Origin of the sequence: Devosia sp. 67-54 (assembly GCF_001899075.1) — a bacterium.
Taxonomy (GTDB): Bacteria; Pseudomonadota; Alphaproteobacteria; order Rhizobiales; family Devosiaceae; genus Devosia_A.
Genome location: NZ_MKVA01000002.1, coordinates 131,307 through 188,977, shown reverse-complemented (window position 1 = coordinate 188,977; position 57,671 = coordinate 131,307). Strand labels below are relative to the sequence as shown.

Here is a 57,671-nt window from a genome sequence, read left to right as displayed (position 1 = left end):
CGATCCACATGGCGGACGGAACTGCGCTCGATGAAGCCCGCCTCGCCACGGTGGTGGAGGAGGCCTGCGCCGGGCTGGACGGCACCTCGGCCGAGGCCATTCTCGTCGAGACGCGCCGCAACCTCTATGACGGCATCTCCCCGCACGAACTCGCGCTTGCGCCCATTCTGGCGACGCGCACGCTGGTCGAGACCGAGCCCAACTATGCCTTCGTGTCCGCCCGGTTGCTCAACGACAAGCTGCGCCGCGAGGCGTTGACCTTCCTTGCCGGCCGCAGCGATCAGGCCACACAGGCCGAAATGACGGCGCGCTATCCGGAATATTTCCCCGACTACCTGGCGCGCGGCATCGAGTTGGACCTGATCGACCCGGAACTGGGCCGCTTCGACATCGCCCGCCTCGCGGCGGCACTCAAGCCGGAACGCGATCGGCAGTTCCAGTACCTCGGCCTCCAGACCCTCTACGACCGCTACTTCCTCCATTCGCGCGGGACCGTGTTCGAGCTGCCGCAGGCGTTCTTCATGCGCGTGGCCATGGGGCTGGCCGTTCGCGAGATCGACCGCGAGGCGCGCGCCATCGAGTTTTACGATCTGCTGTCGAGCTTCGACTTCATGGCCTCGACGCCGACGCTGTTCAATGCGGGCACGCTGCGCCCACAACTCTCGTCGTGCTTCCTGACCACCGTGGCCGACGATCTCGACGGTATCTTCAAGGCGGTGAAGGACAACGCGCTGCTCGCCAAATATTCGGGCGGTCTCGGCAATGACTGGACCCCGGTGCGCGGCCTCGGGGCGCACATCAAGGGTACCAATGGCGAGAGCCAGGGCGTCGTGCCGTTTCTCAAGGTCGCCAATGACACGGCCATCGCCGTGAACCAGGGCGGCAAGCGCAAGGGCGCGGTGTGCGCCTATCTCGAGACCTGGCACGTGGACATCGAGGAATTCCTCGACCTTCGCAAGAATACCGGCGACGACCGCCGCCGCACCCACGACATGAACACCGCCAACTGGGTGCCCGACCTGTTCATGGAACGCGTCGAGGCGGGTGCCGACTGGACGCTGTTCTCGCCCGACGAGACGCCAGATCTGCACGATCTGTACGGCCCGGCCTTCAAGGCCGCCTACGAGGCCTATGAAGCAAAGGCGGCGGCGGGGGGCCTCAAGGTGTTCCGCACCGTGCGTGCGGTCGATCTCTGGCGCAGAATGCTGACCATGCTGTTCGAGACCGGACACCCGTGGGTCACCTTCAAGGACCCATGCAACATCCGTTCGCCGCAGCAGCATGTGGGCGTCGTGCACTCGTCGAACCTCTGCACCGAGATCACGCTCAACACCAGCCGTGACGAGGTGGCTGTCTGCAACCTCGGCTCGATCAATCTCGCGGCCCATGTCACCGCCAACGGGCTCGACCTCGAGCGGCTGAAGCGTACCGTCGGCGTTGCGATGCGCATGCTCGACAATGTCGTCGACATCAATTTCTACACCATCCCCGAGGCGCGCCGGTCCAACCTAAAGCACCGTCCGGTCGGCCTCGGCCTCATGGGCTTCGCCGACGCGCTGCAGATGCAGGGCATCGCCTATGCCTCGGACGCTGCCGTCGAGTTTGCCGACAGCTCGATGGAGGCCATCAGCTACTACGCCATCTCGGCCTCGACGGACCTCGCCGAAGAGCGCGGGGCCTACGCCTCGTTCGAGGGGTCGCTGTGGAGCAAAGGCGTGCTGCCGATCGACAGCGTCGAGATGCTGGCGGCGACCCGCAGCGAGCTCAATGTCGACCGCACGCAGCGCCTCGATTGGGAAACACTCCGTCAGCGCGCCAAGACTGTCGGCATGCGCAACTCCAACACCATGGCGATCGCGCCGACGGCGACCATCTCGAACATCTGCGGCGTGTCGCAGTCGATCGAGCCCGGCTACCAGAACCTCTATGTCAAATCCAACATGAGCGGCGACTTCACCGTGGTGAACGCGCTGCTGGTGCGCGACCTCAAGGCGCGCAACCTCTGGGACGAGGTGATGATCTCCGACCTCAAATATTTCGACGGCTCCGTCGGCCAGATCGATCGGGTGCCGGCCGACCTCAAGGCGATCTACGCCACGGCCTTCGAGCTCGATGCGAGCTGGCTGATCGCCGCCGCGTCGCGCCGGCAGAAATGGATCGACCAGGCGCAGTCGCTCAACCTCTATCTCGCCAATCCGTCGGGCAAGGCGCTCGACCAGCTTTATCGTTCGGCCTGGAAGGCCGGCCTCAAGACCACCTATTATTTGCGCTCGCGCTCGGCGACGCATGTCGAGAAGTCGACGCTCAAGGGGACGGATGGCAAGCTCAACGCCGTCGCGGTGACCCCGGTGGTGGCGGCTGCGTCGACGAGCGACGTGCCGGCGGCAGTCATTCCGTTCGAGATCGTCGGCAAGGCCTGTCTGATCGGCGACCCGGACTGCGAAGCCTGCCAGTAACGCCCTTCTTTTGCGCCCTGTCCGCGCGGGGCCTGAGGAGGCTCGCTCGGCCAACCGCTACCCACCAAGGAGAACCCCATGTCCCTCGACTGGTCTTCGGACCTCAGCCAACCCACGCCGTCAATTCCCGCCACCGACACCCGCATCGACCGCAGCGGCGGCCGCGTCTCGGTCGACGACAAGGCGATGATCAACTGTCGCGCCGATGTGAACCAGCTCCTGCCGCTCAAATACAAATGGGCGTGGGAGAAGTACCTCAACGGCTGCAACAACCACTGGATGCCGACCGAGGTCTCGATGCAGGCCGACATCGCGCTGTGGAAGAGCAAGGACGGCCTCACCGAGGACGAGCGTCATACGCTCAAGCGCAACCTCGGCTTCTTCGCCGCCTCCGAAAGCCTTGTGGCCAACAACATCGTGCTGGCGATCTACCGGCACCTCACCAACCCCGAATGCCGGCAGTATTTGTTGCGGCAGGCGTTCGAGGAGGCGGTGCATACTCACACCTTCCAGTACATCGTCGAAAGCCTGGGCCTCAACGAAGGCGAACTGTTCAACATGTACCGCGAAGTGCCGTCGATCACCGACAAGGCGGCGTGGGCGCTGAACTTCACGCAGCATCTCGACGACCCCGACTTCACCACCGGCACGCCGGACACCGACCGCGCCTTCGTGCGCGACCTCGTCGCCTTCTACGTGATCTTCGAGGGAATGTGGTTCTACACCGGCTTTGCGCAGATCCTGTCGCTCGGCCGCCGCAACAAGATGGTCGGCATTGCCGAGCAGTACCAGTACATCCTGCGCGACGAAAGCATCCACCTCAATTTTGGCATCGATGTGATTAACCAGATCAAGGCTGAAAACCCGCATGTCTGGACCAGCGATTTCCAGACAGAAGTTCGTGGCATGATCAAGCAGGCAGCCGAGCTCGAGGCCGCCTATGGCCGCGACACCATGCCGAAAGGCTTCCTCGGCCTCAACGCCGCGCTCTGCGAGCAATACATGCATTTCATCGCCAACCGCCGCTGCGCCCAACTCGGCCTCGCGCCGGTGTTCGCCGAGACCGAGAACCCATTCCCCTGGATGAGCGAAGCGATGGATCTGAAGAAGGAAAAGAACTTCTTCGAGACGCGCGTGATCGAATACCAGAACGGCGGCGCGCTGAACTGGGACTAATTTCTAGGCACGGTGCGCTAGTCGGCAGCTCGCTTGAGAAGAACGCCGAATAGCGTTGCGCGCGCTCCCTCAACCCTTTAGATACCAAGTGCCAACCTGATCCTGTAGCCGTCGTGAACCTTACACCGATGTATAGCGGAGTATGGCAACTTCGCCTCAATCGTGGAGTTCCGTGCCGCCGGTCGATCGCACTGCGATCCCTGACGGGAGACACGAATGCTTGCTCGCTCTTGGCTGTCCGCGCTCTTGCTCCTTGGCTTGGGCCTTTGCTGGCCTACCTCCTCGTTTGCGGAGGATGCGCCGCCCAAGCTCGCGCAGGCGTGCGTCGATGCCAGGATCACGACACCGGCAGACTGCGACGCTCTTCTGAAAAAGCTCGGCAAGACCGACCATAAAGCCAAGGGTGAGCAGAAGGGGCCGGCAGCTGGGCCCTCGCCGCTTGCAAAGGCGTGCATCGATGCCGGCATCACGACGCAGGCAAACTGTGACGCATACGAGGCCGCCGAAAAGGCGAGGCAGCGAGCGTCTACATCGCCGCTGAAGCAAAACGCACCAGGTTCGACCTCTCCTGCGGCAAGCCCGACGGATGGCAAGCCGCCCAGGGAGCACTTGGCAAAAGACTGCCTCGCGGCCGGGATCGCCACCCAAGAGGCGTGCGACACCTTTCACGCCAGTCACATGACATCGGTCAAGCCCGTCGTTCCCGAACAGCCCAACACATCCAAGCAAAGCCCTTCTCATGGAATGCCGTCGGGCGTGAAGCCTGACACCACGAAGCCGGCCTCTCTGCTGTCCAGGGACTGCCTGGACGCCGGATTGAAAACTCAGGCGGACTGCGACGCCCTGCATGCCGCGGAGAAGAGGAGGGAGAAGGTGCCTCCTGCTATTCCGGGCCCGGCGTCCATCGCAAAGCCGGAGGCACCTGCTCGGGCACTCGCGAAAGACTGCATCGCCGCCGGCCTCAAGTCCCAGGCGGACTGCGACGCCCTGCTGATGATGGAGAAGGCAAAGCGTAAGGCGCCCAGCGCCGCGTCCGCGTCCACGGCACCGTCGAGCCAACCCACTCCCTCGGCCAAAGCTCCGCCGCTCGCACCGGATTGCATCGCGGCAGGCATCAAGACCGAGGCCGATTGCACCGCCTACGAGCTTGCCAAGCCCAAGTCGTCGACGCCGCCGGATCGCACCGGACCGGCCGCGGGCCTCCCCACCACACAGCTCAAGGAAGTCGTTCCAGTCCTGCCCAAGGGGGTAACGCCGGCCCAGGTCGCCCCGCTTCTCGACAGTGCCAAGCAGGGCAAGCTCGGGCCCGCCGGCGGGCAGGCAGCCGCGCGAGCTCCGGCGACGCCGCCTCCCCCGCCGCCACCGAGCGACAGATCCGCACAGGCAGCCATCCACCCGATCGCGCCCTCCTCGGTCGGAAAGCAGGCGGGCACGCCGATAGCGACCACGAACAAGGCTGGTCTGGTGAAGCTGCCGGCGGATGTGACCATCGTCAAGCAGACCATCATCAACAATGTCACGAACAACATTACCAAGAACGTGACCAACAATGTCACCAACAACGTGACCAACACCACTGCGCCGCAACCCATCGTTCAGCAGCCGTCTCCGCCACCCAATCCGATCGGCCTCAGCATCGGCGTCGTGCTGCAGATCGGCAATGGTCAGCTGTTCGTCGACAGCTCGGGTCGGGACCAGTTCCGGATCGCCGATCGTGATCGCGACAGGACGACCTACGAACAGCTGCCGATGCAACGGTACCGCGAGACGATCTACCGCCCCGACGGCGTTCGCATCGTGACGATCTATGATCGTGACGGCGATATCCTGCGCCGCTCGCGCTTCGAGCCCGACGGGCAGCAAATCGTGCTCGCAGACTACGACTATCACGACGATCCCGACCTCGGCCGGTGGCGCGACCCGGGCGACGATCTGCCGCCGTTGCAGCTTCAGATATCCGTCGCGGACTATGTCCTCGACGCCGATCAGGCCGATGAAGCACAGATCCAGCTGTGCCTCAGCCGGCCCCCGGTCGAACCGCTCCGTCGCCTCTATTCGATCAGCGAGGTCGAACGCTCCGCACGTCTGCGCGATATCATGCCGCGTGTGGAGCTGGGCGATCTGACGTTCGACACCGGCTCATCCGCGCTCGGTTCCGATCAGATCGCCGAACTGAGCAGCGTCGCCAAGGCAATGTTGGCGCTGCTGCAAAAAAATCCCGCCGAGACCTTCCTCATCGAGGGCCACACCGACGCGGTTGGTTCCGACGCGAGCAACCTCGTGCTCTCGGACGACCGTGCAGCCTCGGTGGCTCAAATCCTGACACAGGCCTACCACATCCCGCCGGAGAACCTCGCCACGCAGGGATACGGAGATCATTTCCTGAAGATCCAGACGGATGGCCCCGAGCGTCTCAATCGCCGCGTCGTGATCCGGCGCATCACGCCGCTGATTACCCCCGCAGGCTGAGTCGGCGATAACACAAACCGGCCACAGGCTGTGGCCGGTCTCGGACGCCGCAGCAGGGCAGACCAACAGGCCGGGCGGCCGCGCCGCCTTGTGAATCCGGCTAGTCCCTCGGCTTCGCCGTCGACTGTCGCACCACGAGCTCCGGCTGGTACACCTCCCAGCCGCCATCGAAGCTGGCGGTTCCTCCCAGCTGCGCAAGAAGCTTGTGGATCGATCGGCGGGCCATCCTGAGGATCGGCGTCGTCACCGCCGTCGGCTTGGGGTCGAGCAGCTCGGCGAAGTCGAGGTCGTCGATGCCGACGACGGACAGATCGTCCGGCACCTTCATGCCCCGCTCCCGGATCGCGAACAGCAGCCCCACGGTCATCATGTTGGAGATGGTGACGATCGCCGTGGGCCGATGCGCCAGCCCCAGCAGCTTTGCGCCCATGTCGTGGGCCGTCTGCTGGTCGAAATCGCCGGGCAGCGCCAGTGCCGGGTCGGGGATGAGCCCGCGCATCTCGAACGCCTTGCGATAGCCGGCGTGTCGGTCGTCGCTGGTGGCGAGGCCGGGGATGCCGACGATGATGCCGATACGGCGGTGCCCGAGCGACAGCAGATGCTCGGTGGCCACCCGGCCGGCCTCGACATTGTCGGTCTTGATCACGTCGTAGGGCAGGCCCTCGACATACATGTCGAGCAGCACGGTTGGAACGTGGATCTGGTCGACCAGCGCGGCGCCATGCGCGGCGTCGGAGCGGGTGGGGATGACGATCAGCCCGGCGACGCGCTGCACGCGCATCATCTTCAGCACCTGGCTCTCGCGCTCGGCATCCTGCCCGGTGGAATAGACCACGCTGGTATAGCCGGCGGCGAGGCAGGCGTTTTCCACCTCGCGCGCCACCGCGGCGAAGTGCGGGTTGGCGATATTGGGGACCACCAGCCCGATCAGCCGCGAGCGGCCCGAGCGCAGGCTCTGCGCCGCGCCGTGCGGCGTGTAGCCGATGGCGGCAACGGCGGCTTCGACCCGGGCGATGGTGTCCTCGCTCACCGGCGCCGAGCGGTTGATCACCGCCGACACCGTCGAGATCGCCACCCCCGCCCGCTTTGCCACGTCCTTGATCGTCGACACCGCACCCCCTTGCGCCGGTCCTGTCGTCGTGCATTATACGAAACGTTTCGTGTTTGCAAAAAAGCCTGTGCAGCGGCCCGGACCCGGCCTCTTCGCAGAGAGATGCTCTGTCGACTCGAAACGTTTCGACCGGAGAGGAACCGGACGAGGCCAACGCGCTTCACCGCACAGGGAGGACTACCGATGTTCAAGCTCAACCGTCGCAGCTTCATGCTGTCGACCGCGGCGCTCGCCGCCACGTCCGGGATTGCCGGCCGCGCCGTGGCGCAGTCCGATGCCTCGGGCACCATCCGCATCCTGATGAATGGCGGCGACGCCGATCTCGCCAACACCAACAACGCCATCGCCCGCTTCAACAAGAAGTTCCCGAACGTCCAGGTGAGCGTCGACATGGATCCGATCTCGACCGGCTGGGGCGACTACGTCACCAAGGTGCTGGGCGAGTTCGCCTCGAACAGCCAGCACGATATCTACGGCACCGCCATCGAGACGTTCCAGACCTTCGCCTCGCGCAACATCATGGAGCCCATCGACGATTTCGTCGCCAAGAACCCGAACTATTCCGACTTCGCGCCGGCGCTGTTCGAGGACTGCAAGTACAAGGGCAAGACCTATTTTGTTCCCACCTCGTGGAACAACATCATGATCCACTACAATCGCGACCACTTCGACAAGGCGGGCATTGCCTACCCGAAGACCGGCTGGACCTGGGAAGAGTTCCGCGAGATCGCCAAGAAGCTCACCATCAAGGACTCGTCGGGCACGGTGACGCAGTGGGGCTACGAGGTTCCCAACCAGAACTTCTTCATCCAGCCCTGGTTGTTCTCGAACGGCACGGGCGCGCTGAACGACGACTGGACCGCGTCGAACATGCTCGACCCCAGGGTGGCGGAGTCGCTGCAATTCCTGCACGACATTATCCACGTCGACGGCTCGGCCCCGATCCCGGGCACCGACACGATGGACAACCAGTACCTTGCCGGCCAGGTGTCGATGATCAACCGCGGCCACTGGGTCATTCCCAACATCCGCAACGCCAAGCTCAATTCGGACGTGGCGATCCCACCGACCAAGGTCAACGACTACACCGTGGTGGGTTTCGGCGCCATCGGCATCGCCAAGGGCGCGCAGAACATGGACGCCGTACAGGCGATGGTGGCCGAACTCACCGGCCCGGAGGCGGAAGCCGACGTCGCGAAGTCCGGCAGCTCGGTGCCCGGCTCGAAGGCCGCGGCCGAACTGCCGGAGTACCTGGCCTTCCCGCCGAGCGCCCCGCTGTTCTACCAGACGCTGCCGCACACCAAGGCCGTGCCGTCGCCTGCCAACTTCCAGGAAGTCGAGAAGATCTTCATCCGCTACTACACCGCCATCATGGCGGACGAGATGTCGATCCCCGATGCCTGCAAGCAGGCCGACGCCGAGCTCAATGACTCGTTTGCCCGCCTCAAGGCGTCGCTGAGCTAGTTCAAGCGCTCCTCCCGGACCGCTAGAGTGGGCGCGCTTGCCCCGCAGGCGCGCCCTCTTGTCTGAACGGGATCTGCTCCAGACCATGACCGACACCGCCGCACCCAGATCCGAGCTTCGCAGCCAGCAGGCCCGCGCCGGATATCTCTTCATCTTTCCAGCGATGGTGCTCTACCTGACATTCGTCCTGGCGCCGGTGATCGTCACGGTCGTCCTCAGCTTCGCCTATTACGATCCGCAACTCGGCTCGCACTGGGTCGGCTTCGACAATTTCAAGCGCTTCTTCACCGATCCGCGCTCGGTGCAAATCTTCTGGAACACGCTGCGCTTCACCGCGATGGCGGTCACCGGCAACGTCAGCGTCGGCCTGCTGCTGGCGCTGGCGCTCAACCGCGCGATGCCCGGCTGGCTGCTCTACTTCTTCCGGCTGGCATTCTTCCTGCCGGTCATCATCGCGGCGGCGTTCGTCGCCATTGTCTGGGGCTATTTCTTTCAGGATGCCGGCATCTTCAACTACTACCTCGCTCATCTGGGCCTGCCGACCGTGCGCTGGCTCACCTCGGCGCAGAACGCCATGCCGTCCATCGTCTTCATGGACGTGTGGAAGAACACCGGCTTCTTCATGATCATCTTCATCGCGGCGCTGCAGGGTGTGCCCAGGAACATCATGGAAGCAGCGATCATGGATGGCACCTCGCCGTGGCGTCGGTTCTGGCGCATTACGCTGCCATGGATCTCGCCGGTGGTGTTTTTCGCCATCGTCTACGCCTCGATCGGCGCGCTGCAGGTCTACGAATCGATCTGGATCCTCACCAAGGGCGGGCCCGGCGATGCGACGCGCTCGATGTCGATCAACATCGTCGAGCAGGCGTTCGGCAGCTTCCAGATCGGCTACGGCGCCTCGGTCGCGGTCGTCATGACCGTCGTCATCCTGATCATCACCGGCGTGCAGCTTCTGCTCTCGCGCCGGCTGGTGCGGTACTGAGGGAGCGGGTCATGGGGATCACCACACGACAGGCCGCGCGCTGGGTCGACTGGGCCATCATCGTGGTGATGGCGGTGCTCGGCATCTTCATGCTGCTGCCGTTCGCCTGGCTGATCTCGATGTCGTTCCGGCCGGTCGCCGACGCCTACAAGATGCCGCCGAGCTTTTTTCCCACGACGTTCGACCTCAGCAATTACGCGGCGGTACTGAACTCCAGCGTGCCGTTCCTGCAGATCTACATCAATTCGGTGGAGATCGCGGTGATCGTCACGGTGGGCCAGTTGATCACCTGCACGCTGGCGGCATTCGCGTTCTCGCGGCTCAGCTTCAAGGGCCGCGACACGCTGTTCTTCATTCTGCTCGTCGGGCTGATGTTCCCGGCGCAGGTGACGATCCTGCCGATCTTCCTCGGCTTCGCCAAGATCGGGCTGATCAACAAGCCGATCGGGCTGGCGCTGATGTATCTGACCTCGAGCTTCGGGGTGTTCCTGATGCGGCAGTTCATGCTGAGCCAGCCCAAGGTGCTCGAGGAGGCGGCGCTGATGGACGGCGCCGGCTATTGGAAGATCTTCTGGCGTATCAGCCTGCCGCAATTGCGGCCGGCGCTGTCGGCGCTCGGCATCATCACCTTCACGCAGACCTGGAACTACTATTTCCAGGCCAAGGTGCTGCTCGGCCAGCAGAACGCGATGACGCTGCCGCTCGCGATGGACATCCTGCGCGGCTATCTGCAGTCGGGCAATCTGTCGGTGGTGATGGCGGCGATGAGCATGTCGGTGCTGCCGGTGATCCTGCTCTTCCTTCTCGCCCAGAAATTTGTGATCGAAGGCGTCACGATGTCGGGCATCAGAAACTAGTTCCAACCAGGGTTTTGTTATGTGGGATGATCTGAGCGCCATCGATCCGCAGTTCGCCTATCTCGGCGAGCGGTCGCGCTATGTGCGCTTTCCGCTGGGCGGCATCGGCGCCGGCGGCTTTGCGATCTCCGGCTCGGGGCGGCTCGTCGACTGGTCGGTCCGCAACCGGCCGGCACTGCAGGGGTTCAATGGCTACTCGCATTTCGCCGTCAAGGCCGAGCAGGACGGCAAGCTGCTCGACGCCCGCGTGCTCAACGGCCCCTATGACGAGAACCCATCGGGCGGCCCCGGGCTGCGACCCATGTTCGACGGCTTCGGCCACGGCGCCATGCGGCAATCGCTGGTCGGCCTGCCGCACTTCCGCGACGTCGGGTTCTATGGCCGTTTCCCGACCGCCGATCTCGTTTTCCGCGATGCCCGCTTCCCCGGCGCGGTGCGGCTCACCGCGCTGTCGCCATTCATTCCGCACAATGACCGCGACTCGTCGATGCCGGCGGCGATGTTCGTGTTCGAGCTCCACAACAGCACCGACAAGCCGATCGACTACACGCTTGCCGGCACGCTCGGGAATTACCGCAACAATTCCGGCGTCCACGGCTTCAGCGAGGCTGGCGGCGTCTCGGCGCTGCGCATGACCTCGTCCGACCCCGGCGAAGCCGAGGCCGACCGCGGCGACCTCACCATCGCCACCGATGCGGCGGACGTGCAGCACCAGGACCACCACTATCGCGGCCAGTGGTTCGACGATCTGACGCTCTACTGGAAGGACTTCGCCAAGCCCGGGCCGCTGCCCGAGCGCACCTATGACGGACCGCGCACCACCAGGCACATGCAGGTGTTCCCCGAACACGGCACCCTCGCCGCCAGGGTCAGCGTGCCGGCCGGCGAGAGCCGCACCGTGCGCTTCGTCATTGCCTGGAACTTTCCGAGGGGCGACATCTACTGGGCCTATCGCAGCAAGCCGGACAGCCAGCCTCCCAACGTTGCGACCCCGCTGTGGACCAACTACTATTCCACGCAATGGGCGGATTCGCTCGCCACGGCGCGCGATGCCTTTGCCCGCTGGGACGCCCTTGCCGGCGAAACCATCGCCTTCCGCGACAGCCTGTTCAGCGCCACGACGCCGGCGCCGATCACCGACGCCGCCACCGCGACGCTGGCGCTGCTCCGCACCGCGACCGTCATCCGGCTGCAGAATGGCGAGCTCTGGGGCTGGGAGGGCCTGCACCGGCTCGATGGCTCCTGCGAAGGCTCGTGCACGCATGTGTGGAACTACCAGCAGGCGCTGAGCCATCTGTTTCCGGCGCTCGAGCGCACGCTGCGCGAGACCGAGTGGCTCTACAACCAGCAGCCCAATGGCGGCCTGACCTTCCGGCAGAAGCTGCCGCTGGGCAGCGGCCTCGATATCATCGGCCCGTGCGCCGACGGGCACTTCGGCGCCATCGTCAAGACCTACCGCGAGTGGCGGCTGTCGGGCGACACCGCCTGGCTGAAGAACTGGTGGCCCAGGATGGTGCGCGCCATGGAATATGCCTGGAGCGCCGACAATCCAGACCGCTGGGACCCGGAAGAGACCGGCATCCTGTCCGGCCGCCAGCACCAGACCCTCGACATGGAGCTCTTCGGCCCCAATTCCTGGCTCGGCACCATCTACGTCGCCGCGCTGCTCGCGATGGCGAAGATGGCTGAAGCGGTGGGCGACGGCGCGATGGCGGAAAAGTGCGCGCGGCTGGGCAAGGCAGGCGCCCGCTATGTCGATGACACGCTCTACAACGGCCGCTACTTCATCCAGGCCATCGACCTCGACGACAAATCGGTGCTCACCGCCTTCGATACCGGCCGCAATGCGGGGGTGCTCGCCGACAGCTTCATGTCCGCCTACTGGTCGGATGAGCATGGCGAGATCAAGTACCAGTTCGCCGAAGGCTGCATCGCCGACCAGATCCTCGGCCAGTGGCATGCCGAGGTGGCCGGGCTTGGTCTTTTTCTCGACAAGGACAAGGTCGGCTCGGCGCTGCGTGCCGTCTATGACGAAAACTACCGCAAGAGCATGGACGATCATTTCAATCCGTGCCGCAACTACGCTTTCGAGGACGAGGGTGGCCTGCTGATCGCCACCTATCCGCAAGGCACGCGCCAGCCGATGGTGGCGGCGCCCTATGCCGAGGAAGTGTGGACCGGCATCGAATACGCGTCGGCCTCGCACATGATCATGCACGGTCTGGTGGCGGAGGGCCTCGACGTGGTGCGGTCGGTGCGCCGCCGCCACGACGGCGCCCGCCGCAATCCGTTCAACGATATCGAGTGCGGATCCTACTATGCGCGCTCGATGTCGGCCTGGCAGCTGATGAATGCCTGGTCGGGATTTTCTGCCGATCTCGTCGACAAGACGCTGAGCTTCGCTCCCAAGGCGAGCGGCGACTATTGCGTGATCTGGTCTGCGGGCAACGCCTGGGGCGAGCTCGAGAGCCGCGACGGCATGCGCACGCTGCGCGTCCTCGGCGGCGCGCTGCCGGCCGTCACCGTCAGCGTCGACGGCACGGCCAGTGCGGTCTCGGCGTTGCGCGCCGGCGACGCGGCGGAGCTCGGCTGATGGCCCGCATCGAGCTCAAGAACGTCACCAAGAGCTTCCAGGCCGTGGAGGTGATCCACGGCGTCAGCCTCGACATCGAAGACGGCGCCTTCACCGTGTTCGTCGGCCCGTCGGGCTGCGGCAAGTCCACGCTGCTGCGCATGATGGCGGGGCTCGAGGAGGTGACCTCCGGCCGGATCGATATCGACGGCGCCCGCTGCGACCGGCTGATGCCGGCGGCGCGCGGCATGGCGATGGTGTTCCAGTCCTACGCGCTCTATCCGCACATGTCCGTCGAGCAGAATCTCCGCTTCGGCCTCGAGAACCAGCGCACGCCGAAAGCGGAGATCGAGGCCCGCGTCGCTCGCGCCGCCGAGATCCTGCAGATCAGCCATCTGCTGAAACGCCGTCCCAACCAGCTGTCTGGCGGGCAGAGCCAGCGCGTGGCCATCGGCCGCGCCATCGTCAAGGAGCCCAAGGCATTCCTGTTCGACGAGCCGCTCAGCAACCTCGACGCGGAGCTTCGGGTGAAGATGCGCAGCGAGCTGGTGGCGCTGCACCAGCGGCTAAAATCCACCATGGTCTATGTCACGCACGACCAGGTCGAAGCGATGACCATGGCTGACCGCATTGTCGTCCTGCGCGATGGCGTGGTCGAGCAAACGGGCAAGCCGATCGAGCTCTATGCGCGGCCGCGCAACCAGTTCGTCGCCGGCTTCCTTGGCGCGCCGCAGATGAATTTCCTGCGCGGCACGGTCGCCCCAGGCCCGCAGCTCGCGCTCGGCGTCGACGACAACCGCGCTACGCTGCCGGTCAGCAGCCGCACCCGCGGCCTCGCGCCCGGCAGCACCGCCACCCTCGGCATCCGCCCCGAGCATCTGTCGCTCGATCCGGACGGCCCGCTGACGGCGGCCGTCGATGCAGTCGAGGTCCTGGGCGCCGAGACCATCGTCCACGCGCGCCTGGCCTCCGGCGCGCCCGTCACGGTGTCGCTGCGCGGCATCTCGGGGGTGAAGCAGGGCGCCACGATCCGGCTCAACCTCGACCCGCGCTTCGCCCACGTCTTCGACGAAAACGGCACAACCCTCGAGCCATCCCGTTCCTGGTCGGAAGACTACGTGATCACCTAGCCTCGATCCTCAAATCAGGCTCGCCTGCACGAGCCCGGCTACGGTCGTGACCGCCAGCCGCAGAAACTGCTCGTCGATATCGGAGAATGGCGGAGAGGGAGACCTACGGGCAGCACTCTGACAAGCTCTAGCAAGCTCTAAATTGACGAGTCCAATCAATATCTTAGCTCACCTACCCCTCTTACGCGCTCTAGCCCATTCCACTACAATCCGAGGTGCGACTTAGGGTCAAACTTAGGGTGAGTAGGAGTTAGGTCATGGCTAGATTGTCAAATCGGTTGACGGCGCGCGGCGTGCTGAACGCGAAGGCCGGCATGCACGCGGACGGCGAAGGGCTCTATCTGGTGGTCACGTCCACCGGCGCCAAGCGGTGGAGCTTTATCTTCTTCTGGCAAGGCAAGCGCACGGGCGACGTTTCCCTTGCCGAGGCTCGGGAGGCGGCCGGTGAGGCCCGGCGCTCGGTCCGTGACGGCATCAACCCAATCGAGGCGCGGAAAGCCTCCAAGGGCGCCGAGGAGGCCGCCACCTACACTTTCGGCACGTTCGCCGAGGAAGTGGTCAACTCCATCGAGTCCGGCTTCCGCAACGAGGTCCACAAGGCGCAATGGCGCACCTCGTTGTCGGTCCAGCGGGACGCAGAGACGGGCGAGTGGTCGGACACCGGCTATTGCATCTCGATCCGGGACAAGGCGCTCCCCGACATTGGCACCGACGAGGTGTTGGCAGTGCTCCGCCCCATTTGGGGCACCCTGCCCGAGACGGCGTCGCGCGTCCGGGGCCGTATCGAGCGGGTCCTTGATGCTGCTCGCGTCCGCGGCCTTCGTACCGGCGAGAATCCTGCCCGGTGGAAGGGCCACCTCGCCGCGCTGCTGTCCAAGCGCCAGAAGCTCACCCGCGGCCACCATCGGGCCTTGCCCTATGCCGAGGTGCCCGGCTTGGTCGCGCGGCTACACGGCCAGCCGTCGATGGCGGCGCTCGCCTTGGAGTGGACCATATTGGCCGCGAGCCGCACCACCGAGGCGCTTCACGCCCGGCTCCCGGAGATAGACCGCGAGGCGAAGGTATGGACGATCCCCGCGGCGCGCATGAAGGCCGGCCGCGAGCATCGGGCGCCGCTCACGGACCGCATGCTCGAAATCCTCGACCTCACCGCCGACGCTCGCGAGGCCATGGGCACGGACCTCCTCTTCCCCGGTGCCAAGGCGGACCGCCCGATGTCGGGCATGTCGATGACCATGCTGCTCCGCCGCCTCAAGGTGGACGTGACGGTCCATGGCTTCCGCTCATCGTTCCGCGATTGGGTGGGCGAGGAGACCGACTTCGCCAGCGAGATTGCCGAAGCTGCGCTCGCTCATGTGGTGGGCAACGCCACCGAGCGCGCCTATCGCCGCGGCGATGCCTTGGAGCGGCGGCGGCGTCTCATGGAAGCTTGGGCGGCCTACGTCCTGCCCAAGGGCGCCGTTGCCGATGACGAGCCCGAGGCAATCGCCGCCTAGACCACATTGTCAACTAGTTGTCAGAACGGCCCTCTACTGCTTCGACGTGGTGGAGGGCCAAAATGCTTCTGAGAGGACGTGGGACTCTAGACGCCGGGATATTCGTGGTGATTAAGGGAAGACGATGGTTTTCCAAGCGCGCCGTCCGGCGCCACCAAACCGGAGTCAAATCCATGCCCAAAGCCACTGGCGAAGAGTTGCTTCGCATTCACTCCGTCTCGAAGAAGACGGGCATTCCGACCTCCACTCTTTACGCCATGGTCGCCGCCGGCACGTTCCCCCGCCCCATCGGAATCAAGGGCATGCGCATCAAAGCTTGGCCGCTCTCCCGCGTGGAGAAGTGGATCGCGGAGCAGATGGCGGAGGAGGTGGGCTGATGAAGCGGGCCGATGCGGTGGCGCTCCGGCGCAGGCTCGCCCGGTGGCTCGCAACCACGCGCCGTGCGCAGTTCGACAGCCTTTGTGCGGGCGTCGTCGCGCGCACGGCGCGGCTCGGCGGCTATCTAGTTGTCCTTGAGGTGGGCTACCGGGCGCACGGCGTCTTGATCGTCGCCGACGCTGCGACCGGCGCGCTCGTGTTTGTGTCCGAATGGGCACCGACCGGCGAGGCTACGCCGATTGCGGAGCCCGCCACGATGGCGGCCATCGCTCGGGACCTTGGCGCCGTCGATGTCGGGCACACGGTGCACTGAATGGCACGCCACGACCCGCTCGCACTGCCCGCTTTGCCGCCGGCGCCGGCGGGCTTCCGGCTCCCCCATGTCTCGCGGTGGGATATGGAGATGGCGCGCGTGCCGATTTACGACCGCGGCAAGGGCGTGCCCCGAAACCTCACCGGTTTTTCCTCCCTATGGGTAGACCACGAGGGCGGGCTCCGGGCGGCCGCGCGCCGCATCCGGGCCCGCTACGAGCGGGCCGCCCCTGCCGCTGGCGTCGCCAATGAGTCCAAAGCCCTTGACCTCTTTGCGGTCGCCATGAGGGCATGGTGGGACCGCGATGGCTGGCCGAATGTGGACTTCGCTGCCACCTTGCCCCTTGCCCTCGGGCTCGGGTCTCGCGCGGAGAAGCTGAAAGCGGCATTGCAGGCCGGCCGTGTCCATCCCGCAGACCACATCTTCGATAAAGCTAGGGAGCGCGAGGCGGCGGCCAGCGTCGCCAGCGCCGTCGCGGCGAACCCCGCAAACGTGCCGAGGGAGGTCAAATGGGCGCTGCTACTGCTCATCGACGGACACGCCTGCCGAGGCACGCCGCCGCCGATAGAATGCCTGTTCGCCCTCGCCGGTGCCCTTGGCCTGCTGGACGGCAACGGCCATGGGCATGCCGGCCTATCGCTCGCTGGCGTCAAGGAACGCCGTGCTCTTATTGAGCGCGCTGCGGTCCGGGCATTCGCCATGGTGGACGACCAATTTGAATTTGACCCTCGGCGCATTCCCGACGAGCGGTCCGATACGGACTTTGAAGACTCGCCCCTCTTCTTGCTCGCCATCAACGACAACCTACGCCGGTTCGGTGAGCCTCCTATCGATGACGATGATGACGACCGGATGCAGTTTTTTGGGGACCTCTCCGCGGCCATCTCTTGAACCCTGCTAGACCCCGGACAACGCCCCCGCCGGGGCACCTTGAGCAGGAGTATCAGAATGGAATTCGCAAACCCGAAATCGACGCCTACCTGTTCGATCACGGCTTCATCGATGATCGCCTCGACATCATCGAAACACTGGCCGAACGCGGAGGGGCCGACGCGCAGACGCGCCTGATGCAGAATGACGCCCTAGTTGCAGCGAAGCAGCGCGCAGAAGCTGCCGAGGCCGCTTTCGTCCAAAGGGCCTTGACCTCGGGCTTGCCCGTTGTCAACGACCTCGCCGCCGCTGGCCCCGAAACCGAGGCCGAGGGTGGTTCTCTACTCGGCGGCGAACGGCGCCCCTATGTGCTGGAGTCCGACTACAAAAAGTTGCAACGCGCGACCGCCAAGGCCCGGAAGACCCTGACCGATTTCCAACAGAAGGCGCAGCCGGCGCCGGGCACAAAATCGTGGGCCGACGTAGCCGGTGAGGCCACGACGCTCGTCTCCAAACTCGCTATGGAAAACGTTGACATCGAGCCTTTTCAGTTCGCAGGCAAGCCGAGCCGCAAAAGTATGGCCGACGCCGCGAAGGTCGCGGAGGCCGCACACGCCCGCCGCAAGGCGGTCACCGAGGCGGTCGTGGACCGCGCGACCGCGGAGGCGATGCTCCGCGGCGCCATTCGGGCTGAGACTCCGCTCCATGTCAGCATCCAGAATTGCCACGTCGCCGGCGCACTTCGCCTCCCGCTCGTGGACCTCAAATGGGGCCCCGGCCGGAGTGAGCCGGCACCCGAAGACGTGGCGGCGATGTTCTTGTCTCTCCTCGGCGAGCGAATCGAAGACGACCTCTTCGAGCAACTAGACCGGCGATACACTGACTGTGAGCAGCGCGGCGTGCTGACACTCAGCGCGGCCGAGCGGCGAAGGGAGCTTGGCATTGCGCAGGCCGCCATCGACGCCGCCGAAGCGGAGGAGGCCGCTCATCTGATCGGCATCATCGAGCAGGACGACGTTCTTATTAGGCCGCCGGCGCGAATGAGCGCCAAGGCGCTACTCGGCATCGCGCCGTAGCGGCAAAACGAATTCGGCGGCGTCGTGACCCGCCGAAAGCGCGTCGCGGGGTCCTCCTCTTCCTTCTCCGCGGCGCGCAACCGGACCGACAATGGCGGGCAGCAGGGCGCCTTCTTCCTCGTCCTCGGGGAGCCAGTCGGGCCAGCGCACTAAGCGCCGGGGTGTCTGTAGATTGCCCCACCTCGGCGCTCCCTTTTTCTTCAACGCGCCACGGGCGCCAACGATGGAGACGAAAATGACAACCCCGACCTTGTACACCGAACACGATCGCGCCGCCGCCCTTAAGCGGCTCCGCGCAGAGTACGGCCACCCGCTTGCCGACGACCAGTTGACCGACCTGATCCCGCCGGCGAAGGGCGCCCCTCCCGCCGGTGGCAGCGCCGACGACGAGGACATTTCGGACTTGATTCCGAAGGCCCGGAGTCACACCGACATTTGGAAAAATTTCCACGCCTCGGCGCGGCGGAACAGCACCGCTGCCGTCACCGCGCTCGCCAAGCCCGGCAGCGCCGCATAAGGCGAAAGCAGTTTGACGAGCACGGCGTCGGACCCCGTGCTCATCATCGGCGGCGGGGGCTGCGTGACGGTCGTCCCCGCCGCTACCTTCGATTCAGACCAACTGAAACAGGATTCCATACGTATGATGAGGTAAGACCAAATGCCGATTTCCCCCAAGCGAGCGCCGCGGCGCACGATCAAGCCCGGCACCCGTGTCAGGGTGCTGCTCACGAAACCCGAAGCTGAAATGCTGTCCATTTCGAGCAATGCGCCGCCTTGGGAGGTCGATGACACCGGACAATTTGCAGTTGTCGTGGGCGGCGTCGTCGCTTGGGCCGAAGCGCCGTTGCGCCTTGTGGACATCGCGGTCGGCGGACAGGTACTTCACCTTCGATGGAATCGCATTCTTGCGGAGCGGCCGCGGGTGTCTCGGTGGAGCGATGGCGAGGACGCGTAGAAAGTCTACCCCTCTACCACACGTGCGGTGCGCGTGAGATTATGACCGGGAGGTCGCGGGATTGGGCTCGCGACATGAACACCATTCCGAGCGCCCAATCGCTCGGAGGCGCTGACCGCCCCTTGTTGTCCTCCGGTTCCAAGGGGCGGCGCGCCGACTACCGGAGGACCACCAAAAATGCATTCAGAAGACTCCCGGCCAGCCCCCGACAAATTTGCCTATCTTGAAGAGATGGTCACGCCCGGCGGCGGGCCACATCTTTTTGCCCTGTTAGAGCCTAAGCATATCAAGACGGCGGCCGGGCTCATGCTGCACGACCCGGCCCGCTTCTCCAAGTTGCGGGCCAAGCTCGGCGGCTTCACCGAGAAGGGCGAGTGGCTCAAGCAGGTCAAGGCCGTCGCCCGCAACTCTGTGCAGGACCGTGGCAGGGAGATTGCCGACGAGAAGCGCGGGGAGGCCTTGGACGCCGCCCGAGAGGCTGGCAAGCCGGTGCTCGATAAGGGGCGTCCGGTGGAGGCGGCGGAAGCATTTCGCGCTGCCGAGCGGCCGAACCTGCTGCACCTCGGTGAACACTTTCTCGACTATTTCGACGGCGCCTATGTTCCGGTTGAGGACCGGGAGATTACGGCCGCCCTGCAAGCCTTCATGCGCTCCGGCGTCGATTCAGAAACGGCCGAGCCCTACGTCGTAGGCCCGCGCGAGGTGGAGGGCGTCACCGAGGCCCTGCGCAACGATGCATTCGTCCACGCGGACCGCCACGACCCGCCATGCTGGCTCCGACCGGACGACCTAGACCCAGACCCTCGCATGGTCATCTCGGTCACCAATGGCTTGCTGGATATCCAGTCGGGCCAGTTGATGCGCCATACCCCGCGCTTTTTCACGCGCAATGCCTTGGGCTATGCCTATGACCCTGCGGCCACGGCGCCGATATGGGAGGCGTTCCTTGAGTCCATCTGGCCGGACGACGAGGGCGGCGCCGAGAACAAGGCCGCATTGCAAGAGGTCTTTGGATATTTGCTGACCAATGAAACGGGCTTCCAGAAAGTCTTCATGCTCATCGGAGCGCCGAATGCCGGCAAGGGTGTCATTGCCCGTGTCATAGAGATGCTTCTCGGCTCAGGCAATGTCGCCACCCAATCCGTGGTCAAGCTCGGCAAGGATTTCGGTCTCAAGATTCTCCTCGGCAAACAGGCGCTCATCGTGCCGGACCTCCGGCTCGGCAAGGGTATCGACCTCGCGCGCATCGTGGAGATGCTGTTGTCCATCTCCGGCGAAGACCGCGTGGCCGTAGGACGCAAGTTTGAGGACGATGTGAATCTCCGGCTCCACACGCGCATTGTACTTGTCGCCAACATGGAAATCATACTGCCGGACCACACCGGCGCTATGCGGCGGCGCCTGGTCCCGCTCGTCCTCCCAAAGTCGTTTGAGGGCAAGGAGGACATCCACCTCACCGAGAAGCTCGCGAGCGAGATGCCTGGCATTCTCAATTGGGCGCTTGAGGGCCTTCGCCGGCTTGACGCGCGGCGCGACCCCGTCACCGGACTCCAGAAGGGATTCGTGCTCACCACGGCGGGCGCCAAGATGGTCCAGTCCATCGCGCCGCGGCTCGCCGGTGCATACGTTCCTCCGTGAGGCGTGCGAGGTTAAGCCCGGTGTGAGCGTGCCGCGGAAGAGGTTGTTTGAGGCATATGAGCTTTGGTGCCATGAGGTGGGCGAGGAGTCGTTGCACGACGCGAAGTCATTTGGCCGCGCACTGCGCGACGCCTCCGGCTACGCCATAGGCGACGACGACGAGAAGGGATACCGCCCTCGCATGGCGGACGGGACTCGACCACGCCACTACGTTGGTGTCGCCTTGAAGCCGGAGTGGGCCTACGGCGGGCTATAGCCCGTGACCGGCATGGCGCCGGTGGTCCACATGGTCCACATAGCGAAACCACCATCTGGACCACGTTGTCGGCGTGACACGCCCAGAAATCGTGGGGTTTTCTTCCAAGTGGTCCACAAGGTCCACATGGTCCATATGTTTTTCGCTATTACGCATAAGGAACAGAGAGAGAAATCTCCTCGGTGATTCAAAACATGGATGGCTCTGTATGGGGCGATAGGGCTGATCTTATGGACCATGTGGACCTTGTGGACCACGCTGAGCGCCTCGTGGTCGACAACAACGAATTGGATGACACGGGCGGGACGATCGATGCTGCTCAGCTTCGCGCAGGTCACTCATTGCGTTGAAATGGAATTTCCATCTAATCGGTCGATGCGCCGCCGCGGTCATGAAAGGGCATGGTAGGTTCTTTCCGGCGGTCGCGATCATGAGGGGCGGCTACGCCGCATATTTCCCGCAGCTACGGAAAAAATTCCGCCCCTACAAACCGCAACCGCACGGTTGCCTATTGTCTAAAGCCCTGTCGGCCGTCCCGTGGCGTAGATTTCGCTTGCGGTATCATAGTTCCGCACCATGCCGCAGCCGAGCTTCGCGGCGTCTCGATTGAATCGTACCCCCCTGCCGCTCCGACGCGCCGTGTGGTTTGATGAAGTCCTCCCCCGAAATAGCGTTCTATGTGGAGGTTCCGCCATGCTCGAAAAGCCGTCGCCGCTCGACCCTTCCATCGTCAACGACCTCGTGAAGCGATGGCAGAACAACCGCGACGAGCGGGCGCGCGATGAGCTTGTCCGGCGCTTCATGCCCGTCATCAAATCCGCGGCCCGTTTTTGGGGCTCGCAATACCGTGCGGACCGCGACGACGCGGACCAGTTGGCGAGCCTTGGATTCCTGCGCGCCATCGAAACGTACGATCCGGCGAAGGGGTCGCTCGCGACCTATACATCGCAATGGGCGCGCGGCAAAATCAGCCTCGCCCGTGCTCGAACTTTGATGATTAGCGTCCCCGCGCACACGCTCGACCATGGCAGCAGGGTCGCCCGCGCAAGCTTCAAGCTGCGCCGGCGCCTCGGGCGAAACCCGACAGAGCAGGAACTGGCGAGCGCGACCGGCCTTTCCGCCCGCGCCGTTAAGACCGCATGCGGCGTAAGCACGCTTCGCGGTCGCATGGTGAGCATCAGCGCCCCGATCAGCAACCGCGAGGGCAGCTTGACCCTTGGCGATGTGATCGAAGCCGACGAGGGCGAGCGACCGGACGTCATCGTTGCCAATGCCATCGACGCCGCGGCGGCGCGCGAGGCCATCGACGCCGCGGTGGCGACCTTCGTGCCGCGCCACCGCGAGGTCGTCCGCTTGCGCCTGATCGATGGGCTCACGCTTGAGGAAGCTGGCGACCGCATGGGCGTTACGCGGGAGCGTGTCCGGCAGATCGAGATGACAGCGGCGCGCAGGCTCCGGACTGCCTTGGCCAATCACCCCGCCGTCCTCGGTATACTCGGTCGCACGCCCTTACTGGAGGAGCGCGACGACGAGGACGACAGCGCGCTGCTCAGCGCAAAGGACCTCCGGGCGCGCACCGGGCTGGCGGCCGCCGACTTGACCGAGAGGATATCACGCGGCGAATTCCCGCCCCATGCCCTGCGCGATCGCCGCGGGCAGCGGCTATGGCGCGAGTCGGCGGTGGAACGCTGGCAGGCGTAGCAGTGCGTAACCCGGTCGCCTGCGAGCCAAGGCCCTCAGTCCATCTCGGGTACGTCGCCCGCCTGATAAAGCACTTCCGGCGGGCCGTATTCGCCCTCGGCGACGTTGGCATCTCGCGCCCACGCCACGACACCGGCATGGGCGTGCGACAGCATCCGCGCCGCGGCGATGGCCCTGCGCTCGTCGGGCATTTCCCGCGGCTCGAATGCCGGCCGCAACGTCCCCCCGTCGTCGCGATCGAAGGCGACGAGGACGACGAGCCGGGCCGCAAGCTTAGGCACCGGCAGTTGGCCGCCCGGCGTCATGCGGATCACGGTGGCCGGCATCAGCGCCTCGCGTCGTCGCGGACTGGATAGAATTCGTCGTCGCCATCGTGAAGCTCGTGCCGGTAGAGCAACCCGAGCGAGGCGGCCTCGTGATAGGCCTCCGTCTCTTCAAGCTCCATCGCCTCGCGCTCGGCCGCCGATGCCTCCGTCCATTCCGGCCGCGCCGCTTGCGGTGCACCGACGAGGAGCCGCGCCATCGACGGCCGGTCACAGTGCTCAAGGGCGAAGCTGTCGCCGAGCCGGACGGTGGCGCGAGGGCTCAGATAGTGGACGGCGGCGTCGCGCTCGTCGGCATAGAGCGCAAGGGAATCGGCGTCCCGCTCGCTCGACAAGAACATAGTCTGAAACGCCGCTCTAAATGACTGGCACTCGGGCGAGTCGACACCTCGCGCGAACGCGATCCGCGACCATGGCATGGCGCGTGCTCCTTGTGGTGGTCGCCGAGGCGGGGCCACTACCCGTCGCGGCTTGTGTTCCTGTTTTGTTCTATGCCACGTTCCGGGTCTCAACGCAATGCCGAGCCACCGCCATGCCCGCCCGCACCGTCGCCGATTTCGCCGCCAGCGGGCTCCCGGTGTCGCTTTCCTGCTCGGCGTGCGGTCGAGTCCAGGTCCCGCCGCCGGACGTGCTGGACGCCGCCTTCGGGCCCGACTTCGACCTTGTGGCGCACCACCGCGAAGTCAGCCGGCGCCTATGCTGCGCAGCGTGCGGCGAGCCGCGCCCGGCCGTCCTGCTCGACGCGGCGGCAGTGGCCGAGCCCGTGGCCGATCCGGCGCGGCGGCGGGCGTAGGATGTGCGACCTCGCCGCCGACTTGCTCGCGCTCCTCGGGGAGCCGTCCCGCGAGGCCTACGCGCCGCCGTTCCCTTGCTCGAAGTGTGGGACCGCGGACCACATGAAGGTGTCCATGCACTCGCCGAGCATCGGCGACTATGGGGCGCTCGTCGTCCGCAGGCCGGGACCGGTGATTCGAAAGCAGACATGGAAGACGGTGAAGCTTGGGGATTGATTCCCCGTTGCTGCGAGCCAAGCAGGCACGATACTGTGCCAGAGGGGGACTCAAATCAGATGAAACGACTCTTGGTCTTTGCTGTATTTTGCTCGTCGTTGAGCACCGTTGCCTACTCATTCGAGTATGCGGGCTTTCGTTCGGGCATGTCTGTTGCAGAAGCAGCGGTGGCAGGCGCCCAAAGCGGCCACCCAATTTTCCCGATCAAGAACAAGCCGGACTACTTTTGGATCGGTCAACCTCCCGATGCCAATGGAACGATCCTATTTTGCGGCGATAAGCTAGCGTCGCTTAGTCTCAATATCGCGGGCGGCTTGGATGCCTACGCATCCACCACTCAAAGCTTCCTAGCTCAGTATGGCCAACCCGCAGCGCAGGCCCAATCGGGCTACACGGAGTCCGGGTTGCTTTCCAATTTGCAGCTTCGATGGCAACTGGATAGCGGCGAAGACGTGACGCTTTCACTGACGAGTTTTCAGTCTGGCGCGCCTTACTCCGCCGTGAGTTACGGTGCGACAAAAAGTTATTGCTAGTAGATCATTGTTCTACGAGGGACTGCGATGGCAGCCGACGATTACCTGAAAGGCATTTTGCTGCGCGAGTCCGTGGATACTCGCGCGGAATCTCCCGTGCGCGCAGTCCAAGGTCAGCTAATGCCGGCCTTGAACCATTGGGCCGGCGAGTATCTTCGTAGCGTATCGCCTAGCGGCTCGTTTGCCAAAGGAACCGCAAACAAGAGCGGGACGGACATAGACCTCTTTATCTCGCTCCACTCCCACACCCCCGGAACGCTGAATAACATTTACGACACGCTGGCCCAGAAGATGACGGCGATTGGGCTCGCTCCTCGCAAGCAGAACGTCTCGATAAGTGTCAGGGTCGGTAATGTTGACGTGGACCTAGTACCCGCGAGGCGCCAAGACAACGTTGGGGAGGATCATAGCCTCTATAAGCGCCGAGGCGACACGTGGATGAAAACCAACGTCGCGACACGTGTCGCCCTCGTTAGGAATGGAGGGCGCACCGCTGAGACGCGCATCTTGAAACTCTGGCGCAATCAAAAGGGGCTCGACTTCCTTTCGTTCTACCTTGAGTTGACCACGATAGAGGCTCTCAGGGGCAAGGGACCAGGCACCCTATCCGCTAACGTTTGGACGGTGTTTTCCTATCTTCGCGACAACATCCTAAGCGCGAGAGTAGTTGATCCGGCGAATACCAATAACGTCATCTCCGACGATCTTGCCGTGGACGAAAAACGCGCGATCAAGCGAGCCGTCGAGGCCGCGTTAGCCGCCAAGGATTGGGGTGAGATTGTTCGATGAGCGACTGGTCCCTCCAAACACTTCTAGCGGCGCTTCACGACGACATAGAAGAACGCCGTTCTAGAGCCCGAAAAGTTTTCAGCCATCCGACCGTTAAGGGTGATGCGAGCGAGGGTGTATGGCGCGACCTTCTGAGTAGCTACCTCCCCAAGCGCTATGAGGTGGCGACCGCGCACGTGGTCGATAGTGAGGGCACGTTTAGCGACCAAATCGACGTGGTGGTTTTCGACCGCCAGTATTCGCCCTTCGTCTTTCACTACGAGGGACAGGCCATCATCCCGGCCGAGAGCGTTTATGCGGTGTTCGAAGCAAAGCAGAGCTTGAACGCCGGACAGGTGGAATACGCCCACAAGAAGGTCGCAAGCGTTCGCGTCCTGCACCGGACAAGCTTGCCGATTCCTACCGCAAATGGTCTGGCCCCAGCCAAGCCGCTACACCGAATTGTGGGCGGGTTGCTCACGTTCGATTCCGATTGGAAGCCGGCGCTCGGCGATCCGTTCGCGGCAGCGCTCGCAATGGGTGACGAGACTAGTAAGCTCGACATTGGGTGCTGCGCTGCCGCCGGGACGTTCTGGCACGATGATGTGGGCGCGCTTGTGATGACCGAAGGTGGAAAGCCAGCAACCGGGTTCCTCCTTGAGCTTATCGCGCGCTTGCAGGGGTTGGCGACGGTGCCAATGATCGATGTGCGAGCCTACGCCGCTTGGCTGGCAAAGTAGAAGAGCGGTCTAGCTTGCTCGTTTCTGCCTGCCTTGAGCCTTCTGCGGTGTCGCTGCCTTCGGGCTTGGTGCGAGTCGCGCACGCTCGGCCGCCAGCCACGCCACGAACGCCTCTTGGCCGGCCGCCTTTGTGGCGTTGTCAGCAAACACGATGGCGCTGTTAAAGTTTGACGGGACCGCCTTGGCCAATCGGGTGGCTCGGCGGTTATCCAACGCTCGGCCCCGTGGAGCGCTTCGGCTACGTTTCCCTCCCTCGTTGAGGCCGAGGACCCGATAAGTCGGTCCAGCGTTCTTGATCCCATAGAGGAGCTTGCCGAGTGGGCCGGTAACCCGCACGCCGTTGTGCGTGTAGTGTTCGGCCCAGTCGGGGCCAGATAGGTGGAACTGGCGGTGGCCAAGCTCGGGCGCGACGCCGAACACCTTGCCTAGGATCGCGATCATGTCCTTCGCGGACCAGCCGGCCGGCATCTCGATAGCGCCGTGGAAGTGAAGCTTGCCCGCCGTGGCTGCGCGGTTGCCGGTGTTGTTGGACGACACCGTGTCAAAGATGAAAATCCGGCGGCCATTAAGGCCTTGATCGTGGCATCGGCGGTTGATCGCACCCTTGATGTTGGTCGGCCCGATTTCGGCCATAACGCGGCGGCTGAGATGGCCGTCCACGAACACCGCGCGAGGCCCGCAGTCGGCGAATAGGCGGGCCATGCAAAAGGCCTCCCGAACCACGTCGTTCTGCCGCTTCCAATCCGTGCGACCTAAGTCCTTGATCGAGATGGCGCCCCCGAGGAATAGCCGGACGGCGTCTAGCTGCACCGGCGTGATCGTCATGGATGGCTGGGTGATACTAAAGCTGGAACGGTTATCGCGGTCGCAGGCGTAAGGGGCTGCGACATAAGGGAATTTCGGCTTCGGCTGATATTGATCTTTCCCAAAAAACGTCCCGACGATGTTCACGGCGAACAAAGCGCCCACGAGCGCACCCAAACCGTTGGAAACCAAGGGTGGCGGATCAATGGCAGACAGGGGGTTTCGCACAGCCCATTGCCGGTTTGTTCGCGTTATGTCGCGTGTGGCGCCCGGTCCCGGCGACGACAAGCCTTCGGGGACGGTTAACAGGCTCCCGGCCGCCGATCTTAGGGTCAAACTTAGGGGCATACCCCACGGCCGAGGCCGAACAGCTAACGAAATCAACGACTTATAAAAGCGGAATGGCGGGCCGTGCGGGAACCTGATGGGCACGACTTTTACTCTATAGCCCTCCCCATCGACCCGTGAAATGAGTTGCGAACCTGATGAAAACGAAAGGAAGTTTTGCCTTCCGTACGGCAATTGGCAGTTTCGGCAGCGAATACGCGGCGAGCACATAGCCAACACGGCAAGGGATATCAGAACTTCCACCACGTAGCGAACGCACTCGGTGTGCGGCGTCGGACTAACCGACATCTCCGATCAGAGCCAGGCAGAGGCCGCCGTTCAGGCACGGTATGCAGACCGCTACCTTTCCGGACAAAGAAAATGGGTTCCCTCTTGGGCGCCCTCTTCACTCTGTGGATAGGCCTTCGATGAGTGCCGGGAGATACTTCCCCGCCTGGTCGCGATCGCTATTCTTCTCCTTCTCAGATAGCTCTGCATATATCAGTCATTCCAAGCCCCACTTCCTCGCACCAGCTCTGGTTTGTTGATTACATTTCTCGACGAGAACCCGAGAATAGTCCTTCGGTGGAACAATTGAACAGGTGAACTCGCCTGGCCCGACCCGTTCAAAAATAACAACTGCCGGCCTCGGCACGTCACGCAGCGGCCGCAATCTGACGCGATGTGTATTGTTCTCGAAATGAGTGAGATGGACGCGAATATCCTCTGCCGGAAAATGAAAGAGGACTTCCTTAGTTTGTGCGGGGCCAACACCAAAATAGGCCGACAGCGTCGCCACCGGTAACTGGATTTGATACCCCATAACGCTTGCATCAGGCGCTCCCGTCTCTCCGGCCAGTATCTGAAGATAGAGCCTTCGGGGAGGCTTGCTAAGCGGGTCAAGCTTACGCAAGACCGAATCCCTCTTTCGAGGATTTTCAATGTCGAGAACCTTTGCGAATAGCGGCTTCGGAGCGGCTTTTGCCCCGACTGAGAACGGAGGCTTCGCTGGCTCACCAGATTCAGATTTGGCGCCGCCGTCTTCGTCTCCTTCCTGATCCAGCCGGCTTTGCGCCTTCATCGCGCGAACGAACGAAATATCGGCCTCGACAGCAGTTCCTTTCACATAGTTCCAAACCCCTTCAAGGTCGTTCGCGATCCTGGAGGCTCTGGGCACCTCAATCATTGTGCCCAGCTCTATGTTCCGGCTCAAACCCGCACCGGTCAGATTGGCCGATCCAACGATTGCCTTGAGATAGTCATCCCCTTCAAAGAGCATAAGCTTGGGGTGAAATACAGCGTTTCGATACTTGTCTTCAAACGCCCCGCAGTACACTTTCCCCGGATAGATTTCCTTGAGATACAGCCCGTAGAGAAAGCTGTCAGGGGACGTGACATCGTTATCGAAGCCGTATGCAGTTTCCAAGACGCCGCCGGCCCGCAGAAACTGTTCGAGTTGTTCGGAGATAAGACCCAGTCCGTCCCACCGCGCATAGGCAACCGCGAAGCACGCTTTCTTCAGTCTGCCTGCCGCCAGGATTTCGTTGATTTGCGAATAGAACCGGGCCTTTCCTTCATAGGTCTGGCTTACTACCCTGAGTTTTCCGCCCTTTTTTTCCATGAAGTCTCACGCAACCATATCGGTTTCGGTACTACCGGCCGCAAGCGCGCTCAAATATGCGAGGCACAAATCGCAGGAGCGGTATTGACCGCCGTACAACTCCTTTTCCTGCCGCTCGACAATTGGAAAGGTAGAGTAGATATACCGGACATCGTCGCGGCCCGATATACCGTACAGATGGAAGAAGATGGCATCGAGCTTAGCGCGAAGCCTAAGCCGCCGTTCTTCGTCCCATTCGAACGGCGGGAGGACATTTCCAGCATGATCTGTGTAGCCTAGGTCACGCGCGAACGGAGCCATGTCCTGAGCAGTGTATGTGAGCTCCAAAACAATATCGCGCAGGAGTTCAGCGGCCGATCTCGACCCAAATATTGTTTGGTGGAAACGCTCGGGGGGAATCACCGGAAGCTGTTCGACAATGAATAGATTCAGAGTCTGTCCTTGAATCTTTTGTCTTGTAACATAATCGAAGGGTATCGAATTCAGATTTGCAGCAAGCAGCCACTCTTCCTTGGTCTCATCTTCGCGCAACAGCAGTGGCACTTTGTTGCCGAAAGCGACTGTTGGCAACAGAGCTGCGATAAATGTTCGTACGTTCGTCGGCGCGGTAATTTCCTTGAACCCGAGAACCCACCCCCGTTCGGCGGGCCATTTGCACTCTTCCTCCAATACCCAGAACTGCGGATCAGGAAGCCACGACGGGTCGCGATGTTGCTCCAATGTTGCGGGTTCTGGTTGCGCGGGGCGGTGCTGGTTTTCCGGATTGACGACTACGCTTGCGGCCCGGTGATCGAAGGCCTGAATCATCTTGCCTTCATAAAGTGGAACCCAATCTCCCTTCGGGCTACCATAGCGATTTCCCCCTTTATGCCAGCCTCCTTCATGTTCCTCCAATTCCTGTCGCGTCCGGAAAAGCCCGGAGTCATTGGTCATATGAAACATCGTGGAGTATTTCACCGGCCACGCCTTGATCTCCTCGTCATCTGACCGGTCAGACAGGATTTTTCCGCTGGAATAGATTGCTGTTGTCAGATCCGCATCACGGCGTGAGCGGAATATCGGCGCAGTACCTGTGTTGGGATTTACCCGCGAGAAATCTTCGGCGGTGAGCGGGAAACGCTGTTCAGGGTCGTTTAGTTCGTCGACACTTTGCAGGAAGAAGGCACACATTGCCGCTTCGGCCATCGGTGACGGGCTTGCGACAAACACGCAGAATTTGAAACGACTATCGACATCGGGGAAGAACGGAGGAGCATTGTAGCGCGTACGCCGGTTCTCGAAATCATACAGCGCCTTCAGCCGACCTTGTGTCGAAACGCCTTTGAAAAAGGTCGATGACGTTTTGTCTGATGCGATACCGGACGGCGTGAGCAGGCCAACCATGCCGTCCCGCTTGACCAGCGCCATGGCGCGCTCAACGAAGAGCGAATAGATATTCACGTCGCCGCCTGATAGCAGCGGGTAATCGCCGCCAGACCGGGCCATGCGCGTTGCCGCTTCGGCCCGCTCATTCGCCTTCCTGAAATCGCCGGAAAGCGGATCGCTACTCCGTTCCAACTCGTCGACCATACGCTTGCGATCGGCCGCCTTCTGCGCCAACGCAATCTCACGTTTGCGTGCAGCAAACCACTCGACTTGCTGGAGCTTCAAGCGGTCCCACGGCGGATTGCCGATGATGGCATCGAAGCCGCCGGACAGGCCTTCGGTTTCCCAGTCAGTCCACACGCCCGGAAACGCGACCTGCCAGTTCATGAAGCGCTCTTCGGCTACCAGTTCGCGCGCCACGTTCAGGATTTCGAGGAAACGGCGGCCGTAGTCATCGCGCACTTGCGGCTCACGCTTGCCGAGCGCTATCTCGAATGGATCTCCGAAGGAACCGTCGAAGTAGCCCTGAATGGCCTTAGCGTTGTCCTTCCCTTTCAGGTCTTGCCATTCGATGGCGTGTAGCAGCGATAGGAACGCATTGAGTGGCGCCGTCATCACCTGAACGCCTTCAAAGATTTCCTGCGAACGGTGCGCTTCCGCGATTTCCGCATCCGGCAGGCCCTCGATGGTCTGCATCGACGCGGCCGAACCGAGCGCGGTTTTTATCGGCTCGTGCACGAGAAGCGGACTGCCATAGGCCGTCGCTTTTTCGATGCCCGTCTTCACCCAGGAGCCGAAGAGGCTGTCGCCGCAGCGGAGATGATGGTCGAGGAAGGAGAGCGGCGCGCCGACCGTAAAGCTATGCAGCCAAAGAGCGACTTTGGCCAACTCGACCGCCATCTGGTTCTTGTCAACGCCATAAACACAGCGCTTCAAGACCATGCGGCGGATGATGTGCCGGTCATCGAGCTGCTCGGGATCAACCGTCCAGCTCTGCTCTTCGGCGTTGCCGAGGATTGTGTTGCGGATGCCTTCAATGCGGTCGGCAAGCGGAGAGATATAGTCCGACCACTCGACCATGGTTTCAGTTTCCGCCATGGCGGTAATGACCTGGTCGGCCATGTAGTCGACAAGGCTGACAAGAAAGTGTCCCGAGCCCATGGCCGGATCGCAGATTTTGAGATCGAGCAGCCTTTCCGCAGGATCGAGGCGCCTTAGAATCCCGAGCTTGCGTCCTTCGTCCAGATCGGAGGAAGCGAGTTCTTCGGCCTTGCTCCTGAACGCGGCAAGGCGCGCTTCGATCAGCGGTTCAAGCGTTTCACGGATGATGAGATTGACGAGGTCGTCGGGCGTATAATAGCTGCCCGAACCCTTGCGCGCGAAGATGTTCGGGCGGATATCGACAACTGCACCTTCCCTGACGACTTCGTGTTCGAGAAGCCGTTCGTAGATCGAGCCGAGCTGCTGCACACTCAAGTCGCGATAGTTGATGTATTTGCGCGTGTCGTCGGCCCGCTCGAAAGAGAGTTTGTCGATCACTTCCGCCATGACGGCGTCGGAGAGGCGCACCTGCCGCAGAAGCGGCGTCCGTTCGGGGTCGAACAGCCCGCCATTGTATGGCGGCAAACCGATCGAGGTGTCGCCTTCGTCGATGGCGCGGCACAGATCATCAAGGACAGACCAGTACCGTGCCGCAGTGTTCGAGAACGCATCGCCCTTGTCCTTGCGGTCGCCAACATCAAGCCGAACGCGGTCACGCAGGCCGTAATTGTCGTAACGGCGGTCATTGACCGGCAGGAGGTCACGGTCTTCTGCATAGAGGATGAAGAGCAGCCTATAGAGAAGGATCAACGCCGCTTCGCGCACATCCTGGAGTGGCGCTTCCGGCGCCTTGTCTGCAACCGATCGCGCTAGCAGCGGGTAGAGCTTGTCGAATACGAGGTCCGAAAGGTCGGAGGCAACACGTTCTTCATAGAACTTGCCTTCTTCGAGGGCACGGACGTGGAAGGTGCGCGGATCGGTAGCGGAAGGCAGAAACGCTTCCCTGCGAAATACCAGCGCGAAGACGCGCAAGGCATGGCGTCGCTGCTCGTCATTCAGCTTGAACAGGCCATCGCCATGGCCGGCGATTCCCAGGACGGCCGCAAGGTCGAGTTCGAAGAACTGTTCGGACACGGAGCGCGCACCGGAATAGTACAGCCGCCACCTATCGCCATTCGTCAGGATGCCCCAACGCAAATTGCCGGTGGTCAGGTCATCAACACGTCGCAGATAACGGAGCATCTGCGTTGACGGAGCCAGTTCCTCGCCCCGCTTGCCAGACTGCCGATCAAGTGGCCGGCGCCAGCGTTTGGACTCCACGATCGCGAGGCCGAACTGGTACCGCTTGTACTCTTCCGGGAAGCGGTCGGCCTGCGTCTTTATGTCGGCATCGGCGAACAGCAGGCCGTCCGGCACGTCGTCTCGTCCCTTCACGGTCAGGTTTTGCTGGCGCATCGCCTGGTCCCAGCCCAGCCGTCGCAAGACAGGCCAGATCAGATCATCTTCGGTACGGGTTTCATTAGGCGACTGGCCGACCGGGAAGGCAGCGAACACGGCAGCCAAGTTTGCGGCCAGCGCATCGATCTCATCGTCACTGATGCTTTTCCAGTCGGCGTTACTGACAATCGACTGTGTCAGAAAATCGCTCGTAAAAAGACTTCCCTGGAATACGTTCTCTACCATAATCTTACTTTATGCATCCGCCAAGACCAGTTGGTCTGATGTTTTCGATCATACCTATTAACTTTCACTGGCTGGAATTTCACTTGCGATATGCGGAGCGCCTATCCTAGTCGTGCGTACGACTCCTGCGAATACCATAATTAAATGATGACAACGGAAGTCCTTAGGATAGGGTTTTCCGGTTGGAACGGAGCGAACATGCATAGAAGCGCGACCTGGCCGTTCGGCGTAGCGCACAGGGATTTCAAGCTCGCACCCCAAGCGAGTCGAGAGGCCGTTAAACGCATCCTCCGCATCGCCGCTCAGCAAATACCCTAGCATGGCGCCGGATGGTGAGAACGGAGCGTAGCGGCACGTGAGGAACTGCTCATTCACATCGTTTACATAGGCCGCCAAGGTACGCGGTGTCTCCAACACCTTCGCCTCCAATGGCCACATGATGCGCGAATCCGCGCGGAACACGAAGGCGATGTCATATTGCGGTGGCTGTGCCGGCGGAGGTTGCATGGTTTCCCGCTCGTGTGGCCCGTGTTGTACGGTGAAGGGCTCATAGCCAGACATGCCGTCCTGAATGCAGGATTCGAGGCGCTCGGTGATGTTTCGTTCGAGGTCCCTGCCGTCGAATGCTGGCCGCTCCCGCGCAAGCTCGTCGAAACCCTCCCAGACACGTTGCAGCAGCACATCTTCGCTGTCGCGTAGCCAGATCGATGCACCAGCAACAAAGGCGGCGTCTATCGGTGGCTGCGGTCGGCCATTCCACTGTGCGCCATCAGTCATTGAACGCTTCACTCGACCGTGCAGCCGCCAGCATCTGGAACAAATCGGCTGAGACTTCGTCCGCATCATTGAGCGCTGCCGACCGCGTCCAATACCGCATAGCGTCAGGCTTCATCATAAAGATCGTTGGGCTAGCAGCGTGGCCATCATAAACCCGAGCGATAAGGCCAGCGGCCGTCTTGCGCGAGCCGGCGACGCGATACCGCTCGGCCATACGCTGCATTTCAGCGACTAAAGTGGGGGCCTCCACCTGCATTAAAGACGGCTCGCCGCTATCCGTGTCGACGAGCTCAAACGATACAAGCCGGAACGGCAGAGTTTCGGACGCGGGAGGGCAGAAAATTCTCGCCTGGACGCCCTTTTTTGCACCGAAGCCTGCCTTAAGCACTCGCGTGAAATAGAGTGCATAGTCCGTCAGCACCGGCTCGCTTTCCGCAGGCGATGTGAACAATGACGCTGTACTCCGACGAGTGGGGCGTAGGCCAGGTCGATCAAAAACGCTGCGGAAATCGGCGATGTGGATATCTACCATATCCTCGATAAGCACCCGTTCGGCGTCCTTCAAAGCGAAGGCGTCGAAGACCTCAGAATCGAAATCGTCCGACCCTCGGATGCAGTCGAGATTGCCGCTACGAGGCGGCAGCGGCACGTTGAGCAGTTCGCCCACAGTGGTCTCTGGACGGTAGCTTGCCATTCGTCCGCTGGTGAGCTGTAGGAAGTAAACCGCCAGCTTACTGTTATAAGTTATACAGGCAGAGGCCAGCGTGTCGGTGTCCGAGGTAACCGTAACATAGCTCTGCGTGCAGAGTAGACCGTCCGGCTCCGCCGAGCGCACCAACCGTGCTTGAAACCGACCGGCTTTGAGTTGCCATCCTTGCTTGATCAGCAACTGCGGTAAAGCGAAGGCCGCGAAGTTGGTCGATGCCTTGCCGTCCGCCATGATAACATCATGTACCTCTGGGACGTTCTCGGCATCGAGAAAGACGCCTGAATCCGACGGAAATCGATTAGCGGAAAAAAGGCGGCGACCGACTAGGTGCGGGAAAGGTTTAGTCCGATCACCAAAAATAATGCCTTCACGCGTCCGTGCCACGCCCTCCGCAATACGCTGGGCGAGCGTCGGCCCCTTCCGCAGCTTGCGAAGCAACGTGATGTCACGCGGGGTACCCCACATCAGCGCTGTCCACACGAAGGGTTCCGACGCAGCTTCGGATGCACCGATCCAGCGATAGTCGCTAGGCTCCACCGAGATCGCAAATCCCTCGACAGGCTCCGGCGGCGCCTTGGGACTGACATACGCTATACGGGCATCAGGTGCGGGCGGCGCCGGACGTAACACCACCACACAGGAAGGCGACACCGAGACCTTTCGGGTATGGCGCTTGCGGACGAACATCCTGAAGCGCAGCGCTGACAGATTGAATATCGCATCGACGGTGTGACTTGAGAACAGCTTCTGTCGAAACCGTACCGCCGGCTCGGCACCGTTGAACAGCAGTGATGCAGCGGACTGGATCAACGACAAGCGGCCTGAGGGCTTAAGCAGCGCGGCGCCTTTAGCGAGGAACAGGCAGCCGATATCCTTGTTAGCAACTGACCAAGGATGGCGTTTATCCGCACTCCATTCGCGCGCGCTCTCGGTCAGCAGGTTCTTACCCCACGGAGCGTTGCCGATGATCAGGTCGTAGCGCTTGGCGTAGGCGTCGTCAGTGTCCGAGGGAGTGACGAAGCCTGGCCCCTCTTTGAAAAAGTCCGAACAAACCAACCGACTCCCCCGCATCGGGGGAAAATGCACCTCTGTCCAATAGCGACGCGGCTCAATCTCGTCGCACATTGCCAAGTAGAGGCTAAAGCACGCGACCCGCACAGCATGCTGATCCTTGTCGACGCCCAGCAAGTTCTCCGTGAGCATCCGCCGCATCACATCAGCCGAGATGGCCTGACCGGAATGAGCTCTCTTCCAGCGATGCACGAGGCGCTGGAATGCCTTTACGAGGAAGATTCCTGAGCCGCACGCCGGGTCGAGAATCTGAAGGTCCCACGCATCCGCATTCCAAGGCAGCACTTGGTCAAGTACGAAGTCCACGAGGTGTGGAGGGGTATAGAAGATACCTTCATCCGACGCACGCTCGGTCACGAATGTCTCGTAGATGCTGCTGATAAACTCGAGCGGGATCACATCGAACGAGTAGAGCGGCCATAGGCACATCTGCCCCGATGCCAAAATTACATCGCCGCGCAGAAAATCGGCGAGCAGGCGCAAATGCGCCGGCGTGACTAGGGCGCGCTCGGCCCGCCATCCAGCGGCGCGCTCCTTCGGCGTTGCCCCTTTGCCTGGGAATAGATCGCCGTTGAAGCGTACGTTCAGCCAGTCGAAAAGCCTATAGGTGTCCTCGTAATCGTCGAGAATCTCGGGAAGAGTACGATAGTCGCGGGACAGCACATCGTCAGCACGGAATTCGGCAAGCTTGGCGTCGTCGAGAGCTGCGGCTCCATTCGTGTCACGACGATCGAACAGGAACTGCACAAAGATCACCCGCGCTAGCAGGTCGTGGCTGACATCGTCGTCCGTCAGCCCCGCTCCCCGCAGTTGCTCGCGCATATCGCTCAGGTTCTGCAGGAGCATCTGGTCCGCTCGCCCATTGCGGTCGAAGCGCTCGGCGTGAGTTGCGAGGAAGTGGCCAGAGACGAGATTAAGCCAGTGCAGTGCGCGCGCCGCGCGTGCCTGCAGTTCACCTGTCGGAGAGATGACCAACTCCGACGCATCGACTTGATGAACGAGGTGCCGCTCGACCGGGGAATCGCTGACCGGCGCCTCGCAGCAGCTCCACACGCGCAGTAGATGCGGCTCGATCGTAATGAGCACCGGGCTGTGCGAAAAATTCCAAGCCAGTCGATGGAGTTCTCGCAAAAAGGCATCCGAGGCCTTGCTCGCGAATTCTACAACTAGCCCAAGTGGTGCCTCGGTCGCATCGCTGGTCGGATCAATCGACAATACGCCGATCCGGCATCGCTGGTCAGGTGCCAGTCGGTCTAGGGCGCGACCAATCTTGTTATTGGCGAGTTCGACGAAGGTAGCCGGCCCCGCACCTGTTGGCGCAAGTACCTCCGACTCCTCCGGCCAGCCCAGTGCATGGGCGGCCACACCCAGTGTCAAGGATTGAGCGTCGGTCACGTGCCCAAGTCCATTTGTTCTTGCGGGTCGCCGCCGAAGCGGCCGGGCGCGCCACGGCCTCGCGAACGCTTGGTGATCGGCCCTGCGCGCGCAATCGCAGCCTCAAACGGAATCCTATGGCTCTTGAGTTCGCTCAAGAGCGCTGCGATCAGGGCAAGATGCCCCGGCACCTCACCAGAACTGGCGTAGTTCGATATCGAATTAGGCCGCATTCCAACAAGCGTCGCAAAGGCGCGAATGCTCAAGGACGCGCGATCAAGCTCCGCGATGAAATCACCATAGGTCATAGGCGTCACCTTGAAGCACACAGTTTACTGTGCAAGTGCACATAAAATACTGTGTTGTCAAGGGGCGCGATGCCTTGAGCGGCGCCTGCCGTCGTGTGCCGGAACCAAAGGGATCGTAGTGTGTGATCGGCGGTTGTAGCAAAGGGCTATACTGCTTGGTTGGGCGTGCGAGAACCACGCCTCATAGCGCAAGTGCCTATCTAGTTGATAAATAAAGATATAGCCGGTCAGTTTGTGCGGCAATCGGCGGCGTTTGGCGGAGAGGGAGGGATTCGAACCCCCGGTGGAGTTGCCCCCACGCCGCATTTCGAGTGCGGTGCATTCGACCACTCTGCCACCTCTCCGCGAGATGGAAGGCCGCGCGCGGCCAGTCGACACGCGGCGGCTTATGGCATAGCGGGGAGGGACCTGCAACCGTCCGCGCGAGCCGTCCCCGGCCATGTCCGACCTGCTGTTCGTCTATGGCACGCTGCGCGATCCGGACCTGCTCGCCGGCGTGCTGAACCGGCCGCTGCGCGCCGACCGCATGCTGGCCGCCACCGCGCCTGGCTTTGCCGCGCTGCACTATCCGGGCCGGCTCTATCCGGCGCTCGTGCGCGCCCCCGGCGCCGCCGCGGAGGGGCTGGTGCTGACCGACCTCACCGCCTTCGAGCACGATCTGCTCGATGCCTTCGAGGGCGCCGAATACCGCCGTGGCGTCGTGCCCGTGATGATCGATGAAGAGCTGCACGAGGCGGCGGCCTATCTGCCCGCCATCGCCGTGCCGGCCGACGCGCTGCCGTGGACGCTCGCCGCCTGGCAGCGGCACCATAAGCCGCGCGTGCTCGGGTCCGAACGGGCCGGCGCCGACGAAATCCGCCGCCGGCTGATCTCGGTGCGCCCCAACTGACCGCGATATAACCAGCGATCCAGCGCGCGGGCGGCCCGCACTATCGTGTGAACGGCAGGATGAATCGGCCGCGTGGCGCATTAGCCAGATGCAGCCTCGAGCCCCGGAGGGATCATGTTCAACCGCCGCGCCGTCATCCTCGGACTTGCCGCCCTGCCCGCCCTCGCCGGCGCCGCCCGCGCCCTCGGCGCCGCGCCGCCGCCACCCGATACGCTCGCCACCTCCATCGGCGACGTCACCATCCAGCCGCTCAACCACGCCACCTTGCTGCTGCGCCAGGGCAGCCACGTGCTCTACATCGATCCCGCCAAGGTCGATTTCACCGGCCAGCCCGCCCCCACGGCCATCCTCATCACCCACGAGCACGCCGACCATTTCGATCCCGGCAATCTGGCCAAGATCGCCGGCAAGGCGCAGATCGTCGCCCCGCAATCGGTGGCCGACAAGAGTCCCGCCGCCCTCGAGGGGCAGGTGACGGTGATGCACAATGGCGACACCGGCAGCGTCGACGGCCTGCCGGTCACGGCAATCGCCGCCTACAACACCTCGCCCGACAGGCAGCAATATCATCCAAAGGGGCGCGACAACGGCTATGTCGTGAGCTTCGGCGACAAGCGCATCTACATCGCCGGCGACACCGAGCCGACCCCGGAAGTGCTGGCGCTGACCGGCATCGACATCGCCTTCCTGCCCATGAACCAGCCCTTCACCATGACGCCGGAACAGGCGGCCGAAGCGGTCAGGGCCTTCCGGCCCAGGGTGGTCTATCCCTACCATTACAAGGGCACCGACCCGCAGCAATTCGCCGACCTCGTGGGCGGCGCCGCCGAGGTGCGGCTGCGCGACTGGTACATGTGAGAGAGAGGGTGAAATGGTGAATGGAAAGCAGTTGACCGCTACCCGCTCCCCAGCCCCTCACCATTCACCATTCACCATTCACCACCCGCTTCTCCTTGACTCCCCGCCCCTTTGCGACCATAAGCCCACCGACTGCGCGCTCCGGGAAACCGGGGCGTGTTTGGTTTTGTGTCAAAACCGCAGCTCGAGGCTCCGCCGGACCCGCAAATCCGGCCCCGCAAGTCCGTGGCCTGGCCATGGCGCCACAGAGCGCGATCATGGAAAGGCCGGCCGATGCGCCGGAACATAGATGAATTTCGCAGTGATCAAGACCGGCGGCAAACAATACAAGGTGGCCGCCAATGACGTGGTGAAGGTCGAAAAGCTCGACGCCGAGCCCGGCGACGTGGTGACCTTCGCCGAGGTGCTGATGGTGGGCAATGGCGACGACGTCACCGTCGGCGCGCCGCTGGTCGAGGGCGCCTCGGTCGCCGGCCATCTGGTGCAGACCAAGAAGTCGCGCACCGTCATCATCCAGAAGAAGCATCGCCGCCAGCATTTCGACCGCCGCAACGGCCACCGCCAGATCCTGGCCACCGTGCGCATCGGCGAGATCCTCGTGGGCGGCGCCAAGACCACGCTGACCGCCGACGACAAGCTCAAGGCGCGCCACGCCGCGCTGCTCGGCTCGGTCGCCGAGGCTCCGGCCAGGAAGGCGGCCGCCAAGCCCGCGCCCGCCAAGGCCAAGGCGCCCAAGGCCGAAGCGGCGCCCGCCGCCGAGCCCAAGGCCGCCCCGAAGGCCAAAAAGACCGAGGCCACGGCTGAAACCAAGGCCGAAGCCGGCTTCACCGACGACGTGTCGCTGATCTCCGGCGTCGGCGCCACGCTGACCAAGAAGCTCGCCGCCGCCGGCGTCACCTCGCTGACCCAGATCGCCGCCTGGAGCGACGCCGACCTCAAGAAATACGACGAGGAACTGGCGCTCCACGGCCGCGCCGAACGCGACGAATGGGTGCAGCAGGCCAAGGACCTCGTCGCCGGCAAGCCGCCGCGCGCCAAGGTCGACCAGGAACATGCTGCGGCCGACAAGGCCAAGAAGTAAGGAGCTCGAGCAATGGCACACAAGAAAGCAGGCGGCTCGTCCCGCAATGGTCGCGATACCGCTGGCCGTCGTCTCGGCGTCAAGAAGTTCGGCGGCGAAGCTGTGATCGCCGGCAACATCATTATCCGTCAACGCGGCACCCAATGGCACCCCGGCTCGGGCGTGGGCATTGGCGTCGACCACACGATTTTCGCCACGGTCGACGGCACCGTCTCCTTCAAAACCCGAGCCAGCAAGCGATCCACCGTGTCGGTACTCCCGCACATGGACGCCGCTGAATAACCCGGTAGGATCAAAACCCCCTGCCGGAGACAAGCTCCCCGGCACGGCATCACCGCCAGGCAAAGTTCCAAGGGGAGCCGGTTTCCGGTTCCCCTTTCGCTTTGAGGGCAGTGAAATGCGGTTGTATCTCTCGTCTGAACGTCTGGGTGCGCGCGCCGGCGCCCTGCTCGACCTGCTCGGCGCCCCGGCCGCGGACAGCGTCTCCGTCAACGACAACCGTGCCCGCGTCGCCATCATCGCCAACGGCTACGACAATTGCACCCCGCTCGGGCGCGATCCCTACCTCGCCGAGCTCTACGACCCGATCGCCGAGTTCCACCGCCTCGGTCTCGTGCCCGAAGAACTCGATCTGCGCGCCTATTTCGGCGATCCGCAGAGCCTGAGGCAGCGGCTGGCCGCCTTCGGCCTCGTCTGGGTCATGGGCGGCAACAGTTTCATCCTGCGCCGCGCCATGCGGCAATCGGGGTTCGACGGCGTCATCCGCGACCTGCTGGCGGCCGACGCCATCGCCTATGGCGGCTATGCCGCGGGCGCCGTCGTCGCCGGTCCCAGCCTGCGCGGCCTCGAGCTGATGGACGATCCCTGGGAAGTTCCGCCCGGCTATGACGAGCCGCTGATCTGGACCGGGCTCGGCCTGACTGCCTTCGCCATCGTGCCGCATTTTCGCTCGCGCCACCCCGAGGCGGCGTCGGCCGAGAAAGTGGTGTCCTATATGCGGGCCCGGCGAACTCGGTTCAGGGCCATCTCGGATGGCGAAGTGATCGTGCGTATTGGCAAGCTTGAGAGACTGGCATCATGAAGAAGACCAGGGGAAACGCCGCCATCATCGAGGCCGAGCGGCCGGCCTACCATCAGGGCGGCACCGACCGCGCCATCGCCCAGCTCGCCGAAGCCACGCACCGCCTCACCATGCGCCGCGCCCGCGACGTGCTGCCCGGCAAGATCGAGACCCGGCGCCTGGTGCTGCGCGCGCCCATCCGCGGCGACGTGCCCGACCTCGTGCGCCTCGCCGACAACCGCAATGTCGCGAGCAGGCTCGCCCGCATGCCGAGCCCCTATACCCGGGCCGACGCGGTGGGCTTCATCGAGATCTACGCGCAGCGCCCCGACGAGCGGCCCTATGCCATCACCCTCGACGGCCATCTGATCGGCGTCGTCGGCTTCTCCTTCCACGAGGGAGAGCCGCCCGAGCTCGGCTATTGGCTGGGCGAGCCGCATTGGGGCCAGGGCCTGATGACCGAGGCTGCCCGCGCCCTGATCGACGCGGCTCAGCGCACTCATTCTTACGACCGCATCGTCGCGCGCGCTCTGGCCGACAACGCCGCCTCGCTCAACGTGCTCGGCAAGCTCGGCTTCGTGCGCACCGGCCGCAAGCCGAGGAAATCCGAGCCGGCGGACAGGCAGATCGTCATGCTCGAGCTCGTGAGGCCCAGATGGATGTAGAGCTCCGCTCCCGGCGCCTGCTGCTGCGCCAGCCGCGCCCGGCCGATGCCCCCCGCATCGCGCACTTCCTCAACAATCTCAGGGTCTCGGGCAACCTCGCCCGGGTCCCCTACCCCTATCATCTGTCCGACGCCGAAGCCTGGCTCGCCACCTGGCGCCCCGATCGGCCGGCCGGCGAGACCGGCTTTTCCATCGAGCTGCCCGGCGAGGGGCTGATCGGCCATTGCGGCTTTCACCTCGGCCAGGCCGGCGCCCCCGAGATCGGCTATTGGCTGGCCGAGCCGTTCTGGAACCGCGGCTTCATGACCGAGGCCGCCGCCCGCATCCTCGACTGGTATTTCGACATCACCGGCGCCGACGACATCGCCTCGGGCGTCTTCGCCTTCAACAAGGCGTCGCTGATGGTGCAGACCAAGCTCGGCTTCACCCAGGTGGGCACCGGCACGCTGCATTGCCTTGCGCGCCACGAGGACCTGCGCCATATCGACACCCGATTGACGCGCACCCGCTGGCTCGACCGGCAGGGGCTCGCACCCGCCGGGGAAGCGCTATGAAATTTCTCGACCAGGCCAAGGTCTATGTCCGCTCCGGCGACGGCGGTGCCGGCGCGGTCAGCTTCCTGCGCGAGAAATTCGTCGAGTTCGGCGGCCCCAATGGCGGCAATGGCGGCCGCGGCGGCGACGTGATCGTCACCTGCGTCGACGGGCTCAACACTCTCATCGACTATCGCTACCAGCAGCATTTCAAGGCCAGCACCGGCCAGCACGGCATGGGCAAGGACCGGCACGGCGGCAAGGGCAAGGACGTGGTGCTGCGCGTCCCCGTCGGCACCCAGATCTTCGAGGACGACAACGAGACGCTGATCGCCGATTTCACCGAAGTGGGCCAGACCATGACCCTGCTTTCGGGCGGCAATGGCGGCTTCGGCAATGCCCATTTCAAGACCTCGTCCAACCAGGCGCCGCGCCACGCCAACCCCGGCCAGGAGGGCACCGAAAAGTGGATCTGGCTCCGGCTGAAGCTGATCGCCGACGCCGGGCTGGTCGGCCTGCCCAACGCCGGCAAGTCGACCTTCCTCGCCGCGGTCTCGGCCGCCAAGCCGAAGATCGCCGACTACCCCTTCACCACGCTGCACCCCAATCTGGGCGTCGTCCGCATCGGCGAGCGCGATTTCGTTCTGGCCGACATCCCCGGCCTGATCGAGGGCGCGCATGAAGGCGCCGGCATCGGCGACCGCTTCCTCGGCCATGTCGAGCGCACCGGCGTCCTCATCCACCTGATCGACGGCACCCAGGATGACGTGAAGGCGGCCTACAGGATCATCCGCGCCGAGCTCGCCGCCTATGACGAGCAGCTCGCCGAAAAGCCCGAGATCGTGGTGCTCAACAAGATCGACGCGCTCGATCCCGCGACAACCAGACAGAAAGTCACGGCGCTGAAGCGCCTGAGCAAGACCGATGTCCTCGCCTGTTCCGGCGTCACCGGACAGGGCGTCGAGCAGGTTCTATATCGCGTTATCTCTAGCCTCGACGCGGCCAAGGCCGAGGCCGCGGAGGCGGTGCGCCGCCAGACTTCGCCCGACTGGACGCCTTGATGGCCGACGCCCTCGCCCCCTATCATCGGCTCACGGTCAAGATCGGCTCGGCCACCATCGTCGACAGCGCCAACGGCAAGGTGCGCGGCGACTGGCTGGCGGCGCTGGCCGAAGATCTCGCCGGCCTCAAGGCGCGGGGCGTCTCGGTGGTCGTCGTCTCCTCCGGCGCCATTGCGCTCGGCCGCGGCCTGCTCGGGCTCAGCGCCACCTCGCTGACCCTCGAGCAGCAGCAGGCCGCCGCCAGCGCCGGGCAGATCGCCCTCAGCCAGGCCTGGGCCGAAAGCCTCGGCCGCCACGGCGTCGTCACCGGACAGATTCTCATAACACCCAATATCACCGAGGAACGACGCTATTTCCTCAATGCCCGGACGACGATTTCGACCCTGCTCTCGCTGGGCGCCATCCCGATCATCAACGAAAACGACTCCGTCGCCACCGCCGAAATCCGCTACGGCGACAACGATCGCCTGAGCGCCCGCGTCGCCACCATGATCGAGGCCGACTGCCTGGTGCTGCTCTCCGACATCGACGGCCTCTACACCGCGCCGCCCGGCAAGGACCCGACGGCGCGGCACCTGCCCTTTGTGCCGGCGATCACGCCCGACATCGAGGCCATGGCCGGCGGCGCCGCGAGCCATCTGAGCCGCGGCGGCATGACCACCAAGATTGAGGCGGGCAAGATCGCGACCCTCGCCGGCACCGCCATGATCATCGCCCGCGGCACCGGCCTGCACCCGCTCCGCGCGCTCCAGGACGGCGGTACCCACACGCTGTTCGCCGCCGCCGAATCGCGGGCCCAGGCGCGCAAGCGCTGGATCATGGGCACGCTCGATCTGCAGGGCCAGATCTGGGTCGACGCCGGCGCCGTGCGCGCCTTGCTCGATGGCAAGAGCCTGCTGCCCATCGGCGTCACCCGCGTTACCGGAGAGTTCGTGCGCGGCGACGCGGTCGCGGTGCTCGCCCCCGACGGCCGCGAGATCGCCCGCGGCCTCGTCGGCCTCGACCGCGAGGAGGCCGATCTGGTCAAGGGCAAGAATTCCCGCGCCGCCGCCGAGATCCTGGGGCTTCACGCGCGGGCGGAACTGGTCCACCGTGACAATCTGGTGGTGCTGATGGGGGCGGAAGCGAGGCCGGCATGAACGCGATCGATCCAGACCTGCACCAGGTGATGGCGGCCATCGGCCGGCGCGCCCGCGCCGCCGCCGCCACCCTGGCCTTCGCCCCGACCGAGGCCAAGAATCTGGCGCTCATCGCCGCTGCCGATGCCGTGCTCGCCGGGAGCGAGGCCATTCTCGCCGCCAACGCCGAGGACATCGCAGCCGCAAAAGAACGCGGTATCTCGCCGGCTTTCCTCGACCGGCTGACCCTGACCGAGGCGCGGATCGCCGCCATCGCTGCCGGCCTGCGCGACATCGCCGCTTTGCCCGACCCGGTCGGCGCCGTGATGGCGAGTTGGACCCGGCCCAACGGCCTCGAGATTTCGCGTGTCCGCACCCCGCTCGGCGTCATCGGCGTGATCTTCGAGAGCCGCCCCAACGTCACCGCCGACGCCGGCGCGCTGACGCTCAAATCCGGCAATGCCGTGATCCTGCGCGGCGGCTCGGATTCGGCCCGCAGCTCGCGCGCCATCCACGCCGGCCTGCTCGCGGGGCTGGAGGCCGCCGGCCTGCCGGCCGATGCCATCCAGCTCGTCCCCACCACCGACCGCGCCGCGGTCGGCGAGATGCTGCGCGGCCTCGACGGCAATATCGACGTCATCGTGCCGCGCGGCGGCAAGACCCTCGTCGCCCGCGTCGAAGAGGAAGCGCGGGTGCCGGTGTTCGCCCATCTCGAGGGCATCTGCCACACCTATGTCGACAAAGGCGCCGAGCTGGTGATGGCCGTCAACGTCGTCGTCAACGCCAAAATGCGCCGTCCCGGTGTCTGCGGCGCCACCGAGACGCTGCTGCTGCACCGCGACGTGGTCGCCACCCACCTCAAGCCCATCGCCGACGCCCTCATCGCCCGCGGCTGCGAAATTCGCGGCGACGATACGGTGCGGCGCCTCATCCCCGAGGCCATTCCCGCCACCGAAGAGGACTGGCGCACCGAATATGAAGCCCCGATCCTTTCGGTCAAGGTAGTTGACGATGTTGGCGCCGCCATCGCCCACATCAACCGTTACGGCTCGCACCACACCGAAGCGATCCTCAGCGAGAACGAGGCGAACATCGCCCGCTTTTTCACCGAGACAGACAGCGCCATTCTCATCCTGAATGCCTCCACCCAATACGCCGACGGCGGCGAGTTCGGTTTCGGCGGCGAAATCGGCATCGCCACCGGCAAGTTCCACGCGCGCGGCCCGGTGGGGCTCGAACAGCTCTGCTCGTTCAAGTACCTGGTCCGCGGCAACGGGCAGACCCGCCCCTGATGGCGCCGCCCGATCGCTTGCAGGTCCCGCATGCCGAGCCGGGCATGCGCATCGGCCTCTTCGGCGGCAGCTTCAACCCGCCGCACGAGGGCCATCGCCTCGTCGCGCTGCAATGCCTCAAGCGCCTGCGGCTCGACCGCGTCTGGGTTCTGGTGTCCCCTGGCAATCCCCTGAAAGATCACGCGGAATTGGCACCGCTCGAAACCCGCATCGAGCAAACCGCCAAGATGATGGACGATCCGCGGCTGGTGGTGACCGGGTTCGAGGCAGCCCATCATTTCGCCTACACCTACCAGACCGTCCGCTATCTGCATGAGACCCATCCGGGCGTCCGCTTCGTCTGGATGATGGGGGCCGACAGCCTTGCCGGCTTCGACCGCTGGGAGCATTGGCAAAGGATCGCCGACACCATGCCGATGGCGATCTATGCCCGGCCCGGCTCGGCCCTGCGCGCCACGAAATCGCCGGCGGCGGCGACGCTCGACCATGCCCGCGTCGCCGAAAAAGACGCGGCCCGGCTGGCCGACACGCCGGCGCCCGCCTGGGTCTACCTGCGCGGGATGATGTCCAGCGCGTCCTCCACAGCCCTGCGGCGCGCGCGAGCGAAGGCCCCCGCGGCGGAGTAAGCTCTTTCGACCGGACGCCGTCTCGTGCAGACTGCCGCTTTGGGGATTCGATGCTGCGCCACGCCACGCCATTGCTGCTGCTCCTGGCTCTCGCCGGCCCTGCCGGCGCGCAGGACAGCTTCGGGGTGGGCGGCAGCGGCGGCAGCATCGCGACCGTCACCACCACGCGCACGCCGCCCGGCTTCGCCGACGAGTTCGCCGGCGCCAACGTGCTGAGCGGCGTCAATATCCGCGCCACGCCGGAGTCCGGAGCGCCGATCCTCGGCACGCTGCAGCCCGGCGGTACGGTGCTGGCCCGCTGCCAGCGCGGCTGGTGCCAATTGCAGGACGGCGGCTATGTCGGCCAGCGCTTCCTGAGCTTCGATGCCTCGGACAGTTTCGAGGTGGCACCGCCGGCGACCACCGAGGCGACGCTCGACACCACCACCATCCTCGACGCCCCGCAGGGCTCGCCGAGCACGCTGTCGCTGGCGCCGCCGGCTGCACCCGACGGCGTCGCCGGGACCTTCGACGGCGCCTGGGTCGTCACCAGCGATCCGACGCAGCAGGAGGTGCCGCTCACGCTGGCGCAGTCGGGCAATGCCGTGACCGGGACGCTGAAGAGCGACAAGCGCACCACCACGCTCACCGGCGAGGTGCAGGGCACGCAATTGACGTTTACCTACCAGATGGCCGACGCCAAGGGCAAAGCCGTGGCCTCGGGCAATGGCTATCTGACCCTGGGCAAGCAGGGGCAATCGCTGAAGGGCGTGCTGATGCTCAACGGGCTGGTGGTCGCCAACCTCGACGCCAGGCGCTGAGCGCCGTCATCGCGGTGAGACCTTCGCCTTGCACAATCGCCCGCGAATCCCCATTATCAGCCGTGGCCCCAGGCCACCGAAGGGACTGAAGACCATCGCACACGCGACTGCATCGCTCCCAATTTCGCAAGGAATGCTGAAACCCGCATGACTCATGCACGCGCATGGGCAGAGGCCAGATGATGGCTGCATCGCCCAAGAAACTGGCCCCGGCGCCAGAGCCAACCCCCGAACCCAAGATGATCGACGTCGTTCTGCACACCCTCGAGGACGCCAAGGCGGAGGAGACGGTAGCCATTGATATCGCTGGCAAATCCTCGCTTGCCGACAATATGGTGGTGACCTCCGGCCGCTCCAACCGGCACGTCAGCGCGATTGCCGACCAGCTGATAAAGTCGTTGCGTGACAATGGTTTCGGCAAGCCGCGCATCGAGGGGCTGCCGCATGCCGACTGGGTGCTGGTGGACGCCGGCGACGTGATCGTCCACATCTTCCGCCCGGAGGTCCGGGAGTTCTACAATATCGAGAAGATGTGGCAGGCGGATTTCGCCGCCGACGCGCGCTAACCGATTGTGCGCATTAGCATTTTCGCCGTCGGCCGGATGAAGCAGGGGCCGGAGCGCGAGCTCGTGGCGCGCTATCTCGGCCGCGCCGCGGCCAGCGGCAAGGCCCTGGGACTGACCGGTTTTGCGGTGACCGAACTGGCCGAGTCCCGCGCCTCGTCCACCATGGCGCGCCGGAGCGATGAGGCACGTGCACTACGTGACATTGTGTCAGGTTCTCGCGCGCTGATAGCGCTGGACGAACGCGGCACTGTCATGGGCTCGGCCGAATTCGCCGCCCGGCTGGGCCGCTGGCGCGACGACGGCGCCGAAACGGCCGGCTTCGTCATCGGCGGCGCCGACGGCCTCGACCCCGCCTTCGTCAAAGAGGCGAACCTCAGCCTCAGCTTTTCGCCCCTGACCTGGCCGCACCAATTGGTGCGCATCATGCTGGCCGAACAGCTCTACCGGGCGACGACCATCCTCAGCGGCCACCCCTATCACCGCGAATAGATCACGCCGGAGCCATCCAAAAGCCAAAGAACTCGGGCTTAACCCCCTTGGCTGCTAGGATTTGCGCGGCTGATTCGATGCTTTCGCGGGGCTCAATGAGGGATCGCGTCCTCTGGACGATGGCGATGCTGCTGGGGGTGGCGCTGACCGCGCCGGCGCTGGCGCAATCGTCGGCCTCGTCGCCCGCCTCGACCGACCCGGCGCCATCGGCCGACCACGCGCCGGTCGGCACGGGGGTGCCCACCTGGATCCAGGAAAAGACCACCGACAGCGCCACTCAGCTCAAGGAGCTCGAGGCCTCGCTCAGCCTCAGCAAGGACAAGTCGGACAAGCTCAAGGCCGACATCGAGGCGATGAAGGGCGACCGCGAAAAGCAGAACGCCGCTTTGATCGCCGCCGCCGCCCGGGTGAAGGCGGCCGAGACCGAGATCGCCGCGGTGCAGACCAAGATCGGCGACCTGATCGTGCAGGAGCTCGACACCCGCGGCCGGCTCGACGGCGCCGACGCCTCGATCTCCAACGTGCTGGCCGCGCTCGAGCGCATCTCCAAGGACCCGCCGCCGGCCATCATCGTCGACCCCTCCGACGCGCTCGGCTCGGCGCGCAGCGCGCTGCTGATCTCGGCCATCCTGCCGCAGCTCAAGGCCAGGGCCGACCAGGTGACGGCGGATCTGAAACACCTGACCGAGATCAAGACGGCGGCGCAGGCCGAGGAGGCCAACCTCAAGGCCAATTTCGACGTGCTCGAGGAAGAGCAGCTGCGCATCGCCACGCTGATCCAGGCGCAGAAGCAGAACGAGCAGACCGCCACCGCGACGCTGGCCGAAGAGCAGAAGCAGGCAGCCGAAATGGCCGACAAGGCGGCGCAGCTGAAGCAGCTCATCGCCGATCTCGGCCGGCAGGCGCAGGCGGTGGCGGTGGCCGCCGACGCCACCGCCACGGCCAATGCCGGCGGCAAAACGCCCAAGCTCGATAACGACACTGTGAAGCTGGCGCTGGCCAACACCGCCCGGCAGCAGCCCGCGGTGCCGTTCGCCGCGGCGCGCGGCTTTCTCGATTTTCCCGTGACGCGGGGCGTCAACGTCGTCAATTTCGGCGACGGCGACGGCTTCGGCGGCGTGTCCGACGGCGTGTCGGTGGTGACCAATGCCGAGGCGCCGGTGCGCGCGCCGGCCGATGGCTGGGTGCTCTATACCGGCAACTACCTCAATTACGGCCAAATCGTCATTCTTGATGCCGGGCAGGACTACACCATCCTGCTGGCGGGCATGGCGCGCGTCGACGTGAAACCCGGCCAGTTCGTGCTCATGGGCAACCCGGTCGGCGTCATGGGGTCACGGACAATTGGCCGGACCGTTGCCACCAGCGCTGGCGCGCAGAGGCCGACGCTTTATATTGAGATGCGAAACAAGAACGTGCCCATCGATCCGACCGGCTGGTGGGCGTCCTCCGACAACCCGACCCAAAGTGGATAGACCCTGATGCGTCTGACCGTTACGCGCGTCGCCCTCGCCGCGCTCCTCGTGGCGATGCCGCCTGCCCTCTACGCCTTCGCGCAGGACCAGGCGCCCTCCAGCGCGCCGAGCAGCGCCGCACCCGCGAGCGCGCCATCGAGCGCCCCATCGAGCACGCCGTCGAGCGCCGAGCCCGCGGCGCCCAGCTCGGCCCCGGCCGACCAGGCGCCCTCCAGCGAGCCGGCGCCGAGCGCTCCCGACGGCGGCGACGCCGCCAAGCCGGCGAACGACAAGCACCCGCGCACCGACAAGGAGATCTACCAGGATCTCGATTTCTTCGGCCAGGTGTTCGACCGCATCCGCGCCGAATATGTCGACCCGCCGGACGAGCAGGCGCTGATCCGCGCCGCCATCAACGGCATGCTCACCTCGCTCGACCCGCATTCGAGCTACATGGACCCGGCCGAGTTCAACCAGTCGCAGCAGGACACGTCGGGCCAGTTCGGCGGGCTGGGCATCGAGGTCACCATGGAAGAGGGCGTGATCAAGGTGGTCTCGCCCATCGACGACACTCCGGCGCAGAAGGCCGGCATCCTCGCCAACGACTACATCGTCGAGCTCGACGGCAAATCGGTGCAGGGCATTTCGATCGACGACGCCGTGGCCAAGATGAAGGGGCCGGTGGGCACCAAGATCAAGCTGACGGTGATCCGCGAAGGCCAGCAGAAGCCGCTGTATTTCGAGCTGACGCGCGACACCATCGCGCAGCGCGTGGTGAAATGGTCGATGGAGGGCGACGTGGCGGTGCTGCGCCTCTCCCGCTTCACCGAGCAGGCTTATCCCGGCATCAAGAAGGCCATCCAGGACATCTACGACCAGAACAAGGGCGTCGCCCCCAAGGGCATCATCCTCGACCTGCGCAACAACCCGGGCGGCCTCGTCGACCAGGCGGTGTACGTGTCGGACGCCTTCCTCAAGGAAGGCGCGGTGGTGCTGACCCGCGGCCGCAGCGACAGCGAATCGACGCGCTACGACGCCAAGCCCGACGACCTCGACGCCAAGCTGGCCAACGTGCCGCTGATCGTGCTGATCAATGGCGGCTCGGCCTCGGCCGCCGAGATCGTCGCCGGCGCCCTGCAGGACCACAAGCGCGCGACGCTGATCGGCACGCGCTCGTTCGGCAAGGGCTCGGTGCAGTCGATCATCCGCATGGGCGACAATGGCGGCATCCGCCTGACCACGGCGCGCTACTACACGCCCAACAACCGCTCGATCCAGGCGGCCGGCATCCAGCCCGACATCGTCGTCACCGAGAACGTGCCGGACGATCTCAAGGGCCGCGACGAGATCCTCGGCGAAGCGGGCCTCAACGGCCAGATCGGCGGCGGCTCCGCCCCGGCGGCGACCACCGGCTCGTCGGTCTACATCCCGGCCGACAAGAAGGACGACACGCAGCTGCAATACGCCATCAAGCTGATCGACGGCACCGAGAAGAACGACGCCTATCCGCCCAAGGCGGATGGGTAACGATTAGCGGTTGGCCGAACGAGCCGTTGGGCTCGGTCGGACAGAGCGCAAGGGAAGCCTCGGTTGGCCGAGCGAGACGGTGGGGTTGGTGGGGACTGAAGCAAAGGTGCTTGCGGCCCCCACCCCCGTCCCCTCCCCGCAAGGGGGAGGGGGGCGATGGAGCCGCGGGCCTGATGGTGCAGTCGGGCTCCCCCGGGCGCGGAGGTGGGGGCGATGGGGCCGCGAGCACGGGGGTGCAGTCGGGCTCCCCCCGGGCGCGGAGGTGGGGGCGATGGGGCCGCGAGCACGGGGGTGCAGTCGGGCTCCCCTCCCCCTTGCGGGGAGGGGTGGGGGTGGGGGCCGCAGGCACCGTGTCCCGGCGCGTTCCCCCGACCACCCGACGGGTGGGGCGACCTGTGGTATCGATACGGGACGCCGGCGGATTGATTCGGCGTTCCAGACGTAAAGGGGCTCGATGGCGGACGACCTCAGCGCACCTCTGGGCCGCAAGCGCGGCGAGCGCAAGCGGCGGCTGAAGCTGTCGGCCGACCGCCTGCCGCTGGCCCGCATCGCCTTCGGCCTGGCCGCCCTTGTGCTGCTCGGCGTGGTGGCGCGCATCGTCTTCGTCAACGACCCGAACGGCGGCCGGCCGGTGGCCGACATCGGCATCAATTCCGCCCGCAACGCCAATTCGCTGGCGGCGACGCTGTCGACCGGCGCCAGCCAGGCGACCATCACCGCCGGCCCGGAAATCCCCGTTCCCGGCGCCGCCGCACCGACCGCGAGCGCCGCCACGCCAGCGGCGGCCGGCCCCGAGGCGCAACAGCCGGTCGACGCCGCCAGCGCCAGTGCGCTGGGACTGGTGCCGGACCTGCTGGAGCAATCCGAGCACGGCGCCATTCCGCGCATGTCGGCCACCGGCGAGACGCCGTTCGAGGCCTATGCGCCGCCCATGACCGTGCCGCCCGGCAGCGACGGCAAGCCGATGATCGCCGTGGTGGTGACCGGCCTCGGGCTCAACAGCACCGGCACCCAGAGCGCCATCGGCTCGCTGCCCGGCGGCGTGACGCTGGCCTTCGCGCCCTATGGCAAGGGCCTCGCCAGCGCCGTGGGCAGCGCCCGCGCCGCCGGCCACGAGGTGCTGCTGGAAGTGCCGCTGGAGCCGTTCGACTATCCCGACAGCGACCCCGGCCCCGACACGCTGCTGACCGGCCAGGCGCCGCGCGACAACCTCAACCGGCTGTTCACGGTGCTGGGCAAGTTCGGCGGCTATGTCGGCGTCATCAACCACATGGGCGCCCGCTTCACCGCCTCGACCACCGATTTCGGGCCGGTGATGGAAGAGCTGGGCGCCCGCGGCCTCGGCTATCTCGACGACGGCTCGTCGGCCCGCTCGGTGGCACAGCAGCTCGCCGCCGCCAACGCCGTGCCGTTCGGCAAGGCCGAATTGGCGCTCGACCAGCAGCCGGCGCGCCAGCCCATCCTCGACCAGCTCAAGGCGCTCGAAGGCCGCGCCAGCGCCAACGGCAGCGCCATCGGCGTGATCTCGGCGCTGCCGGTGTCCATCGACACGCTTGCCGAATGGAGCCGGACGGTTCAGGACAGGGGCTTCACCCTGGTTCCCGTCTCCGTCCTGATGCACAAATCCACATGACCCGACCCGACCGCGAAAGCATGCCCTACCGCGACTGCGTGGGGACCGCCGTCTTCAACGACAGGGGGCTGGTGTTCATCGGCCGCCGCAAGCCCGAGGACGACCCCGAGGCCTCCGAGGTGCACGGCTCGCCCTGGCAGATGCCGCAGGGCGGCATCGACAAGGGCGAACGCCCCGCCGACACGGCGCTGCGCGAGCTGTTCGAGGAGACCTCGATCCGCTCGGTGGAACTGCTCGCCGAGGCCCCCGACTGGATCACCTACGACGTGCCCGACGACGTGCTGGGCAAGGCGCTCAAGGGCAAATATCGCGGCCAGCGCCAGCGCTGGTTCGCCTTCCGCTTCACCGGAGACGAGAGCGAGATCGACGTCGCCGACCCCGGCGACGGCTCCATGCCGGCCGAGTTCGACATCTGGCGCTGGGAGGAGCTCGACGCCCTCCCCGACCTGATCGTGCCGTTCAAGCGCGAGGCCTATCGCAAGGTGGTCGACGCCTTCCGCGACATTCCGCAGCGGCTGCGCCGCCGGTGAAGAGCATCGGCCTGATCGGCGGCATGAGCTGGGAGTCGACCGCCCACTATTACGCCGTTCTGAATCGCGAGACCGCGGCGCGGCTGGGCGGCCTGCACTCGGCGCCGGTGATCGTCTATTCCGTCGACTTCGCCCCGATCGAGGCGATGCAGCGGCAGGGAGCCTGGGACGCGGCCGGCGCGGAGCTGGCGCGCATCGCGCAGGGGCTCGAGGCGCAGGGCTGCGGCGTCATCGGGCTCGCCACCAACACCATGCACATCTGCGCGCCGCAGATCGAGGCGGCGCTGACGGTGCCGTTCCTGCATATCGCCACGCCCACCGCCAACGCGCTCATCGCCGACGGCATCGTGCGCGTCGGCCTGCTCGGCACCCGCTTCACCATGGAGAAGCGCTTCTATATCGACGTTCTGGAACGGCACGGACTCGAGGTGCTGGTGCCCGATGTCGGTGTCACCAACCTCAACGGCATCATCTACGAGGAGCTGGTGAAGGGCATCGTGCGCGAGGAGTCGCGCCGCCTCTATGTCGACGCCATCGCCCGGTTGCAGGCGCGCGGCGCCGACGCGGTGATCCTGGGCTGCACCGAGATCGGCATGCTGATCGACGACGCCGTGAGCCCGCTGCCGACCTACGACACCACGGCGCTGCACGCCACGGCGCTGGTGGAGGCGGCGCTGAACTAGCTACGCCGCGCGCGCCCGCTGCGCCTCGTCGTCGTCCAGCGTGAACACCTCGACGATGCGGTCGAGCTCGGTGGCCTGCGCTTCCGTCTGCTCGATGGCGGCGTTGGTCTCTTCCACCAGCGCGGCGTTGTGCTGCGTCATCTCGTCGAGCGTGCGCACCGCCGAGCCGACATCGGCGATGGCGGCGGCCTGGTCGCGGCTGGCGGTGGCGATGCCCTCGATCAGGCTGCTCGATTCCCTGGCCGCCTCCAGCATGGCGACGAGCTTCTGCGCCGCCTCGGCGACGAGGCGCGAGCCGCTGCTCACGTCGGCGCCCGACTGCTCGATCAGCCCCTTCACCTCGCTCGAGGCCTGCGCCGCCGATTGCGCCAGCCGGCGCACTTCCACGGCGACGACGGCAAAACCCTTGCCGGCCTCGCCGGCGCGCGCCGCCTCGACCGAGGCGTTGAGCGCCAGCAGGTTGGTCTGGAAGGCGATGTCGTCGATCAGCCCGATGATGTTGGAGATCTTGCCCGACGAGGCGGTGATCCGCTCCATCGCCTCGGTGGCCTTGCTCATCACCAGCCCGCCTTCGGTGGCGGTGGCGCTGACGGCGCGGGCCTTGGCGCTGGCCGCTTCGGCGCGCCGGGCATTGTCGCCGACGGTCGAGCCGAGCTGCTCCATGGCGGCCGAGGTCTCCTCGATGGTCGCCGACTGCTTGGTGGTGCGCTCGGAGAGATCGTTGGCACCGCTGAGCATTTCGCCGGTCGCGGTCTTGAGCTGGCCCGAGGTCGCCCGCAGGCTGCGCACGATGTCGTCGAGCGTGTCGCAGACGCCATTGGTGTCGTCGCGCAATTGCCCGAAGGCGCCCTCGTACTCGCCGCGGACGCGCAGCGTCAGATCGGTGCGCGCCAGCGCCGACAGCACCTCGCCGGTCTCGCTGAGGCCGCGATCGACCGTCTCCACCAGATTGTTGACCGAGCGCGCGAGGCTGTTGAGCTCGGCATCGGGAAATTCGGCGCGCACGCGCCTGCTGAAATCGCCGCGGACGGCCGCGTCGACCACCTCGCCGAAGGCGCGCTGCAGCTTCTGCATCATGGCGCTGCGCTCCTCGGTGCGGCGCTCGGAGGCGACGCGCTCGCTGTCGCTCATTTCTGCGACCTGCCGCGCATTGGCGCGGAACACTTCGACGGCACGCGCCATTTCGCCCAGCTCGTCGCTCTTGCCGGCGCCCTTGATGTCGACGTCGAGGTCGCCGGCCGCCAGCGCGTTCATGCCGGCGGTGAGGCGGGTGATCGGCCGCGTGACGCTGCGCGCGAACAGCCAGCCGAGCAGCGCCACCACCAGCAGCAGGGCGCCGCCGATGCCGGCCATCAGCGCCGTGAGGGTGGCGACCGGGCCGAAGATCTCGGCCTTGTCCATCACCGCCACCACGGCCCAGCTCAGATTTGCCGTGACGTCGGCCGGGGCGGCCGCGGCGATCACCGGATGGCCGCGGAAATCGGCGAGCTCGGTGCTGCCGGGCACGCCGTCGATGGCCGCCTGGATGGTCGGATCGTAGGCCGTCGGCTGCAGCACGTCGCTGCCGGAGGTGAAGCCGGACTCCGAGCGGGCGAGGCCGTCGGCGCCGACGATGATCACGTCGCCGCTCTGGCCCAGCCCCTGGCGGTAGCCGATGACCTTGCTCAGCCCTTCGGGCGCAATCGAGATCGCCATCACCCCGATCTTGGCATCGGTGGCATCGAACAGCGGCGTCGCGAAGAAGGCGAGCGGCATGTTGCCGGCGGCGGCGTAGGGGGCGAAATCGGCGAACAGCAGATCGCCGACCTTGTCGTCGCCGACCGCCGCCTGGAAGAGCTTGCCGAGCGCGCTGCCGGCATATTTGCCGCCACTGCCGGCGCCGAACGGCGTGGCGAAATCGTCGGCCTTGCGCGTGGTGTAGACGAGGTGGCCCTCGAGATCGAACAGATAGAGGTCGTGGTAGCCCTGCTCCTCGATCTGCTCGCGGAACACCGGCTGGTAGTGCGTGTGATTGACCGCATAGGCCGGCGTCAGCCCGACGACCTTGTCGATGTCGATGCGCTTGTCGGGCTCGCCGGTGAGGAACGCGCCCTGGAGCGTGGTGGCGGCGTCGGTGCCCAGGCTCGGATTGTCGAGGCCGCGCCACGCCTTGGCGAAATTGCTGATGGCGAACAGCGTGTTGTCGTTCTTGGCCGTCTTCAGCAGATCGCTTTCGATCGCGCGGATATGGGTGCTGAGCTGGTTGGCGCGCTCGAAGGCGATGGTGTCGAGGTTCTGCCGCGCCTGCGCCACCAGCGCCGACGAGGCGATGAGGTAGGAGGCGATGCCGATGCCGGCCCCGACCACGATGGCCGAGCCGACCAGCGCCAGCGGCAGCTTCAGCGACAGCTTGAGCGACGGAAACAACTTCATGGCGATCCCCCAAGGACTCAGGCCGGCGACGCACCGGACAGCCAAAGAGGAACGATAGGTCAGTAGGGCTAACGATCGGTTATGTACGCACCCCGGCAAGCGGCGACGGCGCCGGAATTCGGTCCACTGCCCGTGTGTCGCATGGGATTGGGCCGCGACGAGGACCACGGGGGGATGGGTGGCGCGGCACGCCGGCCGGTGCTTGCGGCCCCCACCCCCGGCCCCTCCCCGCAAGGGGGAGGGGGGCCCGACTGCCGGTACTGCGATTGTGGCGCCGTTTTTTCGACCACGGTACGGCCGCGGCGCCGGGGGGCGTCTAGAACTCGGACCAGTCGGCCGAGATCGCGGCGTTGCCGTCGCTGAGATAGGCCCTGGCGGCGGCCTTGACGCGCCGGGCCGGGGGAGCGGTCCGGGCCGGCGCTGGTGCGGCGGCGCGCGCCGAGGGTTCGGCGGCGGAAAGGCGGAAGATGTCGACCACGCCGTCGAGCTCGGTGGCCTGCGCCTCGGTCTGCTCGATGGCGGCATTGGTCTCTTCCACCAGCGCCGCATTGTGCTGCGTCATCTCGTCCATCTGCCGCACCGCGACATTGACCTCGGCGATGGCGGAGGCCTGGTCGTGGCTTTCGCGCGCGATGCTTTCGAGCAGGGTGTTGTTGGCGCGCACCGCCTCGAGCATGGCTTCGAGCTTCTGCGCCGCCGACGACACCAGCCGCGAGCCCGACGACACCTCCGTGCTCGACTGCTCGATCAGCGTCTTGACGTCGGCGGAGGCCGACGCGGCGCTTTGCGCCAGCCGGCGGACTTCCACCGCCACCACGGCAAAGCCCTTGCCCGCATCGCCCGCCCGCGCCGCCTCGACCGAGGCGTTGAGGGCGAGGAGGTTGGTCTGGAAGGCGATGTCGTCGATGAGCCCGATGATGTTGGAGATCTTGCCCGACGAGGCGGTGATCCGTTCCATCGCGCCATTGGCCTCGGCCATCACCTTGCCGCCCGCCTCGGCCGCCGCGGTGACGTCGGCCGACGTCCGGCTGGCCTCG

General features: G+C 64.8%; 51 protein-coding genes and 1 tRNA gene (2 of these 52 cut by a window edge). 40 read left to right on the top strand and 12 right to left on the bottom strand.

From position 1 onward, the window contains the following. The 3 genes from BGO82_RS01640 to BGO82_RS01630 form a co-directional block, all read left to right on the top strand. Positions 1–2,456 carry the 3' portion of a ribonucleoside-diphosphate reductase subunit alpha gene (locus tag BGO82_RS01640; protein WP_291303802.1) on the top strand. Its footprint begins 427 nt before the window's first position, so the window shows 2,456 of its 2,883 coding nt (coding positions 428–2,883); its start codon lies beyond the left edge, outside the window; the stop codon is at positions 2,454–2,456. A 78-nt stretch (positions 2,457–2,534) separates the two neighbouring features. Then, positions 2,535–3,632: a ribonucleotide-diphosphate reductase subunit beta gene (locus BGO82_RS01635; RefSeq protein ID WP_291303801.1), complete on the top strand. Its 1,098-nt coding sequence runs from the start codon at positions 2,535–2,537 to the stop codon at positions 3,630–3,632. Between the two features lie 216 nt (positions 3,633–3,848). Beyond that, complete coding sequence (locus tag BGO82_RS01630) at positions 3,849–6,101, top strand: OmpA family protein (RefSeq protein WP_291303800.1); 2,253 nt, start codon at positions 3,849–3,851, stop codon at positions 6,099–6,101. Between the two features lie 100 nt (positions 6,102–6,201). Here BGO82_RS01630 and BGO82_RS01625 read toward each other — a convergent pair whose 3' ends face one another. Then, positions 6,202–7,212 (bottom strand): LacI family DNA-binding transcriptional regulator, encoded by a 1,011-nt coding sequence (locus BGO82_RS01625; RefSeq protein WP_291303799.1) that lies wholly within the window; start codon positions 7,210–7,212, stop codon positions 6,202–6,204. A gap of 183 nt (positions 7,213–7,395) precedes the next feature. Between BGO82_RS01625 and BGO82_RS01620 the strand changes: the two genes are divergently transcribed. The 14 genes from BGO82_RS01620 (at position 7,396) to BGO82_RS01555 (ending at position 22,903) form a co-directional block, all read left to right on the top strand. Beyond that, positions 7,396–8,676: an extracellular solute-binding protein gene (locus tag BGO82_RS01620; protein WP_291303798.1), complete on the top strand. Its 1,281-nt coding sequence runs from the start codon at positions 7,396–7,398 to the stop codon at positions 8,674–8,676. A gap of 58 nt (positions 8,677–8,734) precedes the next feature. Then, complete coding sequence (locus tag BGO82_RS01615; RefSeq protein WP_291303797.1) at positions 8,735–9,661, top strand: sugar ABC transporter permease; 927 nt, start codon at positions 8,735–8,737, stop codon at positions 9,659–9,661. An 11-nt stretch (positions 9,662–9,672) separates the two neighbouring features. Next, positions 9,673–10,518 carry a carbohydrate ABC transporter permease gene (locus tag BGO82_RS01610; protein WP_291303796.1) on the top strand — a complete coding sequence of 282 codons (846 nt, stop codon included), beginning with the start codon at positions 9,673–9,675 and terminating at the stop codon, positions 10,516–10,518. Positions 10,519–10,537: 19 nt separating this feature from the next. Continuing rightward, positions 10,538–13,111, top strand: a complete 2,574-nt coding sequence (locus BGO82_RS01605) for a GH116 family glycosyl-hydrolase (protein ID WP_291303795.1) — start codon at positions 10,538–10,540, stop codon at positions 13,109–13,111. Then, positions 13,111–14,220: a sn-glycerol-3-phosphate ABC transporter ATP-binding protein UgpC gene (gene ugpC / locus BGO82_RS01600; RefSeq protein WP_291303794.1), complete on the top strand. Its 1,110-nt coding sequence runs from the start codon at positions 13,111–13,113 to the stop codon at positions 14,218–14,220. The genes BGO82_RS01605 and ugpC overlap by 1 nt, the downstream gene beginning before the upstream one ends. A gap of 257 nt (positions 14,221–14,477) precedes the next feature. Continuing rightward, positions 14,478–15,716, top strand: a complete 1,239-nt coding sequence (locus BGO82_RS01595) for a site-specific integrase (RefSeq protein WP_291303793.1) — start codon at positions 14,478–14,480, stop codon at positions 15,714–15,716. Positions 15,717–15,889: 173 nt separating this feature from the next. Next, positions 15,890–16,093 (top strand): AlpA family phage regulatory protein, encoded by a 204-nt coding sequence (locus tag BGO82_RS01590; protein ID WP_291303792.1) that lies wholly within the window; start codon positions 15,890–15,892, stop codon positions 16,091–16,093. Further along, positions 16,093–16,407, top strand: a complete 315-nt coding sequence (locus BGO82_RS01585) for a hypothetical protein (protein ID WP_291303791.1) — start codon at positions 16,093–16,095, stop codon at positions 16,405–16,407. Before BGO82_RS01590 ends, BGO82_RS01585 begins: the two co-directional genes overlap by 1 nt. Further along, on the top strand, positions 16,408–17,298 hold the full coding sequence (locus tag BGO82_RS01580) for a hypothetical protein (RefSeq protein ID WP_291303790.1): 891 nt from the start codon (positions 16,408–16,410) through the stop codon (positions 17,296–17,298). Next, positions 17,295–18,353, top strand: a complete 1,059-nt coding sequence (locus BGO82_RS01575) for a hypothetical protein (protein ID WP_291303789.1) — start codon at positions 17,295–17,297, stop codon at positions 18,351–18,353. Before BGO82_RS01580 ends, BGO82_RS01575 begins: the two co-directional genes overlap by 4 nt. 235 nt (positions 18,354–18,588) lie before the next feature. Then, positions 18,589–18,870 carry a hypothetical protein gene (locus tag BGO82_RS01570; RefSeq protein WP_291303788.1) on the top strand — a complete coding sequence of 94 codons (282 nt, stop codon included), beginning with the start codon at positions 18,589–18,591 and terminating at the stop codon, positions 18,868–18,870. A gap of 141 nt (positions 18,871–19,011) precedes the next feature. Beyond that, positions 19,012–19,308 (top strand): hypothetical protein, encoded by a 297-nt coding sequence (locus tag BGO82_RS01565; protein ID WP_291303787.1) that lies wholly within the window; start codon positions 19,012–19,014, stop codon positions 19,306–19,308. Positions 19,309–19,485: 177 nt separating this feature from the next. Further along, positions 19,486–20,946, top strand: coding sequence for a phage/plasmid primase, P4 family (locus tag BGO82_RS01560; protein WP_291303786.1), 1,461 nt, complete (start codon positions 19,486–19,488; stop codon positions 20,944–20,946). A 949-nt stretch (positions 20,947–21,895) separates the two neighbouring features. Beyond that, a complete protein-coding gene (locus BGO82_RS01555) occupies positions 21,896–22,903 on the top strand; it encodes a sigma-70 family RNA polymerase sigma factor (RefSeq protein ID WP_291303785.1) in 1,008 nt (335 codons plus the stop codon). A 35-nt stretch (positions 22,904–22,938) separates the two neighbouring features. On the opposite strand, the gene BGO82_RS01550 is transcribed toward BGO82_RS01555, so the two are convergent. Next, entirely contained in the window at positions 22,939–23,229 is a 291-nt protein-coding gene (locus BGO82_RS01550) for a hypothetical protein (protein WP_291303784.1), read from the bottom strand. Beyond that, a complete protein-coding gene (locus BGO82_RS01545; RefSeq protein ID WP_291303783.1) occupies positions 23,229–23,645 on the bottom strand; it encodes a hypothetical protein in 417 nt (138 codons plus the stop codon). Before BGO82_RS01545 ends, BGO82_RS01550 begins: the two co-directional genes overlap by 1 nt. 113 nt (positions 23,646–23,758) lie before the next feature. On the opposite strand from BGO82_RS01545, the gene BGO82_RS01540 reads away from it, so the two are divergent. The 4 genes from BGO82_RS01540 (at position 23,759) to BGO82_RS01525 (ending at position 26,277) form a co-directional block, all read left to right on the top strand. Continuing rightward, positions 23,759–24,019 (top strand): hypothetical protein, encoded by a 261-nt coding sequence (locus tag BGO82_RS01540; RefSeq protein ID WP_291303782.1) that lies wholly within the window; start codon positions 23,759–23,761, stop codon positions 24,017–24,019. A gap of 276 nt (positions 24,020–24,295) precedes the next feature. Beyond that, positions 24,296–24,769, top strand: coding sequence for a hypothetical protein (locus BGO82_RS01535; protein ID WP_291303781.1), 474 nt, complete (start codon positions 24,296–24,298; stop codon positions 24,767–24,769). A 27-nt stretch (positions 24,770–24,796) separates the two neighbouring features. After that, positions 24,797–25,558: a nucleotidyltransferase gene (locus BGO82_RS01530; RefSeq protein ID WP_291303780.1), complete on the top strand. Its 762-nt coding sequence runs from the start codon at positions 24,797–24,799 to the stop codon at positions 25,556–25,558. Then, positions 25,555–26,277, top strand: coding sequence for a DUF6602 domain-containing protein (locus BGO82_RS01525; RefSeq protein ID WP_291303779.1), 723 nt, complete (start codon positions 25,555–25,557; stop codon positions 26,275–26,277). Before BGO82_RS01530 ends, BGO82_RS01525 begins: the two co-directional genes overlap by 4 nt. Positions 26,278–26,286: 9 nt before the next feature. On the opposite strand, the gene BGO82_RS01520 is transcribed toward BGO82_RS01525, so the two are convergent. The 7 genes from BGO82_RS01520 to BGO82_RS01490 all read right to left on the bottom strand — a co-directional run bounded on the left by BGO82_RS01520 (position 26,287) and on the right by BGO82_RS01490 (position 37,701). Next, entirely contained in the window at positions 26,287–27,273 is a 987-nt protein-coding gene (locus BGO82_RS01520) for a hypothetical protein (RefSeq protein WP_291303778.1), read from the bottom strand. A gap of 640 nt (positions 27,274–27,913) precedes the next feature. Then, the gene (locus BGO82_RS01515; RefSeq protein ID WP_291303777.1) at positions 27,914–29,029 is read right to left on the bottom strand and encodes a phospholipase D family protein; all 1,116 of its coding nucleotides are present in this window, start codon (positions 29,027–29,029) and stop codon (positions 27,914–27,916) included. A 6-nt stretch (positions 29,030–29,035) separates the two neighbouring features. Beyond that, positions 29,036–33,118 (bottom strand): hypothetical protein, encoded by a 4,083-nt coding sequence (locus BGO82_RS01510; RefSeq protein WP_291303776.1) that lies wholly within the window; start codon positions 33,116–33,118, stop codon positions 29,036–29,038. A gap of 57 nt (positions 33,119–33,175) precedes the next feature. Next, positions 33,176–33,895, bottom strand: coding sequence for a hypothetical protein (locus tag BGO82_RS01505; RefSeq protein ID WP_291303775.1), 720 nt, complete (start codon positions 33,893–33,895; stop codon positions 33,176–33,178). Continuing rightward, the gene (locus BGO82_RS01500; RefSeq protein ID WP_291303774.1) at positions 33,888–37,070 is read right to left on the bottom strand and encodes an N-6 DNA methylase; all 3,183 of its coding nucleotides are present in this window, start codon (positions 37,068–37,070) and stop codon (positions 33,888–33,890) included. The genes BGO82_RS01505 and BGO82_RS01500 overlap by 8 nt, the downstream gene beginning before the upstream one ends. Continuing rightward, on the bottom strand, positions 37,067–37,357 hold the full coding sequence (locus BGO82_RS01495; RefSeq protein WP_291303773.1) for an XRE family transcriptional regulator: 291 nt from the start codon (positions 37,355–37,357) through the stop codon (positions 37,067–37,069). The genes BGO82_RS01500 and BGO82_RS01495 overlap by 4 nt, the downstream gene beginning before the upstream one ends. Before the next feature lie 254 nt (positions 37,358–37,611). After that, positions 37,612–37,701 (bottom strand) — tRNA-Ser (locus BGO82_RS01490). Between the two features lie 95 nt (positions 37,702–37,796). On the opposite strand from BGO82_RS01490, the gene BGO82_RS01485 reads away from it, so the two are divergent. From BGO82_RS01485 to BGO82_RS01395, 19 genes are all read left to right on the top strand, one after another. After that, on the top strand, positions 37,797–38,246 hold the full coding sequence (locus BGO82_RS01485; RefSeq protein ID WP_291303772.1) for a gamma-glutamylcyclotransferase family protein: 450 nt from the start codon (positions 37,797–37,799) through the stop codon (positions 38,244–38,246). Positions 38,247–38,360: 114 nt separating this feature from the next. Next, positions 38,361–39,104, top strand: a complete 744-nt coding sequence (locus BGO82_RS01480; protein WP_291303771.1) for an MBL fold metallo-hydrolase — start codon at positions 38,361–38,363, stop codon at positions 39,102–39,104. A 289-nt stretch (positions 39,105–39,393) separates the two neighbouring features. After that, positions 39,394–40,185, top strand: a complete 792-nt coding sequence (locus BGO82_RS01475; RefSeq protein ID WP_291303770.1) for a 50S ribosomal protein L21 — start codon at positions 39,394–39,396, stop codon at positions 40,183–40,185. A 12-nt stretch (positions 40,186–40,197) separates the two neighbouring features. Next, complete coding sequence (gene rpmA / locus BGO82_RS01470) at positions 40,198–40,467, top strand: 50S ribosomal protein L27 (RefSeq protein WP_291303769.1); 270 nt, start codon at positions 40,198–40,200, stop codon at positions 40,465–40,467. A gap of 115 nt (positions 40,468–40,582) precedes the next feature. Then, complete coding sequence (locus BGO82_RS01465; RefSeq protein WP_291303768.1) at positions 40,583–41,266, top strand: Type 1 glutamine amidotransferase-like domain-containing protein; 684 nt, start codon at positions 40,583–40,585, stop codon at positions 41,264–41,266. Then, complete coding sequence (locus tag BGO82_RS01460) at positions 41,263–41,910, top strand: GNAT family N-acetyltransferase (protein WP_291303767.1); 648 nt, start codon at positions 41,263–41,265, stop codon at positions 41,908–41,910. Before BGO82_RS01465 ends, BGO82_RS01460 begins: the two co-directional genes overlap by 4 nt. After that, on the top strand, positions 41,901–42,464 hold the full coding sequence (locus BGO82_RS01455; RefSeq protein ID WP_291303766.1) for a GNAT family N-acetyltransferase: 564 nt from the start codon (positions 41,901–41,903) through the stop codon (positions 42,462–42,464). Before BGO82_RS01460 ends, BGO82_RS01455 begins: the two co-directional genes overlap by 10 nt. Then, complete coding sequence (gene obgE, locus BGO82_RS01450; RefSeq protein WP_291303765.1) at positions 42,461–43,504, top strand: GTPase ObgE; 1,044 nt, start codon at positions 42,461–42,463, stop codon at positions 43,502–43,504. The genes BGO82_RS01455 and obgE overlap by 4 nt, the downstream gene beginning before the upstream one ends. After that, positions 43,504–44,643 carry a glutamate 5-kinase gene (gene proB, locus BGO82_RS01445; protein WP_291303764.1) on the top strand — a complete coding sequence of 380 codons (1,140 nt, stop codon included), beginning with the start codon at positions 43,504–43,506 and terminating at the stop codon, positions 44,641–44,643. The genes obgE and proB overlap by 1 nt, the downstream gene beginning before the upstream one ends. Then, positions 44,640–45,914 carry a glutamate-5-semialdehyde dehydrogenase gene (locus BGO82_RS01440; protein WP_291303763.1) on the top strand — a complete coding sequence of 425 codons (1,275 nt, stop codon included), beginning with the start codon at positions 44,640–44,642 and terminating at the stop codon, positions 45,912–45,914. The genes proB and BGO82_RS01440 overlap by 4 nt, the downstream gene beginning before the upstream one ends. Next, on the top strand, positions 45,914–46,540 hold the full coding sequence (locus tag BGO82_RS01435; protein ID WP_291303762.1) for a nicotinate-nucleotide adenylyltransferase: 627 nt from the start codon (positions 45,914–45,916) through the stop codon (positions 46,538–46,540). Before BGO82_RS01440 ends, BGO82_RS01435 begins: the two co-directional genes overlap by 1 nt. 50 nt (positions 46,541–46,590) lie before the next feature. Beyond that, the gene (locus BGO82_RS01430) at positions 46,591–47,340 is read left to right on the top strand and encodes an SH3 domain-containing protein (protein ID WP_291303761.1); all 750 of its coding nucleotides are present in this window, start codon (positions 46,591–46,593) and stop codon (positions 47,338–47,340) included. Between the two features lie 179 nt (positions 47,341–47,519). Next, a complete protein-coding gene (gene rsfS / locus BGO82_RS01425; RefSeq protein WP_291303977.1) occupies positions 47,520–47,906 on the top strand; it encodes a ribosome silencing factor in 387 nt (128 codons plus the stop codon). Positions 47,907–47,912: 6 nt separating this feature from the next. Next, positions 47,913–48,395 carry a 23S rRNA (pseudouridine(1915)-N(3))-methyltransferase RlmH gene (rlmH, locus tag BGO82_RS01420; protein ID WP_291303760.1) on the top strand — a complete coding sequence of 161 codons (483 nt, stop codon included), beginning with the start codon at positions 47,913–47,915 and terminating at the stop codon, positions 48,393–48,395. 95 nt (positions 48,396–48,490) lie between these two features. Then, positions 48,491–49,870 carry a peptidoglycan DD-metalloendopeptidase family protein gene (locus BGO82_RS01415; RefSeq protein WP_291303759.1) on the top strand — a complete coding sequence of 460 codons (1,380 nt, stop codon included), beginning with the start codon at positions 48,491–48,493 and terminating at the stop codon, positions 49,868–49,870. A 6-nt stretch (positions 49,871–49,876) separates the two neighbouring features. Then, positions 49,877–51,376: a S41 family peptidase gene (locus tag BGO82_RS01410; protein WP_291303758.1), complete on the top strand. Its 1,500-nt coding sequence runs from the start codon at positions 49,877–49,879 to the stop codon at positions 51,374–51,376. Between the two features lie 454 nt (positions 51,377–51,830). Continuing rightward, positions 51,831–53,009, top strand: coding sequence for a divergent polysaccharide deacetylase family protein (locus BGO82_RS01405; RefSeq protein ID WP_291303757.1), 1,179 nt, complete (start codon positions 51,831–51,833; stop codon positions 53,007–53,009). Further along, on the top strand, positions 53,006–53,539 hold the full coding sequence (locus BGO82_RS01400; protein ID WP_291303756.1) for an RNA pyrophosphohydrolase: 534 nt from the start codon (positions 53,006–53,008) through the stop codon (positions 53,537–53,539). The genes BGO82_RS01405 and BGO82_RS01400 overlap by 4 nt, the downstream gene beginning before the upstream one ends. After that, the gene (locus BGO82_RS01395; RefSeq protein WP_291303755.1) at positions 53,536–54,222 is read left to right on the top strand and encodes an aspartate/glutamate racemase family protein; all 687 of its coding nucleotides are present in this window, start codon (positions 53,536–53,538) and stop codon (positions 54,220–54,222) included. Before BGO82_RS01400 ends, BGO82_RS01395 begins: the two co-directional genes overlap by 4 nt. Here BGO82_RS01395 and BGO82_RS01390 read toward each other — a convergent pair whose 3' ends face one another. Together BGO82_RS01390 and BGO82_RS01385 are read right to left on the bottom strand one after the other, a co-directional pair. After that, on the bottom strand, positions 54,223–56,634 hold the full coding sequence (locus BGO82_RS01390; RefSeq protein ID WP_291303754.1) for a methyl-accepting chemotaxis protein: 2,412 nt from the start codon (positions 56,632–56,634) through the stop codon (positions 54,223–54,225). 316 nt (positions 56,635–56,950) lie between these two features. Then, positions 56,951–57,671 carry the end of a methyl-accepting chemotaxis protein gene (locus tag BGO82_RS01385; RefSeq protein ID WP_291303753.1) on the bottom strand. Its footprint extends 1,679 nt past the window's final position, so 721 of the gene's 2,400 nt are visible here — the last part of the coding sequence; the start codon falls outside the window, past its right edge; its stop codon occupies positions 56,951–56,953.

Coding starts and splice junctions, on each gene's coding strand:
- BGO82_RS01545 (WP_291303783.1), bottom strand. CDS start 23,645: ATGCCATGGTCGCGGATCGCGTTCGCGCGAGGTGTCGACTCGCCCGAG.
- BGO82_RS01485 (WP_291303772.1), top strand. CDS start 37,797: ATGTCCGACCTGCTGTTCGTCTATGGCACGCTGCGCGATCCGGACCTG.
- BGO82_RS01510 (WP_291303776.1), bottom strand. CDS start 33,118: ATGGTAGAGAACGTATTCCAGGGAAGTCTTTTTACGAGCGATTTTCTG.
- BGO82_RS01530 (WP_291303780.1), top strand. CDS start 24,797: ATGGCAGCCGACGATTACCTGAAAGGCATTTTGCTGCGCGAGTCCGTG.
- BGO82_RS01405 (WP_291303757.1), top strand. CDS start 51,831: ATGGCGGACGACCTCAGCGCACCTCTGGGCCGCAAGCGCGGCGAGCGC.
- rsfS (WP_291303977.1), top strand. CDS start 47,520: ATGATGGCTGCATCGCCCAAGAAACTGGCCCCGGCGCCAGAGCCAACC.
- BGO82_RS01595 (WP_291303793.1), top strand. CDS start 14,478: ATGGCTAGATTGTCAAATCGGTTGACGGCGCGCGGCGTGCTGAACGCG.
- BGO82_RS01495 (WP_291303773.1), bottom strand. CDS start 37,357: ATGACCTATGGTGATTTCATCGCGGAGCTTGATCGCGCGTCCTTGAGC.
- BGO82_RS01525 (WP_291303779.1), top strand. CDS start 25,555: ATGAGCGACTGGTCCCTCCAAACACTTCTAGCGGCGCTTCACGACGAC.
- BGO82_RS01505 (WP_291303775.1), bottom strand. CDS start 33,895: ATGACTGATGGCGCACAGTGGAATGGCCGACCGCAGCCACCGATAGAC.
- BGO82_RS01605 (WP_291303795.1), top strand. CDS start 10,538: ATGTGGGATGATCTGAGCGCCATCGATCCGCAGTTCGCCTATCTCGGC.
- obgE (WP_291303765.1), top strand. CDS start 42,461: ATGAAATTTCTCGACCAGGCCAAGGTCTATGTCCGCTCCGGCGACGGC.
- BGO82_RS01465 (WP_291303768.1), top strand. CDS start 40,583: ATGCGGTTGTATCTCTCGTCTGAACGTCTGGGTGCGCGCGCCGGCGCC.
- BGO82_RS01410 (WP_291303758.1), top strand. CDS start 49,877: ATGCGTCTGACCGTTACGCGCGTCGCCCTCGCCGCGCTCCTCGTGGCG.
- BGO82_RS01565 (WP_291303787.1), top strand. CDS start 19,012: ATGCCGATTTCCCCCAAGCGAGCGCCGCGGCGCACGATCAAGCCCGGC.
- BGO82_RS01620 (WP_291303798.1), top strand. CDS start 7,396: ATGTTCAAGCTCAACCGTCGCAGCTTCATGCTGTCGACCGCGGCGCTC.
- BGO82_RS01440 (WP_291303763.1), top strand. CDS start 44,640: ATGAACGCGATCGATCCAGACCTGCACCAGGTGATGGCGGCCATCGGC.
- BGO82_RS01475 (WP_291303770.1), top strand. CDS start 39,394: ATGAATTTCGCAGTGATCAAGACCGGCGGCAAACAATACAAGGTGGCC.
- BGO82_RS01585 (WP_291303791.1), top strand. CDS start 16,093: ATGAAGCGGGCCGATGCGGTGGCGCTCCGGCGCAGGCTCGCCCGGTGG.
- BGO82_RS01610 (WP_291303796.1), top strand. CDS start 9,673: ATGGGGATCACCACACGACAGGCCGCGCGCTGGGTCGACTGGGCCATC.
- BGO82_RS01635 (WP_291303801.1), top strand. CDS start 2,535: ATGTCCCTCGACTGGTCTTCGGACCTCAGCCAACCCACGCCGTCAATT.
- BGO82_RS01400 (WP_291303756.1), top strand. CDS start 53,006: ATGACCCGACCCGACCGCGAAAGCATGCCCTACCGCGACTGCGTGGGG.
- BGO82_RS01455 (WP_291303766.1), top strand. CDS start 41,901: ATGGATGTAGAGCTCCGCTCCCGGCGCCTGCTGCTGCGCCAGCCGCGC.
- BGO82_RS01570 (WP_291303788.1), top strand. CDS start 18,589: ATGACAACCCCGACCTTGTACACCGAACACGATCGCGCCGCCGCCCTT.
- BGO82_RS01415 (WP_291303759.1), top strand. CDS start 48,491: ATGAGGGATCGCGTCCTCTGGACGATGGCGATGCTGCTGGGGGTGGCG.
- BGO82_RS01560 (WP_291303786.1), top strand. CDS start 19,486: ATGCATTCAGAAGACTCCCGGCCAGCCCCCGACAAATTTGCCTATCTT.
- BGO82_RS01580 (WP_291303790.1), top strand. CDS start 16,408: ATGGCACGCCACGACCCGCTCGCACTGCCCGCTTTGCCGCCGGCGCCG.
- BGO82_RS01430 (WP_291303761.1), top strand. CDS start 46,591: ATGCTGCGCCACGCCACGCCATTGCTGCTGCTCCTGGCTCTCGCCGGC.
- BGO82_RS01480 (WP_291303771.1), top strand. CDS start 38,361: ATGTTCAACCGCCGCGCCGTCATCCTCGGACTTGCCGCCCTGCCCGCC.
- BGO82_RS01435 (WP_291303762.1), top strand. CDS start 45,914: ATGGCGCCGCCCGATCGCTTGCAGGTCCCGCATGCCGAGCCGGGCATG.
- BGO82_RS01555 (WP_291303785.1), top strand. CDS start 21,896: ATGCTCGAAAAGCCGTCGCCGCTCGACCCTTCCATCGTCAACGACCTC.
- rpmA (WP_291303769.1), top strand. CDS start 40,198: ATGGCACACAAGAAAGCAGGCGGCTCGTCCCGCAATGGTCGCGATACC.
- BGO82_RS01515 (WP_291303777.1), bottom strand. CDS start 29,029: ATGGAAAAAAAGGGCGGAAAACTCAGGGTAGTAAGCCAGACCTATGAA.
- BGO82_RS01535 (WP_291303781.1), top strand. CDS start 24,296: ATGAAACGACTCTTGGTCTTTGCTGTATTTTGCTCGTCGTTGAGCACC.
- BGO82_RS01390 (WP_291303754.1), bottom strand. CDS start 56,634: ATGAAGTTGTTTCCGTCGCTCAAGCTGTCGCTGAAGCTGCCGCTGGCG.
- BGO82_RS01540 (WP_291303782.1), top strand. CDS start 23,759: ATGCCCGCCCGCACCGTCGCCGATTTCGCCGCCAGCGGGCTCCCGGTG.
- ugpC (WP_291303794.1), top strand. CDS start 13,111: ATGGCCCGCATCGAGCTCAAGAACGTCACCAAGAGCTTCCAGGCCGTG.
- proB (WP_291303764.1), top strand. CDS start 43,504: ATGGCCGACGCCCTCGCCCCCTATCATCGGCTCACGGTCAAGATCGGC.
- BGO82_RS01550 (WP_291303784.1), bottom strand. CDS start 23,229: ATGCCGGCCACCGTGATCCGCATGACGCCGGGCGGCCAACTGCCGGTG.
- BGO82_RS01630 (WP_291303800.1), top strand. CDS start 3,849: ATGCTTGCTCGCTCTTGGCTGTCCGCGCTCTTGCTCCTTGGCTTGGGC.
- BGO82_RS01590 (WP_291303792.1), top strand. CDS start 15,890: ATGCCCAAAGCCACTGGCGAAGAGTTGCTTCGCATTCACTCCGTCTCG.
- BGO82_RS01460 (WP_291303767.1), top strand. CDS start 41,263: ATGAAGAAGACCAGGGGAAACGCCGCCATCATCGAGGCCGAGCGGCCG.